This window comes from Candidatus Bathyarchaeota archaeon, assembly GCA_026014685.1.
In the GTDB taxonomy this organism is placed as follows: domain Archaea; phylum Thermoproteota; class Bathyarchaeia; order Bathyarchaeales; family Bathycorpusculaceae; genus Bathycorpusculum.
Window position 1 is genome coordinate 1 of sequence record JAOZHW010000008.1, and the last position, 57,671, is coordinate 57,671.

A 57,671-nucleotide genomic window follows, 5' to 3' on the forward strand; every position below is an offset into this window, starting at 1 on the left:
GAAATCTCACCGGGAGCGACAGCAGTGTGAAGGCCAGATTAAAGGTCTTGCCAGACGAGCTGAGAGGAGGTGCATGGCCGTCGCCAGTTCGTGCCGTGAGGTGTCCTGTTAAGTCAGGCAACGATCGAGACCCGCGTCCTCTGTTGCTACTAGCCTTGTGCTGGGCACACTGAGGAGACCGCCACTGATAAAGTGGAGGAAGGAGCGGGCCACGGCAGGTCAGTATGCCCCGAATCTCCCGGGCCACACGCGAGCTGCAATGGCAGGTACAATGGGTTCCGACCTCGAAAGGGGAAGGCAATCTCCAAAGCCTGCCGTAGTTGGAATTGAGGGTTGAAACCCACCCTCATGAACATGGAATCCCTAGTAATCGCGTGTCACTAGCGCGCGGTGAATACGTCCCTGCTCCTTGCACACACCGCCCGTCGTTCCATCCGAGTGACTCTTGGGTGAGGCACCGTCTAATTGGCGGCGTCGAATCTAAGTTTCACAAGGAGGGAAAAGTCGTAACAAGGTGGCCGTAGGGGAACCTGCGGCCGGATCACCTCCTAAGAAAAGCATTCGTGCTTAATTGGAGGAGCAAGGAGAAACAGTTAGAAACTCAGGTATACGTCAAAGCCCAAAATCAGCAATCTTTAGCTAATAACTGGGTTTCAATTCTTATTTCTTATTTGTTTTGGAATGTTTTTGGGGCTCTTTTTTGGTTAAATCAATGTTGTTGGTGAGTTTGTTGCTTTTTTGCCACTGACCCACATTATATATAGAACAAAAGCCCCAAACGGCAACCGCTCTCAGAGTCACGCGACGTCTCAGTGTCTACCTCCCCTCCCTTATTTAAAGGCTAAAAGGTTGCTGCTTTGTTTGAAGTACCCTCCGAGTAAACCCAAATATTACATTACACCATTTTTAGTATATGCGCTATTGAAGGGAACGCTCGCTGAAACATAACGTTGTATCTGTAGAAAAAGACGGCAAAATCCACAACATCCCAGAAAGTCAACTGAAAAAAGGCGACACGCTCCTTTTACAGGCAGGCGACCTCGTACCCGCCGACATAAAACTAACCGAGGCAAAGACTCTAGAAGTAGACGAATTCGACTTAACTGGCGAAATCCTGCCCGTAAAAAAAGAAATCGACGAAAAAGACACTTTTGTTTACGGAGGCAGCAAAGTTACAGGCGGCTGGGGCAAAGGGGTCGTTGTTGCAGTTGGGGACGAAACAGAATTCGGTAAAATCCTCAAAGAGCGCTGGGAACAAACAAATATCGCGTTTCCACCGTTGGTGAGGGCCAAATATTTGGCGTTGCTTGTTTTTCTTTTGCCGCCCATTGTTGCGATTGGTTACTATGTGAATTTGGCGGTGGCTGGTCTGGTTTTTGCTGGTTCAGCGTTTCTTTTTTTGTTTCTTCAAAACAGCGCTCTGTTCCATTATTTTGTTGTTTTAAAGGAGATTAAGGAGCTTGAAAGAAAAAAGATACATCTGCAGGATCAGACGGCCTTAGATAAGCTCAGCCAAGTTGATGTTGTCTGTTTTGACAAAACAGGTGTTTTAACGTCAAGAGAGCTTTCAGTAAAAGCAATCCATTATTTAGACAGCGCACCCGAGCTTGATGCTTTCGCTTCCTCTGAAGGCACGTTTGGTTTAACTAATCTTGCATGCGCCTTATGCAACGACGTTATCGTACCTGAACGCGTTAATCAGTCAAGCCCCATTGACCGAGCGCTGATTTCTTTTGCTGAAAAAAATGGGGTACACCTTAAGGACTTGCTTGGTGAATACCGCCGAATCTATCAGAAACCCTTCGAATCTGAAGACAGATACATGGTTTCTGGCTTTGCAACTGGTGATAAGAAACTCTTTTTTGTCAAGGGCGACCCTGAAATCATCAGAAAAATGTGCAAAACCTACGCCAAGCAATCTGGTGAGGTGGAAAATTTTGATTTAGATGCGGTTTCCAAATTCAGGTTTAAAACAACTTCACTGGATTCCAGCGGCGACAGAACGATAGCTTTAGCGTATAGTTCTGGTAATTCTGGGAATTTGCCTGCTGAGTTTACTTTTCTTTGTATAGTTCAATTTGAAAACTCCCTGCGGCCTAATGCGCGGGAAATAGTTGAGGCATTAAGAGCGGAAGGTATTCGAAGTGTAATAGTGACGGGTGATAGGCCTGAAACTGCTCTAAAAATAAGCAAGGCCACTGCCATAGATGATTCAGATTATAGCCTAATGGGGCGGGTTTTTGACCAAATGGGCTTCTCTGAAATCGCTCGCCAATCAGAATACATTTCTGTGTACTCTCGAATGTTGCCCTCTCAGAAAGCAACCTTGGTGAGGATGCTTCAGCGACGAAATAAAGCTGTTGTTATGGTTGGGGACGGGGCAAACGACACGGTTGCTCTCAAAGTTGCTGATGTGGGGATATCCTTTTCTGAGAACAGTTCTCCGTTTGCTAAGCGTGTGTCGAAAATTTTAATCAACGATTTGATTGATATTTTAACAGTTATTCGGAGTGCAAGAGGGGTAAAATCAAGGTTAAAATCAATTTTTCTACTGCGCAGTTTACTTTTGGCTTCGATGGCCATTTTTCTGTATTATGCGGCGCTAAACCTACTCTTTGGGTAGTACGTGTAGCTTTTGTCTGCATTTTAATGTGAAAAACTGCTCTTACCCTATAGTTTCCCGCTCAACAAGCCTTATATTTTGAACTGCCCATGTGTTTTTGGGCGATGAAGCTCGCCTTTAACCGCCTATGCTTGCGCATTGGCTGATAGCTTCTATCACTCCCTGCAAAGAGAGGTACAACGTTGATTGAAGCAAGGCGGCTAAATGATTCAATAAAAAAAGAAATCATAAACTATGTTGTTACTCGCCAGAATGAAGATGGCGGGTACTGTTTTGCGCAAGGTGCCCTTGAATCCAACGGCCAAGACACATACTATGGTTTATCCATTCTAAAACAGCTATCTGCAAGCTTCCCAAACCCCGAAAAAACCAAACGCTTCCTCGAAGAAAACCGTGTAAACAGCATTCACTCCATGTACTACACGGCCCAAGCGCAACTGCTACTTGGCGTGGGCATCAATGGAGAGCTAAAAGAAAACATAACTCGGATGCTTGGTTCCTTGAAATATTTCGGTTCACAAACTTTCTTTTCCGATAGTTCCGAGTTTGAAACGACCTTTATGGCGTTGCAGCTTGCAAGGCTCCTAAAAATCGGGGTTGACAAAATAGGGGTCACTTCTTGGTTGAACAGTTTTCAAAATGAAGACGGCGGTTTTGGTCCTTACAACCATTCTAACATAGACTCAACCTACCACGCGATTGCCTGCCTAACATTACTTGACATGAAACCCAACAAACAGGTGGTTCTAGGTTTTGTTCGGTCTTGTGAGAAACCATACGGGGGCTTCACAGCTATCCCCATAAACTTCACACCCTACATCGAATACACCTACTACGGTGTTATGGCGCTTGAGTTGCTCAACGAAAAATCAAGATACCCAATTCAAACGGCAGATTGGGTGTTGAGTTGCCAGCGGCGTTCAGGGGGGTTTGCTCGCTCAGATCTTGGCATCGCAACCTTTGTTGACACTTACTATGCCATCCAGACGTTGGAAAAACTGAAACCGCTACAGGACTGATGATTGGTTGACAAAGACTGAGAAGCCAAAAGAGAAGTGGCTCAATAGAAACGTAGCTGCAATGGGGCTTACAAGCCTCCTTGGCGATGCAGGTCACGAAATGGTTACTGCGGTTCTTCCGTTTTTTCTGATTTTGATAGGGGCTGGACCAGGCGCGTTAGGCTTAATTGAAGGATTTTCTGATGGCGCCTCTAGCTTCGTAAAGTCTTTCGCAGGTTATCTTAGTGACAAAATGAAAAAAAGAAAACCTCTGATGAATGTGGGTTACTTCTTAACTGGTATCTTCACGCCCCTAATCGCGGCAGCGTCATCGTGGCTGCAAGTTTTAGGTTTAAGAATGACCGCTTGGTTGGGCAGGGGTGCAAGGGGACCGCCCAGAGATGCGTTGCTCGCTGATTCAGTTTCCCCAAATGTGACTGGAAAAGCGTTTGGGTTTCACAGAACCATGGATACTCTCGGAGCAATCATCGGGCCAGCTTTAGCTTTGTTTCTTTTGACTTTTCTTGATTACCAACAGATAATTGCGATTTCAATAATTCCTGGTATAGCGGCGTTCTTTGTGGTTCTGCTGGTGGTGCGGGAAGTTCAAAAGGTTAAACCACAAAAAAATATTGATCCAAACAAGGAAACGTCTGCAGTTAAAGAAAAAGGGTTCATCAACTCGCTAAGGACACTCCCGCGGTCGTTCAAGCTTTTTTTGGTGGGTGTAGGCGTTTTTGGACTGGGCAACTTTGCAAACAGTCTATTCACTTTGCGTGCACACGATGTTCTTGTGCCAATCGTCGGATCATTCGAAGCATCAGCTATCGCGGTGGGATTATACACTCTTCTAAATGTTGCCTACGCCGCTTTTTCCTTCCCGATTGGAGCGTTAAGCGACCGCGTCGGTAGACGCCGCATTCTTGCAGCAGGCTATTTTATCTCAGCGATTGCCTGTTTGATTACAGCTTTTCTTGTGGCTGACTTTTTGATTTTGGTTCCCCTGTTTCTTTTAGCGGGAGCATTCAGCGCAATCACAGATACCATCGAGGGAACAGCGGCTGCTGACCTGTTGCCTTCTGAGTCAAGAGGAACAGGGTTTGGGGTTCTGCAAACAGTTAACGGGATAGGGGATTTTGCGTCTAGCGCGGTTGTAGGTGCTCTGTGGGCTTTTATATCTCCGATGGTTGCATTTAGTTATGCAGCTGTCCTTTCAGCGGCTGGGGGCTGTATCTTGCTATATTTAACGCGGGGAAATCATCCTTTAAAGTAACAAAACAATGGTGAAAAAATGATATCAGAAAGAGACTCAATCAAAGGCAAAGTGCTTGTAAGCGTATGCGCAGTAATCGAAGGCACTGAAAAAGAAGTTCTTTTGATACGAGAAGGCGACCTACCTTACCATCAATGGTGGGTTCTACCCGGCGGCTACGTTAGACCAGACGAGACTCTTGAGCAAGCGATAATTCGGGAAGTCAAAGAGGAAACGGGTTTGGAGGTTGCGTCAAACAATTTTTTGGGCGTGTTTGAAGATTTTCTCACCGAAAACGAGGAACCAATACATCACATCATCGTTGCTTACAAGGTTGATGTAGTCGGCGGCGAAATTATCTTTTCAAGAGAAGCTACAGCCTATAAATGGCTAACTCTCCAAGACGCTCTGGACTCAAAAGAAATTCCTGACGTATTCAAAAAGGTATTGGCGACTGCTGGGAAAACAAAAAGCAAACGGTTCTTCCTAAAAAAGAATTAACTACAAAATAAGTGAATCAATCAATGGTGACAGCAGCTACCGATTTTTCCTCAATGCGTGGCGAGATGGAAAAAACAGGGCAAACCATCATAGAAATCGCAAACCAAACAAGCAACACCGTAATCGCTGATTTTACAGCAGAAGTCATGGATAAACTGTCCAAAGAAGAATTCTACCTCGCCATATTGGGGCTTTTCAAACGTGGAAAATCCACCCTCATAAACGCCCTCCTCGGACTGGAGATAGTGCCCACAGGTGTCATCCCTGTTACCTCCGTCATAACCCGAATCCGGTACGGCGCAGATTTGAAGGCAAAAATCTACTTCAGCGGAGGCACCGAAGAAGTGCCCGTTGAATCCTTAAAAGATTACGTAACTGAAGAGGGAAACCCCAACAACTCCAAAAACGTTGTCATCGCCGACATCTATGTCCCCTCCGCCATCTTGAAAGGCGGATTAATTTTAATCGACACTCCTGGTGTAGGCTCAACGTATCTTAGCGGCACAACCACTACTTTTCAGTTTCTTGACCGCGTAGACTTTGCAGTCTTTGTCTTAGCTGTCGACCCCCCTGTTGGTCAACAAGAACTGGAACTGCTGGGCAGTTTAGCCTCAAAATCAAGCAAAATCCTCTTTGTCCTAAACAAAATCGACTACGTTTCCCCCTCAGACGTGACAGTGTCTGTAGGGTACTGCCAAAAAGTCATAAATCAACACCTCGGCCAAAACATGAATTCTACTCTGAACCTTTATCCGATGTCTGCTAAAGCGGCACTCGAAGGCCGTCTGGGCGGCGACGCAAGCAAGGTTGAAGCCAGCGGCATTGTCAAGTTTGAAGCCGCCCTCAAACAATCTCTCTTAGCGGACAAAGAAAGCTTCATCTTGGAGTCAGCTGCGAAGAAACTGGAGAAAGCCATCTCAGACCTCAAAACCTACCTAAACATTGAACTTACCAGTTTAACCATGCCCCTAAGCAACCTTTCTGCGCTTGTGGAGGAGTTTGAGCAGTACTTAACATTGGTCGATAAGCGCAAACGAGCGTTGTTCTACGTTTTAGATGGCAGGGCAAAAGAAGTCGCCACAATGCTTGACGAGGATTTGACGCAATTCAAAAAAGAGCATGAACCCGTCTTAATTGGGCGCGTTTGGGATTACGCGCAGCAGAGCCTCCAAGAAAAAGACACCAACTCCAGAAAAGTAACAAACTCCGTCGATGCGTACTTAAAGAAAACCTTGATTGAAATCTACTCCGAGTTTATACGCAGCGAAGACCTCAAAGTGCAACAGCGCTTCCAACTTATCGTGGACGACGCTAACACGGAAATGAATCAAATATTAGGCGACGTAAAACGCAAAGCAGAGCAACTCTTCGGCTTCCAGTCTGCCGCTCCCTCTTTTGAGGTTTCGCTGGATTTCGAAACCCGATTCTACTATCATCTTGACCCACTCTTTTTTGACCGCATAACAATCAGCAGCGGCGAAATCGCAGAACTCCTCCCCAAATCTCTATTCAAAGGCGTGCTGAAGAAGCGTATAGAGGAAAGCGCGCGCAGCGAGTTTGACAAAAACGGCGGCAGAATACGCTACGAATACTTCTTAACTAGGTTCAATCAGGCAGTTATCAAGTTGCGCAGAGACATAAACAGTGCGTTGGATGTTTCGACGGAAACCGTGAAAAAAGCCGTGCAAGAAGCGCAGCAGTTGAGGGCAAAGGGCGAAATCGAAGTTGCCCAGTCGTCCATGCAGCTTAACAAGATGCTATCTGACCTTGAATCAGAACGCACAAAACTAAACGTGTGGACTCACAGGAACCACGCGACGTCTCAGGGCTGACCTCCCCTCCCTTATATAAAGAAGCGAATAGGTTGGCTGTTTTGTGTTTGAGGTTTGTGTCAGATTGCGCAAATTGAAGCGAAATGTGTGGTTGTGTTTGGTTTGTTGCTGGGATACATCAAGTTTAAATATGTAAACTTGCACATGTTTACATTGATTGGTCTATGCCTCCAAACTCCCTAACCATGCCCCTAACACAGCAACAAAAAACAATCTGGAAACTCCTAAACCAAGGCCTAAGCGTCTCGGCAATATCAAACAAACTCAAAACCACCCGCCAATACATCAACCAAACCCGACTCACCACAGAAGCCAAACTATCCACCGCCCTTCTAGGAATCGCAGAAGCAAACGACCTCCAAATAACCAAACTCTACCCCACACAAGGCATACTACTAGGCTATCACCCTGCACTCAAACGCAAAGCAATCGTCACCTACAGCACCAACTATGGCATAAAAGTCTGGTACTGGCACGACCATCCTGAAGAGGTACAAAACAAAGAGTTTCTAAAACAAACACAAAAATATCTTCTAGACCTCGCAGAAGAAAGAGGCATACAGATAGAAAACAGTCAAACCCTTCATCCCGCAAAGCTTGCCGATGAACTTTTTTCAAAGTTAGTTCCGGAGATAAGAAAATGAACCTAAACACTTTGAAACGTGCAATCAGAGGCTGGCTTCCTGAACAGCCAAATACCCTCCAAAAAATAAGACAACACTCAACCCCCCTTGCCGTCGGAGTTGTAATTACTGCGCTATCTTTGTCTGTGTTTTTGGTTTCATCAAACATCGTGGGTTATTCAGCCGTAAAAACAGTCCCCGTGTTGCCTGATACCGTCCCTGAGCAAATTATTCCCGAAGCAACAGCTACGGCTACGCCCCAACCAACAACTCCGCCTCTAAACGTCACTAATCTAACAGAAGAACAAGCGCTTGCCATCGCAGAACCCATCATCCAACAGTACGCAGCAGAAAACAACCGAGTAATAACTAGCATTAAGGCACAATTAGGAATGGGACCGGATGACGGATCAAGAGGCGGCCTCACGCTACCACAAGTTATAGTGTTAAATCTCACCGCATCTGAAAAACACAACAAATTCTCATACTACCCAGTTTGGGTAATCGATGCAACTTTCCAATGGGAGTATCCTAAACCGGTGTATGAATATGACGAAAACGGCACAATTATAGGTGGTCATTTTCAAGAAGGTGCAACATGGATTTTCGGGTATACTGTAACAATTTGGGCAGACACCGGAGAAATAAAATCACATGGTGAAAACGGCGTTATGTAGTCCGCTGCTCACTGAAAGGCTGAAACCACTTGTTTTGTCATTTACATCCCTCCCGTATTTGAAGGTACACCGCTGTTTTTCCCTTACCTGTTTGGGTCAAGTTTTATGTGCCTTGGGGGTCACTTTAATTCTGATGAGTGCTTATGGCGAGCGTGTTTATTTTTTACGATTCAAAGTACGGCAACACTAAGCTGGCTGCAGAAAAAATCGCTGAAGGGCTAAAAAGCGCTGGGGTAGCGGTGGAGGCGGGTTATGTGCGAGAAGTGGGACTTGATGGGGCTGCCTGTTCGGATTTGATTGTGCTAGGTGCACCTAACCATATGGGTAGACCATCCAGAACTATGAAGCGCTTTATCGAGTACTTGGCAACCGCTGATTTGAAAGCCACCAAAGTTGCAGTTTTCGGCACTTACGCTGGGCGAGCGAGACCTATTGATAGGGCAGTTAAGAAACTGGAGGGCATGGTGCAGGAGAGGTTGCCTAACCTTGGGCTGGTTTTGCCTGGTTTGTCCGTTAGAGTGAACGGCATAAAGGGTCCGGTGGTTGACGGGGAACTGGATAGATGCGTTGAGTTCGGCAGGTCCATAGCAGTTCAACTTGGTGTTTAGCTTCGAGTATTTTTTACTTTTTTCAACCGTAGAGCTCTTCTTTATTCTGGTTAGATGTTGAATGTAGAGTGGCTTTATTTTGGTATGGTTGTATATGTGTCTGTTTTTTTAAAATTTTTTTGTATTCAATAAATTAGTTAAATATTTTCCTCACTATAGGTGAGCGAGTTATATTACGCTAAACATAGAGCACTAAATTTATAATTTAAGGAGAAAGAAAAATGCATTTAAAACTAAAACCAACTAAAAAGAAAGCATATTCCGTGATTGCAATCGTTCTATTGTTAACAATGGTTGTTCCCATGACTCTTCTATCCACAACCAACGCGCACACACCCGCTTGGAACATTCCCTCATTTTCCTACATAGCTGCACAACCCTCCACAGTTGGCGTAGGGCAAAGAGTTGCAGTCTACATGTGGGTCGATGCACCCTTGCCCTCTTCCGCTGAAGGCAACGACATCAGAAGACACGACTACAAATTAACCATCACAAAGCCTGATGGAAAAACAGAAGTCAAAGAGTGGCCGATCATCTACGACACCACGGGAGTTCAAAGCTACACATTCACACCCGACCAAGTAGGCCAATATACACTGTTCTTCGAATACAAAGGTCAAACCTTCACTTGGAACACGACAGCCACAAGCACATGGACTGGCGATGTCTTTATGCCGTCTAACGCCACAGCCAAAGTAACGGTGCAAGAAGAACAATTAAACCCCCCTATACTGAGTTATCCGCTGCCAACTGAATACTGGACACGACCCATAGAAGGACAAAACACTGACTGGTGGAGCATTTCCTCAAACTGGCTCAATCCCCCATTTGTCCGCATTGGAGACAGTGGAACTCAAGGTGCAGTCTCTGCTTGCGATACTCAAGGCGGCTACGGCAGATTCCAACCTGATGGCATAGGACCCAACAGTCCACACATATTGTGGACAAAACCCATACAGGACGGCGGAGTCGTCGGTGGAGGAGACTACGATGTCTTAGGCAAAACCTACTACATGGGTGGTTCATACAACGTTAGATTCACTGAAGCTATAGTAATGCATGGACGACTTTACTATCAAGCACCATGGGGCAACTCTGGCACTGGCGGCGACTACATCTGTCTTGATCTACGCACTGGAAAGGAACTTTGGCGTATTAATTACACAACCGTTAACTCAGTAGGAAAACCAGTGGCTGGTTACCTATACTCATATGACACCATGAACCAACACGGAGTCATCCCGAACGGTTTGCTATTCACAATCAACTTTGGCAGAGCATACGACCCAATGACCGGAAGAGTTCTAGACCTCAACATAACAAACGTTCCAACAGGCACAGCAGTCGCAGGCCCACAAGGAGAAGTACTCAGATACGTCTACAACTCCGCAGGCAAATGGCTTGCTCAGTGGAACTCCTCCAAAGTCTTCACCGTTGAAACCAGTGGAACCATCGATGCAGGCACGGCAGCACGCTACGACTGGAACAAAACCCTATCGGTAGGTCCTGGCACATGGACTGTCAATAGGCACATACTCCCCGGTGAACTGCTGCTTCTAACGCAAGGTAGCTTTGGCGGTCCAAGAGACCCTCAACCAGGCATGAACGTAAGCGCTGTAAGCCTAAAATCGGGCTCAGAGGGACAAATCTTGTGGACCAAATTCTATCCAGTGGCACCGAACAACGAAACAAGAAAAATCATGGCAATCGATTCAGACGCTAAAACATTTGTCTGTCAAGACAAAGAAAGCCTAAGACTCACCGCTTATAGCTTAACCGACGGAAATCAAGTTTGGACCGTAACCCCCGATGATGCAATCTGGGATACTATGCGAAGCACCTCTTTAGCGGCATACGGAAAACTCTACGTATCTGGCTTTGACGGAATACTACACTGCTACGACATGAAAACAGGCAAACTACTCTGGACCTACGGCAACGGCGGCCCAGGCAACAGCACTGACGCCGGATTAGAAACCGCATGGGGTCATTACCCGATTTTCGTGGATGTTATCGCTGACGGAAAAGTCTACTTAGGCACCACTGAACATTCCCCTGACTCTCCATTCTATAAAGGTTCACAGTACCGCTGCTTAAACGCCACAACGGGCGAAGAGATATGGACTATGCTGGGCTGGGGTACCGGTATGTATGTGGGTCAAAGCGACATCGTTGCAGAAGGCTGCTTCATTTACTTGAACTGCTATGACATGCAAATCTACACAATAGGCAAAGGCCCAAGCGCAATGACTATAGAAGCACCCAAAGCCGCCATCGAACTAGGCAAATCACTCATTATCAGCGGAACAATCATGGATATCTCGGCTGGCACAAAACAGAACGAGCAAGCAGCACGGTTCCCCAACGGCGTTCCCTGTGTTTCTGATGCAAGCATGAGTTCCTGGATGGAATACGTCTACATGCAGAAACCCCGCCCAACCAACGTCACAGGCGTCCCTGTCACCCTAAGCGTAATCGACGCTAACGGTAACTACCGAGAAATCGGTGTTGCAACAAGCAACGCTGATGGATACTATAGCCTCAACTGGAAACCCGACATCGAAGGCGAATACACCGTTTACGCAACTTTCGCTGGAAGTGAATCATACTGGCCCTCACACGCAGTAACCTCTTTTGCTGTCGATCCTTCACCCGCAACTCCAACACCTCCACCTGCTCAACCGGTATCTATTGCAGACCAATACTTCTTGCCTGCTACCGTTGGTTTATTCGTTTTAGTTATCATAGTGCTGGTTATGCTGGCGCTTATGATGAAAAAACGAGCTTAAGTGTTCCCAAAAATTTCCCTTTTTTCTTTTTTTAATCCCGGTATGGCTCTTGCCTGGACGATTATTAGTTAAATGAATTTCATTTTTTGCAAAAATAAATTATTTTTTAACTTTTGCTCACGATAGGTGAGTCAGTCTTATAACTATTTTTCGTCAACTTGCTTGAAACATGGAGAAAGAAATAATGAAAATCAGGCAAAATTTTAAACAAATATCGATTTCAACGGCTATCATTGCAATAATGTTACTCTCAACCGTAGCGCTAAACGTACCCACAGCTTCCGCAGCTGACTACCCAACCTACCTATTCCTAACCGCCCAACCTAACCCCATAGGCGTCGGTCAGGAAGCCAACGTCGTCTACTGGATGGATAAAGCGCCCCCTACAGCTTCAGGACCTAGAGGTGACCGCTGGCAAGGCTGGAAGATGGAAATAACTTCGCCAGACGGAAAAACTGAAACAAAGAGCCTCCCTGCTTCTGATGCCGCAGGCTCAGGAATTTTAAAATTTGTGCCCTCACAAGTCGGTAACTATACCTTCAAGCTTACTTTTCCAGGGCAGAACATAACACAGGGCAGCGCAATTAACTGGTACAAGCCTTCTGAAAGCGCAACAGTTCAGCTAACGGTACAGGAAGAACAAGTCCAACCCTTACCTTACAATCCATTGCCAACAGACTATTGGAGTAGACCCATAAACGCTGCTAACCACGGCTGGAACGTACTCGCAGGCAACTGGTTAGGCGGCGGCTCAGCTGGACCACACGGACCAAGATGCTACGATTCTAACGGCAACTTTAACCCATACGGCACAGCACCCAACGCACCCCACGTTATGTGGACAAGAGAAATCGCATTCGGCGGAATCGTTGGAGAACAAACCGAAGATACTAACTACTTCCCAGGCGAAACATACGACCGCAAATTCCAACCGCCAATCATCATGCAAGGCAGACTCTACTACAACCAACGCTTAGGCGTCGACCGTTGGCAGGGACTTTACTGTATTGATCTGCAGACAGGTAAAGAACTCTGGTTCAAGAACGGCACAACTATCACTTTCGGGCAACTGCTTAACTGGCAAACACCCAACGTACACGGCATAATTCCGCATCTCTGGGCTGTTTCAGGAACCACCTACAAGATGTATGATGCATTCACAGGCGACTGGATACTCGATGTAAACAATGTACCCTCAGGCACAATGATTTTTGGAGAGAACGGTGAAATCCTAATCTACACACTTACAGGATCAACCAACGTATTAACACTGTGGAATTCCTCCAAGGCACTAGAAGCAACCATGTCAGGTGACTGGTACTACAGACCAGTGGGGCCAGTTAACGGCACTAATGGATATGAATGGAACGTTACAGTACCCGACATGCCAGGAGCACAAAGCATACTAAAAATCAAAGACGGCGTAATCTACGCAAGAGCAACCTACACTGACGGTGCACCGGGAACAACAAAAGTCGGCGACGTAGCATACGACATCAGCTCTAACAACATCAAGAAAAATGACAGCGGAAAATACCCCACCACAATCAGCAACATGTGGGGCCCAGTAAACCGAACATTTGAAGGCACCCTCCTCAACGGCTTCATAGACAGCAACATCCTGCCCATATTCGTTAAAGAACAGATGGTCTGGTACGGCATCAACGTTCGAACTGGCTCAGTCGCTTGGGGACCAACCAAACCCTACGAAAACGCATGGGGTGTCTATCAACCATACGCTGACTGGCAATCTGCAAACGGTATCCTCTACGCTGCAGGCTACGACGGCATGATTCACGCATACAACATCACCACAGGCGCAAACATCTGGAACTGGTACACTGCTTCAAGCGGATTAGAAACCGTCTACGGACACTACGTCTTCAAAGACAGCGCCATGTCCATATGCGACGGCAAACTCTACGCAGTAAACAACGAGCACTCACCTTCTACACCACTCTACAGAGGTTCAAAGATGTACTGCATCGACGCTGTCACAGGAGAGAATTTGTGGAACATTTCCTTCTGGGGCTTGTTCCCAGTGCTAGCTGACGGATACGCAGTCTCCTTTAACTACTACGACGGACGCGTCTACTGCTTTGGCAAAGGCGAAAGCGAAACCACCATAACTTCCTCACCCAAAGTCTCCACATTAGGCAGCAGTGTGCTAATCGAAGGCAAAGTAATTGATAAAGCAGCAAGCGCAAACGGTGCAGCAGCAGTATCTGACGAAAGCATGGCAAGCTGGATGGAGTACCTCTACATGCAGCAACCCAAACCCACAGACGCAGAAGGCGTCACAGTGAAATTGGATGTACTCGACGCTAACGGCAACTACCGCAACATCGGCCAAGTAAAAACAGACCTATCAGGCTCATACAGCTATGCATGGCAACCCGACATACCTGGAAAATACACCATATTCGCATCCTACGCAGGCTCAGACGCGTATGCAAGCTCCTCTGCACAGACAGCAATCCAAGTCGACGACGTACCTCCACCGTCAGCTACGCCAATAGCAGAAACCGCGCAGCCAATGACAGATACCTACGTGCTAGCCATGGGTGCCGCCATAATCATCGCCATAGCCATCGTGGGAGCAATCGTTGTTCTAATGCTTAGGAAGCGACCATAATAGAACCCTTTCTTTTCCTTTTTTTGTTTTTTTTTTGCTTTGAGAGGTCGGGGCTGAGTGAGCTTCTGGATTGAAATTATGATGTTGCAATACATTGTGATTTGCATTCTCTTTTCTCCTTAGAAGAAATGCTTTTGCCAGAAGCCCCAGTAAACCCGACTTTTCAGTAAAAAGCGACTAACGTATGTTTCGGTAACTATCCCTGCTTTTTGATTTGGGGTCAACGAAATAAACAAACGGGTTGCCACCGTACACCGACGTCGCGTTTACCGTAATCACTCGATTATCATGTACTTTGAATGGTTTAGCGGCTGCCAACTGCGGTTGATGGCTCCGAATTATTCTGCCCACACCCAACGCTTTGCAAACAGCCGCAGAAACGTCCGCGCCGAACTCGACGCCTGCTCCCCGCGCATAATTTGGGTCTTCTCCGTCGCCGTCGATGGGGTCTGACCAGAGCAGATCCAGACGCAACTCTTCTGAGGGTGCCTGCAAATCAGAGACTCCGTTGATTCTACTTGATATTCCTCCGTGAACAAGCAGTGCGTTGTTTGGGATTAATGCGGCGATGTGGAGTGTGTCTATGAAGGGTTTGAGTTCGTCTGTGAAGTAGTTGCCCCAGCTGCCTGTTTTGGCTGTGGCTTCTTCGATTAGGGTGCAGGGGTTGAATTGGGGTTCACCTAACTCGGTGAAATCTTCATGGTTTCCCATCAATGCGACAACGTTTGTTGGGTGTTTCTGCTGTAGGTCTGCGATGGTTCGGATGACTTCGACGCCGTCTGGGCCTCGGTCGGCGTAGTCGCCTAAAAAAACCAGCAAATCTACCTCTAAATTTACAATCTCAAGTATGGCTTTTAGGGTTTTGTAGTCGCCATGCAAGTCCCCTACCACAGCGACTCGGCTGAACTTTTGAGGCTCAACTACAGCTAAAGGGGCACTCAAAGCTGACCACACTTATAAAATACGCTGACAGACAATAAAGATGTTGCCCACCAAATTGGGAGGTGTTCAGAGTTGTGTTCTCCACATTTTTGCCTGTTTGATGGTGATTTCTTGGTGGATGTTTCAAAAATTGCCTTTTTTCCCTGCTGGGGAGTTACTTCTTGAAACCTGCAATTTAGCAACTTTTATTAAGGATTTTTCCTTTTTGAAAGGAGTTTAAGGAGAAAAAAAGAAATGCAAACGCATAAAAATAAATTCTTTGCAATTTTGTGTATAGCAATCTTCGCAACTTCAATCGCATTAACTGCAGCACCAAAAGCCGAAGCACACACTCCTCCATGGAACATCACAACTTTTGCTTACGTAAGCGCTAACCCTGACCCAGTCGGCGTGGGACAAGAAGTTCTTATCGTCGTCTGGATTAACCAAGTCATCGCTGGCGTTGACGCAGACAACGACATAAGGTTCAAAGACTACAAACTCACAATAACAAAACCTGACAATACCACTGAAACCGTAACTTGGAGCGTAGTTTCAGACCCCACTTCAGCAGCATACACACAATATGTGCCCAACCAAGTTGGAACATACAAACTGTTCTTCCAATTCCCAGGCCAAACCTACACCTGGAGCGGCGCATACCAAGGCGACTACTACTTACCCAGCAACGCAACAACCACCTTCACCGTCCAAGCAGAACCCATCCCACACCAACCTGTCATTCCACTTCCAACTGAATACTGGACACGACCCATCGAAGGCCAAAACATCTTATGGGAACAAATTTCCTCTAACTGGCTCAGCGGCGCAGCAACAGCAGACAGATGGCAAAAATATGGAAGCGCACCCACAAGCTCACACATTATGTGGTCTAAAGTCTTCGAACTAGGCGGCTTAACTGGCGGTTCAGCTGAGGTAGGTGCAACTTTCTATTCAGGCTTCTCGTATGAAACCCGATTCAACAATCCCATCATAATCAGCGGCATCCTCTGCTACCCAGTTGCACTAGGACACGCCCCAACAGGCGGCGGCTACGTAGCAGTCGACCTAAGAACAGGACAAGAACTATGGCGAAGAGACGACATAAGCCCAACTTTTGCACAACTCTACGATTATGCCTCACCTAACCAGCACGGAGTCGTCGGCGGCATACTATGGCAAGCCAGCGGCACCACATGGATGGCATACGACCCCTTAACAGGCAAAGGCATGTTCAACCTAACAGGCGTACCCAGCGGAACAGAAGTCTACACAGACAAAGGAGAAATCGTACGCTACGTCATGAACTACCAAAACCGATGGCTCGCACTCTGGAACTGGACAGCAGCACCAGGCACAAGACTGGGCACATCAGGCACTAACGAAGACCAATGGAGAGTAAACGGAAAATCAATCAACACAACCACAGCCTACTCATGGAACGTAACCATACCCAGCTTACCAGGCCTAGACGCTCCAACCATAATCGGCATAATACCCGGCGACGTAATAATCGGCCGCAGCAGCAACATCGCATTAACCTCACTCTCAAGAGGCACCCCTAACCCGTGGACGATGTGGGCACTAAGCGACAAACCAGAATCCAGAGGACAACTGTTATGGATCAAAAACTACACAGCCCCCGCAGGCGACATAACCAGAATGCTCGCATGGCAACCCATAGACCCAGTCACCCGAACCATTGCTATGACAGACTTTGAAACTGGACAAAGATTAGGCTACAGCATCGACACCGGCGATCTCAAATGGGGACCAGTCGGAGAATTCCGCGCGTTCAACTACTACAGCAGCAGAGCAGGCTTCCCCGCATACGGCAACCTCTACGTAAGCGGATACGGCGGAGAACTACTATGCTTCTCGATGAAAAACGGCTCATTACTCTGGAAATTCAACGACACAAACAGCGGCATCGAAACACCATGGGGACTCTACCCAATTCAAACCGCAGCAGTAGCTGACGGAATGGTCTTCTCTTATGCTGGAGAACACTCACCAAACACACCACTATACAAAGGCTACAGAGTATACGCTAACAACGCCACCACAGGTGAATTAGTCTGGAACCTGCTTTCATGGTCAGCGTCAGGTCTAGGAACCTCACTGGCGCCAATAGCAATCGCAGACGGATACCTTGCACACCTAAACGCCTACGACGGCAAAGTATACTGCATCGGCAAAGGCCCAAGCGCACTCACAGTAGACGCACCCATGGCAGCCTTAGAATCAGGACAAAGCGTTGTTATTCGTGGTACAATCACTGACATTTCAGCAGGCACCAAACAAGCTGAGCAAGCCGCAAGATTCCCCAACGGCGTACCAGTAGTAAGCGACGAAAGCATGACTGGATGGATGGAATACGTTTACATGCAAAAACCCTGCCCAACCAACGTCACAGGCGTACCAATAACAATCAACGTAGTTGACTCTAACGGAAACTACCGAAACATAGGTACAGCAAAGAGTGATGCAAGCGGAACCTACAGCTTAGTCTGGACACCAGACATCTCAGGCAAATACACAGTCATCGCAAGCTTCGCTGGATCCAACTCATACTACGGATCACACGCTCAAACAGCCTTCGCAGTCGACGAAGCACCAGAAGCCACTCCTGCACCAACACAAGCCCCCGCAACCATGGCTGAACAATACTTCGTGCCAATGACCACCGCAATCCTCGTTGCAATCATCGTGCTCGCTGTATTAGTCGTCTACTCAATCATCAAAAAGAAATAAATCAACGCCAAGGAAACCAACTTTCCTTTTATTTTTTTGTTTAATACATTTTATTCGTTGAGCGTTTTTATATATTCCCAGATTTTGTCGCTAACATAATGCAGTGTTTTCACTACAGGACCCTTTTTAGTGGCTCTTGCAGTCTCTGCGTCCATTAAACTCTCGCCCACCGCCAACGCTTTACCATGCTTCATATCCGCAACCAAAACCAAATCGCCCACCCCAAAATCGCCCTCAACCCGCACTATACCCGGCGCCATAACAGTTGCACCCTTGCAGACATATGGCACTGCTCCCATGTCCACGATAATTTTGGGCGCTTTAGCTGTAAACTCACTGAAAAGCAGGGAAGGTAGAACTTTCTGGTTTGCTTCAAAAAGCAAAGGTCTACCGCCAACGAGATAAATCAACCCCACGTCCGATTCAACTACCTCGACGTTGGTTTTCGCGCCAAAAAGCGCATCAAAATCGAGTTTAACTTTTTGTGCGGCTTCATCTAAGATTTGTTTTGCTTCTTTTGTCTTCAGAGGGTATCGGCGTTGTTTTGTGGGCATGATTCATCTGCCTTACTTGCGTTCTCTGCTGGGTTATTAGTGTTTTCCTGTGATTTTGTTTTTGTCGTACGGCGCATAATTCTTTCGGTTAATTCTCCAATGTCATATTTGAGGAGTATGACAGTAATTATTACAGTTAAGGCTACTGAAATTGCAATCATGACTTCAGGGCTAATCCAGCCCGATAACAGGTCAACTGCGAAACCGCCCGCAAAAGCGCCCGCTACAGCAATCAAAACCTTTCCTAAGAAGTATGCAGTGAAAAACTTGGCTGGACTGTATTTCATAAGCCCCAGTGGTATGATGATGGGTTCGTCAGGTATTGGGGATGCGGCTGCTATGAAAAGAAGAGGAAAAGCCCAGCGTTTAACTTTTGTTGCGTCAGCGTCTAGGCGTTTGCGCCGTTTTTCGCTGAGTTTTCCGCTGACAAAGAATGTTATCATGTAGTGGCTGCCCTTTGCTAAGGCGGCACCTAACGCGACTAGAACTCCAACTGTTACCTTGGTGGAAATATCTGTATGTGATAGGAGAGGGGCGAACCATGTTGGGATGAGCAGGTTTGATGGGCCAGCAAAAGGAATCATGTTGGCTCCAAGCGATACTAGAAAGACCAACGCGAAATCTATCAGCGACGCCATTAGCTACTGCCCACATTCCATGAAATCCAAGTTATCCTATCCCTCTTATAAGGACGCACCAAAACAGTTGCAATTTTGGTTCTTGGTTTATTGCTTAGAGATTGTAGCTATCAAGTTTGCCAACTCGTCTTTGCCGATTGGGGTTAACTTTACAACCTCGGCGTCAACATTGCTGAACAAACCCGCGCACTTCTTAAAGTTGAAGATAAAGTCGTTGCCATCGTAGACGTTGTAGTCAACACATCTTTCCCTGGCGTTCTTCATTGAAAACTCGAAGGCTCCATTGGGAGTTACCAAGGCGTTTTCAAACGCTGTTAGTAATGCGACTTGAATTTGCGCGGTGGCTCTTTTCTTCTCGGTTATCTTGTAGATTGGATGGATTTCTCCGCTTTCTCTCAGAAACAGTTTGTTAATTATTTCTTCTGTTATTCCATGCTGTTTTATGAACGCCTTAAGTTCTGGTGGGTATTCTCTTAGTTGAGGTATGCACTTGTTTTCTAACACTGCAGGCGGACTTTCAATTTCATGGTGGTTTGATAGGTATCTAGTGAATAGGATTTCAAAGCATTTCTCTCGGTATTCTTCATCTAGGGTGTTGGTAAAATTGATGATTTCCTCTATGGGTTTCCTGAATTTCTCGTATTCGCTTGTGTTTTTCATGGGTTAACCCGTGTTCCCTATGTGTATCTGTAATATAGGCTTTTAAGACTTATGAATTGAAAAGTCATTTAAAGCTCTGTTTACCTGCACGGTACACCTACATTTTCTTCTTGCAGAGGGTCAGACGCAAAAAGAAGCAACACCACAGTTGCACAAGCCCCAAGAGCCCCTAAAACCACCATCAGCAAATTGAAATTGTTACTAAACGAATTCAAAATAAACCCCCCAACGATCACACCTAACCCCGAACCAACATTTTGAAAAGAACCATTAATAGACATCATTGGACCCCTAAACTTTGGCACCTGCTCCAAAGTTAAGCTATTTAAGCTCGCCATGCCCGCTGTTGAAGCGGCTGCTGCAACGGTCCAAATTGCCACTGAAACCCCGATTATGGGTATGAAGGTGAAGATGATACATGCGATGCCTGAGATTCCGATAAAGAATCCTGCAAGTTTTTTTCTGCTAAACCTGTTACATAGCTTTCCAGTCGATAATCCGCCTACTATTCCGCCGATTCCCGTGATTGAGATTAGAATTCCTCCAACGGCAGGGGAAACCGAATGGACATCTCGATAGTAAGATACTGCGTAAGTTGGGACAGTCACGATGAACATCAAAAGCAAAGAACCCGTTAGGCAGGCAACTGCTGATTTGCACAAAAAAACCTTCTTCAGTGCTTCTTTGTAGAGGGACTGCCCTGCTCTTTCAATTTTGGGCTGTTTTGATGGAATAGATAGCAAACTTAGAACTAAACAAATCAAAGATAACGGAATTATAAACCAGAGAAAAACCATTCTCCAGCCAGCGAGGCCAGTTATGAAACCTGAAAGGGGGGCGATGATTATGAATGACAATAACCCGCTTGAAATGACCAAGCCAATCGCCCAGCCTCTTTTTTCAATGGGCAAATGTTCTCCAATTAAAGTGTAACTCAAAATGGACATGATGCTAAGTCCAGTAGCCACCATGAACTGTGCAAGTATGAGAAAAACAAAATCTGCGGCTAGAAAGTAGCCCACTGCGCCTAGAGTGAAAAGCAAAATAGCTGCTAAAAACAGCGTCTTATGTCTAAAACGGAGCGATAGACTGCTCATTGCTGCTCCAACAAGTATGCCGATTAAGCTGCTGATTAGTCCCAGTTGACTTGCTGTTCCGATTGAAACCTCAAAGGATGCCGCGATGTCTACTAGAAGTGTGCTGAAGGCAACTGTTACTGCGAGTGCGGTGAAGGTGCATAAAAGTAGGGTTGGCAACAGCATTCGGTCTAAAGTTGCCTTTACTTGGGTCTGTTGGGAAGACATAGCTGTTGTTTACATCGTAGATTGCATATAATATTTTTGTAAACTGCCCCTGTTGCTCTATAAAAAAGAGATGGGTCAGTTAACACACGCATTTTTTTTAATCACATCGCAATTTTTTATGAAAAAACAATCTCTCCAAAGTCGACGATGCAAATAGTTTTTAAACAAAACAAAACAGTGCACCTAATTGCGTAGATATGACCTCCACAGTTAATATTGATGCAATAGACAACCAAATTCTCCACCTTCTCCTAAAAGACGCCCGCCTAAGCCTGAAACAAATTGCAAATGAATGCCACGTCTCTCAAGTGTCAGTTTTCAACAGAATCAATCGCCTAAAAAAACTCGGGGTAATAACAGGCGCAACGCTGTTAGCTCCATTAGATACTTATGGCTTTAAATTAATAGCGTTCATCGGAATAGAAACAGAAATCACAGCTGACATAAACGAGGTCTTGCGATTTATAACAGAACATACAATCTTGATTGAGGCGCTATCAAGCATCGGAAAATATGACCTTCACGGGTTGATTTACGCAGAAGATTTTGACAGCTTAAACAATCGCGTCGAGATGCTTAAAAGAATAAACGGAATACGAAAAGTCGCGTTTTCTGTTTTTTCAGGGTTTCCAACTACCAACTACGACCAATTAAACTTAAACACAAACGAAGGGTAGACGCATGGATAAGCTAGATTACCTCATTTTAGCCGAACTAAACAAGGACGGAGCCATGTCCTTTGTGGATATAGCAAAAAAGATACATTCACATCCATGTACCGTCAGAAGACGCTACGAAAAAATGAAAAAAGAAGGCAAAATTTTCCGCTGCGTCGCTTCCCTTGATTTAGCGCGACTGGGCTATCAGGGTAAAACTTTCCTCTTAATTACCTTGAAGCCTAACAGTGACAAAACCCAAACCATCATGTACTTAAAAAATATAAAAAACATTTTTGGGCTCTCCGAAATAATCGGGTCATGCGACATCATCGCGATTGCGTTTATCAAGGATTTAAAAAGTATTCAGATGTTGATTACTGAGGCTAAGAAGGCACCTAACATCGAGAAAGTCGAGTTTTACTGTGTCAGGGACGTATATTTCCCAATTAACCCCAACTTGGGTGAAGTCTTAAACAAGAGATGTTTAGCTTTAGCTGAAAAACTATAAACCGACTGAAGCCAACACTTCAGACAAAAACGTCCTTAATTCGTAATTACCCCGCCTGTGGGTCATCTGTCATTTCTCTTCGTCCCTTGAGATAGGTTTAAATGTTGAGATATAAAGTATAGAAGAGATAAAGATACTTGAGGATTCCAATATGAGCGAAATGACAACCGAAATCCTTGAACAGAACCTCGGCAAAATCGTCCTCGTACGATTGAAAGGCGGCAAAAGCCTCAGAGGTAGACTAAAGGGTTTCGACCAGCACTTGAACCTAGTTCTAGAAGAAACAGAAGACACCACCGTCGTTGAAAACCAGCAGAAGTTAGGGCTAATCATCGTCCGCGGAGACAACGTAGTCCTTATTTCACCCCCACCAAGGTGAGTTGAATGGGAAAAGGAACTCCTTCGATGGGCAAGCGCCAAGGCAAAACAGTGCACATTATGTGCCGTAGATGCGGTAGACGCGCTTACCATGTTCGTAATCACCGTTGTGGTGCCTGTGGTTTTGGCGAACAGAAGACCATGAGGCGCTACAGTTGGCGAACTAAGACTCTGCAAAGAGAAAGAGTCTGCTAAAACCATCTTTTCAACTTTTAACTACTTCTCAGAAAACTTCTTTTTGTTTTCTAAACAGCAAAACTCTGTATAATAAATGCAAAAAATAAGGTATAGGGAAACTGGGTCTTTATTCCGGACCCGTGTTATAATACCCCTTATCGACTTTTACAAAAATCAGAGGCCCGCGGCTTTGCGCCATCTCCCGTGCTCGGCGTAATGCATTGTTGACTGTGATGAAGATGCTTTCTTTTTCGTCTTTCTCTCCCAGTTCTTGGCAGCAGCCTTTTTCACCTAACTCGATTTTAAGCAGGTTTTCGGCTAAGATTTCGGTGCCGCAGATTTCACCGTTTCTTATCAATGTGGCGACGACGAGTTCTTGGATTTCTTGTTTATGTTCAAGTCTGCGCCAGATTGGTTCTGCGTCGGTTATGGCTTTAGCCATTTTGTTCCATTTGTTGGCGTTTTGGTCGCCGATGAGCAGTTTGACGCGTTCTTTCCATTTCTTGAACCAGATGTTTACCCAAACAGCTAAAAAGGCATCCAATTCCTCGGGTTCTTCCTTAAAGAGAAGCTCGAGTTTTTCGACTAAGTCGCATTGGTTTGCTTCTTTGCCTATGAGGTTCCAATGGAATTTAAGGTAGTTAGTAAAGTCTTGGCAGGCGACCTGTAAGACTTTTCTGTCCGCACCGATCACGTCTAAGGCGGGGTCGGCGTCTCTTAGTTTCTCCCCTATGATTACCTCTACGAAATTCATTACGATTCCCGCTGAAAGCCCTCTCCAATACTGTGTAGAGTTGAAGGTTTTTAATTAACTTTTATTTTTAAAACCCATATAACTGCCTAAGAAAAAATCAGCAATATATCCAGAGCCGATATACCAAAAAAAGCTTATTCAACATGCAACGGTAGCTTTGAAACATCAGAAAGCACCAAATCTGGCTGCTCCCGCTCCAGCTCTTCACGGTTGTAGAGGCCCGAGAGTAACCCGACGGTTTTTGCGCCCGCCGCTTTGCCCGCGCGCATGTCGCTGACGGAGTCGCCTGCGATGAGGCAGTCGCAGATGTCAAGGTTTAGGACTTCTCGACATTTAATCAAAGCATCAGGTGAAGGTTTCGGTTTAGCCGTATCCAACCCTGTAACTACACATGAAAAGTATGGTAGTATACCAAAATAGTCAAGCTCCTTTTGAACCACCTGATTGGGCACAAAACGCATGGTTATTAGGGCAAGTTTCGCTTTCTGGGAGAGTGCCGCTAAGGTGGAAGAGACGTTTGGAAGGAGCCGTGTTTTGCGTTCAGTTATCGAGCGGAAAGCGTTGAGGTATATGGGCAGAAACTCTTTTGTGGTGCCTTTAGTTATGTCATCTATCGTTAGGTGCTGCTCCATTCTGCGTGGGATTTCAAGGAGCAAGCTGTCTTGCGGCGGCTGAATTTCAAGTTGGCGGAAGGCAATCTGGGCTGCTTCTATGTAGGCGCCTGTGGAATCCACGATGGTGCCGTCTAAGTCCAGGAATATGCCCTTTGCTTTTAAGCGGCTGTGATGCATTGTGGTCTCTTTGTTGAGGGCGTTTGCTTTCTTAAAGGTTCCCCTGTATGCCCAGAAAAGTCTATGTTGCAGGTCACGCGACGTCTCTGAGTAGACCTCCCCTCCCTTATATAAAGCCACAGTGGGGTGTGTTGGGTTTTTGTGTTTGTGGTTGGGCGCGAACTCCTTTTTGATATATATAGTTCTATATATTTTATAGACGTTATCTCTATAGGCGCCGCAGGTGCAATATATTCCTTGACTAAGTGAAAGGTGAAAAATATGCTATCAAGAGATTGTGATGGTTGCTGCCAACTAAAAGAATGCAGCGAACGATACAAAAAAGCCGTAGTAGGCGACAAAGTTTACTGTCCAGATGGAACTGCCCATCTCATAGACAGCGCCAGCGAAACGGAACGGCCAAAAATTGTCTGCCTCTTACAGTACCCATAACTGAAAGCTAAAACACTATTTTTTATTTCAATTTGCTTTAATTTTTTAATTTTAAGCCTATTTGTAATGCTTTTTCTAAGAATTTGCTATTGATTTTATATTCGACTATAGATGCCTACATACCTCTATAGTCCACTCTGTATTCTATGCTGGGCGATTATATTACACCGTTTTTTGTAGATGACCACCTGGAGAAATAGAGTAAAAATGAAATCTACATATATTATCCTTGGAATAGTCTCGATAGCAATCATTATCGGTTCAGCATTCGCTTACGTTTACCTAGCAAACCCCGCTCAACCGCCTTCTACACCAACACCAACCCCCGCGCCGACAGCAGCACCTACTGCAGCTCCAACTGATTCACCAACAGCCTCTCCAACCGCAAAACCAACCAACAAACCAACGACCAACCCCACATCGGCCCCTACAGTTGCACCCACAGCCTCACCCAGCCCATCACCAACCCCCCAACCAGCCACAATCAACGGTGCAGGAGCATCTTTCCCCTATCCGCTGATTAATGCCATGATTAACAGTTATACCGCCACCAGACCCTGGGCAACCGTTAACTATCAATCCATCGGCAGCGGCGGCGGCATTTCCGCATTAGCACAAAAAACCGTCGATTTCGCAGGTTCCGACGCCCCGCTCACAACATCTGAAGCAAACAACATACCCAACGCGTTACACATCCCTGAAACCATCGGCGCAGTTACCGTAACCTACAACTTGCCCGGTATACCCACAGGTCTAAAGTTAACTGGCCAAGTCATCGCCGACATCTATCTAGGAACCATAACCAAGTGGAATGACTCTGCCATACAAGCTCTCAACCCAACAACCAACCTTCCAAACCAAAACATCATCGTCGTCCACCGCGCAGAAAGCTCAGGAACCAGCTTCGTATTCACAGGTTTCCTCAGCGCATCAAGCAGCACATGGGCTAGCACCGTTGGACAAGCCAAAAATCCCGCTTGGCCAGTGGGAGTTGGCGCTAACAACAACGCAGGTGTTGCTGGCACAGTCGAAGGAAACGCCTACACAATCGGCTACGTCGAATTAGCCTACACAGTAGAGAACAACATGAAAGTTGCAGCCATACAAAACCCTGCAGGGAACTTTGTCATGCCAACCCTTGCAACCACAACCGCAGCCGCCCAATCAGTTGCCTCCGCTGGCTTACCCGCAGGCAACGCAAGCTGGACAAGCGTAAACATCCTCAACGCTCCAGGTGCAAACTCTTATCCAATCGTTAGTTTCAGCTACATCATAGTCTACAAAGAACTCAACGTCATCCCTGGTATGACTCAAGCCAAAGCAGTTGGTCTCGTGCAATGGTTATGGTACATGGTACACGATGGCCAAAACTTGGCATCCGGCCTATCTTATGCACCTTTGCCCTCAAACGTAGTGTCACTAAACGAAGCAACGATACAGTCGATAACTTTCAACGGACAGACACTGCCAACAACCTAAAATTTCCCCATCTTTAATTTTTTCTTGAAATTAGATTTCTGATTTGTTAATGCTTTTTCTTTTAGTAGAGTCCTTTTCTCTGTTTTGTTCGTTTAGATTACCGAAACTAATACAGTTGCTACGAAGTGAACCAAGATATTGGCTCCAACGTATGTGTTTTTGTCAAGTCCGATGTTAATTGTGAAATAAAAAAAGTAAAAACCTGCAGCTAAAGATTTGATTATTTAACTTAAAAAATAACGAGAGGGGGTTTTAGCCCAAAACAGACTCAACGTTCAAGTTAAGCACAACTTCTGAGATGTCACTTGCATACTCCGCAGTCCGCCTCACACTTTCGATTATCAGCCTCAAATTCACAACGTCCTCGATTTTGGCGTTCGGCAGACTGAGAACTGTCTCTTTCTCCAATTTATGTGCGTGGCTCAGTTTCTCAAGAACGCTCTCAGCCAAGTTAAAATCGTGTTTGAAGAGAGCTTCCATCGCGTTTTCAAACATAGAATTAGCCAATTCACTTAGCTGACTGAGTTTTTCAAGGAATTGCTCGTTTACCGGCTCCTTGAGCAGCAGGGTGTTTTCTGCTATTTTGGTCGCGTGATCTGCGGATCGCTCGACCGATTTTGCAATCAACCTATACCCCAAACATTCCTTCTGATAACCTAACCCGATTTCTTTGACAATACGCTGATTTGAAACCGCCAACTTTAGTAGCCGCACGATGTAGAGGCCGAAGCGGTTAACTTCGCGGTCGGTTTCGATGACTGCCTTAGCACTTTGGTAATCCAGTCTTTTGAGTGCGCCTATGGATTCTTTATGCATAGACGACGCAATAATCGCCATTCGGCTCAACGCGTTTTGGACTGTGAGTTCAGGATAATTCAGCAAAACCTGCAAAGTTAAGTCTGTAGGGGTATCGGTGACTATTTCTGTGCCTACCAAGTAGTGCCTTGCGAAGTGTTTGAGGTGGTTGCGCAGTTTGGATGAAAGAACTTTTTGTCCTTGCGAGCGGATATGCAGTATGTTGTAGCCGTTTAGGTATGCGGAGATGGCTGTGCGCATTATGGCGTCGGGGTTGTCGTTTTGACCTACTTTGATGAAGGCTTCGTCTTGTTTTTCTTTTTTAGGAAAACTTGAGGGCGCGATGGATAGTGAACCGTCTTCTTCTTCGCGGACAAGCATTGAGCTGCCGCGTTTGAGTTCGTTTTTGGTTGCCCAATCTTTGGGTAGAGAAAGTATGAATGTGGATCCGCCTGTGACTTGTAGTTTGCGTTGTTCTTCGTTTAGTTTTTCTGCTTCTTTGGTTGTCACGCTTGACTCCAAGTGACTCTTTCTATGAGTAGTCATTATATTAATTATGTCTATATAGACTATAAATTTTATGGAGATTTCCTATATAACTAAATTAGTGTCTTTAGATGCACAAAAAAGAGGCAGCAAAATATGAACACTAAATATGTTATAGCTGCAATAGTTGCTATCGCAGTAATTCTCGTATCAATCGTTGCATATGTCTATTTGTCATCCCCCGCCAGTACAGAACCAATAATCCTCAACGGCTCAGGAGCAACATTCCCATACCCGCTCCTCAACGAAATAATAACCCAATACGTTCACAACGTAAAACCAAACGTCCAAATAAACTACCAAGCAATCGGTAGCGGCGGCGGAATCTCCGACCTCAAAAACAAAAACGTTGACTTCGCAGGCTCCGACGCACCCCTCACCGCAACTGAAAGAGCAGACATTCCAAACGCTCTCCACATCCCAGAAACAATAGGCGCAGTCACAGTCGCTTATAACCTCCCTGGCGTATCAAGCGGTCTCAAACTAACCGGACAAGTCCTCGCAGACATATTCGAAGGCAAGATCAACAAATGGAATGACCCTGCAATCCAAAACCTAAACTCCGGCGTCACTCTCCCCTCACAGAACATCATCACTGTCCACCGCTCAGACGGCTCAGGAACCACATTTATCTTCACAAGCTACCTCAGCAAAGTAAGCACCTCATGGAGTAACGCTGTTGGTCAAGGCAAATCAGTATCCTGGCCTGGTGGAATAGGCTCGAATGGCAACGCAGGTGTAGCTTCAACAGTTGCCGGCAATCAATACTCAATCGGCTATGTTGAATTGGCATACGCACTAGAAAACAACATGACTGTAGCAGCCATCGCCAACCCTTCAGGTCACTACATCATGCCAACGCTTGAATCCACAACCGCAGCCGCCGAAGCTGGAGCCGCAACCTTACCCGCAGGCGACGCAAGCTGGACAAACGTGAACCTGTTAAACATGGACAGCGCCGAAGCATACCCCATAGTCAGCTTCACCTACCTGTTGGTCTACAAAGAACTCAACGTACTCCCCAACATGACACAGGAAAAAGCAACAGCTTTAGTACAGTTCCTCTGGTACGTCGTTCACGATGGACAAGCTTTTGGACCTGACCTTGAATACGCGCCCCTACCAAGCAACGTTGTGCAGCTAAACGAAGTAACAATTCGTTCAATAACTTTTAACGGGCAAACATTATCTGTAACTTAGGTGGATAGCCCTGAACCACCAAATCTCCCCCAAGTTTTTTACTGAAAAAATAAAATTAACAGGCGATTTTCTCTTCAAAAACCTAGCCGCAGTCATAGCGGCTTCCGCAATAGTTATCCTAATCATAACTGGCTACGTTTTAACGGTTGATTCTGCACCAGTAATCCAGCGGTTCGGCACAGACTTCTTCTTCGGTACCGCTTGGAACCCAGTTGAAGGCAGAGAAATCTTCGGCGCATTACCCTATGTGCTCGGAACACTCGTCACCTCAGGCATAGCACTACTCATTGGTGTCCCACTTAGTTTGGGCATAGCGATTTTTCTGGTTGAAATGGCCCCCCGATCCCTCAGGGTACCCGTCAGTTATCTAGTTGAACTCTTAGCTGCTGTTCCAAGCGTGATTTATGGTCTTTGGGGGCTTTTCATTTTCAGGTTCTGGATACTAAACTACCTCGAAATCCCAATATCTACTTACTTAGGCTGGATACCCATATTCAGCGGCTCCCCATTCGGATTGGACCTCTTCACCGCAGGCTGCATCCTAGCCATCATGATAATCCCCACGGTTGCTTCCATCTCAAAAGAAGTCATAAGCGCCGTACCCAACAGCATCCGTGAAGGCGCCTACAGCATCGGAGCCACCAAATGGGAAGTCATCCGCCACTGGGTCTTAAGCTACGGCAGATCAGGAATATTCGGCGCCGTAATCCTAGGCTTAGGCCGCGCAGTAGGAGAAACCATGGCCGTATCTATGGTCATAGGCAACGCCACAGGCCCCGCAGCCATGCCCACCTCGCTCTTCCAACCCGGCCAAACCATGGCTTCACTTATCGCTAACGGCTTCTTAGAAGCTACAGGTGAATTGGAGGTCGCTGCATACGTTGGCGTTGGCTTAATTTTGCTAATCATGAGTTTACTCATCAACATCGGCGCGCACATAATGGTTACTAAGGTGTTAAAGGTCAAAGGAGGGGCGGTTGAGTGATATCTAACTACGCTTTCCGCAAATTCAAAAACTACTTCTTCTTTATCCTCTGCGGCATCTGTGTCATCCTAGCGGTGGTTCCCCTGCTAAGCATACTCTGGGAAGTAATCATCAGAGGCGCCCCCCAACTCAGCATCAACTTTTTGACCCAAACCAACGCAAACGGCGGCATCGGACCCGCCATACAAGGGACGCTCATACTCATAGGTTTAACCAGCCTCATAGGCATCCCCATCGGTATACTCTCAGGCATCTACCTCGCTGAATTCGGCAACAACCGCTATGCCGTCACCATGCGCAGCATAAACGACATCTTAACAGAATTTCCCTCCATCGTAGTAGGCATAACCGCTTACGGAGTAATCGTCATCGCGTTGATAGGTACCTATTCAGCGATTGCAGGCGCCATAGCCCTCTCATTCATCCTAATCCCCATCGTTGCCCGAACAACCGAGGAATCACTTAAACTCGTGCCAAACAGCGTCCGCGAAGCGTCTTTGGCTCTTGGCGCGCATAAATGGCGAACGACTCTGAGCGTAGTTTTGCCTTCAGCAAAAAGCGGCTTAATCACAGGCACCCTTCTAGCCGTTGCCCGCATCGCAGGAGAAACCGCCCCGCTGATCATGACGATTCTTGGTAACCGATACTTCTTCCAAGGTTTAGATCAACCTATGGCTGCGTTGCCGCTTGAGATTTGGCGAGATTCGCTTCAGCCTTACGCCAGCGCGCAGGCTCAGGGTTGGGGCGCCGCGTTGATTCTAATTCTCATGGTTTTATCCTTGAACATTGCAGTTAGAGTAGCAAGTAGAGGGAGAATGAAAAAATGACCACACCCCAGAAAGAGACGTCAGACTTGAAGATGCAGAGCATCGGCTTGAACGCCTGGTTCGGCCAAAAACAAGCCCTAAAAGACATAAACATAGACATCAAAGCAAACACTGTAACCGCTATCATCGGGCCATCAGGATGCGGCAAATCCACTTTTATCCGATGCCTAAACCGTATGCATGAACTCATCCCAAACGCCAAAATGACAGGCCAAATTCTGCTCGACGGCGAAAACATATTCGACAAAAACGTAGACCCAGTCATGGTTCGCCGAAGAGTCGGAATGGTCTTCCAAAAACCAAACCCCTTTCCCACCATGTCCATCTACGACAACGTCGCTGCAGGCTTAAAATTAACAGGCGCAAAAAAAGGCAAAAACCTCGACGCCATCGTTAAACGCAGCCTAGAGCAGGCCACTCTCTGGGATGAAGTTAAGGACGACCTGAAAAAGCCTGGCACAAGTATCTCTGGTGGTCAGCAGCAGCGTCTATGCATCGCCCGCGCTATCGCCTTGCAACCTGAGGTTATCTTGATGGATGAGCCTTGCTCTGCGTTGGACCCCATTGCGACGGCGAAGATAGAGCGGCTAGTAGTGGAGTTGAAGCGTGATTACACGGTGGTTATTGTGACGCATAACATGCAGCAGGCGTCTCGTGTCTCAGATTACACTGCGTTTATGTATTTGGGTAGCTTAATCGAGTTTGGGCCAACTAAGGAAATCTTTGAGTCCCCCAAGAATCCGCTAACAGAGAAATATATAACTGGAGAATTCGGATAAGGAGAACCTGAAAAGTATGAGTAGAATAATTGACCGTGGCTTAGAAGAGCAATCTGTGTTACTTACCCGCATGGGCGAGTTAACCTACGAAACTTTGGCGCTTTCGATTCATGGATACCTCAACGGCAAAAGCGTGCAGGCTCAGGTCAGAGAAATGTCTGATGTGCTCGTCGCTATGGCCGCTAAGGTAGAAGACAAAACGTTTGAATTGATCGCCCGCTTCCAACCCGTCGCCTCCGATTTACGTGCAATCAAATCCTACATGAAAATCGGCAACGACTTCGCAAGGTACGGACGGTACGCTCTTGACATCTCCTCTATCAGCGACCAGTTGAACGGTTTATCAGAATGCGAACCTTGGACCAAGCAGTATCTGGCTGAGATGAGCCAAAAGGTTCTCTCTAGTGTAAAAATAAGCATAGATTCGCTTAGGAAACATGACATTGAGCTAGCTAAAACAATTTCACCCACTGAGCGTGAGGTGGATCGGATGTACCTTGAATTCCTAGACCGCATAATTAACTCGGAGCAAAGCAGCAGTAAATGTGTCGCCTCAAGCATTCTGGTTTCACGGTACTTTGAGCGCATCGCCGACCACGCCGTTTACATCTGTGAGTCCATAGTATACGTTGTTACGGGCGAAAAAATTAGCTTAGGCTAAGCTGTTCGTCACTGGTAAAAATCAGCTAAGTTCAAGTTACACGTTAGGTGTGATTATGCACTGGGCATCGAGTTCTTTTTCGAAGGCTTCGTAGAAGGCCTGTTTGTTTTGGATAATGCTCCACTCTTCTAAGCTGCAATCGGAATCTGAGTAGAACCTCAGCAGAACCTGATCTTTGTGTACTTTAACAAACTCCGCTTTCTTCACTAGACCACAATGGCTGCGGTCAAGTTTTTCAGCAAACCTCAAAAACGTCGAAAGCGCCGCAACCGCATCCTTGCTCTTCTCATCTAAATCCTCAGATTTCAATGCTTTTCTAGTAGGGAGCTTTTTTCTGTGAAACCGGGCAATGTTTGCCATAATTTGGACTTCTTGTCTGTCAAACCCTGGCAGGCCGGCGTTGCTTATAATGTAGTGTGAATGGAGATGGTGGTCGTTGAAGGAGAGAAAATCGCCTACGTCATGGAGGTTTGCGGCGTATTTTAGGAGTTCTCTTTCTTTTTCACCCATACTATGCAATCCTATTTGTTTGGCGCTGTCAAACAATTCTAAAGCTAAGGCAGCGACGGTTTCGGCGTGTTTTTCATCAAAGTTACATGACCTGCCTACGTTCAAAACGCTGCGGTTCCGCATAGGTGTTTTTTGCAACTCGCGGAACTCCTTAAAGTTTGACATGTACTGCACTAGTAAGCCGTCGCGGAGTTCTCTGTGACTAACATGGATTTCTTCTAACCCGAATTGCTCCATGACTGCCTCGATTATGGCTGCTCCTGCTATTATAATGTCTGCGCGTTCAGGGTTTATGGCGGGGAGTTTTTTGCGTTCTTCAAGGGGCATCGAACAGAGGACAGGTGCCAGTTTTTTGAGGTTTTTACGAGATAAAATTAAGTGGCCGTTTGTGCTTTTCTTGAAAAGCTTACTGGACACCTCTGCCAAGTTAATCATGGTTCCCGATGCGCCCCAAGCGGACCTGACGCCGTACTCCAAGACTTTGGCTTTAACCGCGTTGATTTTGTTGCAGGCGTAGTTTTTTATTTGTTTATAGGTGTCTGTTTCTATTGGTCCTGTCCAGCCTTCGCCGATAAATTTGGTTGTTAACCTAATCGCGCCCAGAGGCAGGCTGTTTGCGTAGAAAAATTCGTGTTGATTTCCGATGGTTATTTCTGTGCTGCCGCCACCTAAATCGAGAAAAATCGTTTTTTTGTCCCCGATGTCTTCTCCGTTTGATATACCCAAATAAACCAACCGCGCCTCTTCTTGCCCAGAAATAACTTTAACCTGCAAACCTGTTCTAGTGTTGAGTTCAATGAGGAATTCTGCTTGGTTTTCTGCCTCGCGGATAGCTGAGGTTCCGACGGCTATTATTTTTGTTGCGCCGTAGGTTTTGGCGAGGTCGGCAAATTTTTTGCAGACAAAGATGGCGCGTTCCATGGCTTCTGGGCGAAGGATGCCGTCTGTGAATTCGTTTTCGCCGAGTCGTACAACTTCTTTTTCTTGGCTGATGGTTGTGTAGGAGAAGTTTGGGTTGATTCGTACTACTAAAAGACGTACGGCGTTTGTGCCGATGTCGATGAATCCTACGATGTGCTCAGCGGGTTTCACGGTTGCTTCCATAGGAGCACCATTTTTCTATTAAAGACTTTTTCAAATAGATCCTTCTTCTTGTTAAACGCTGTCTCTTCTAGCGTCAACTGTGTGTTAGAGACATATTCAACTGTTACCTTTTTTGCGCCTACTTTTATTCCTAGAGCTTTTACGCTGGATTGATGCGTATAATCTAGGCTGTCTGCCACCCGAAGCAGACCTGCTAATACACTGATTTTCTGAACTACTTTGCGGTCAAGGGCTGCAAGGTTGTAGTGTTTCGGTTTGGGTAAGGCTTTGCGGTGATATCTGGCTATGCTTGCGATTATCCGTCTATCCTGCGAAGGAAAAGGCAACTGCGTATCGTTTAAGATCAGTTGGGCGGATTGTTTGTGGTGTTTTGCCCCTTTTGACAAGCCGATGTCATGTAACACGGCTGCGTGTTCAAGCCAGCAACGTTCCCTCTTTCCCAATTTATGCAGTGCTGCCAATCCATCAAACAAGGCTAAAGCCATGTTCGCTACTTGCCGGTAATGGTCTGTATCTGGCCAGTACCTCTTTGATATTTCTTCGGAGGATTGTAACGTTTCTTGGCAGTTTTCAGTCATCATTTTTCTTTTCGTCGAGTCTTCTTCGATGATTTTGTCAAGGGAGACGCCGCGAAGTAGCATCTGTGCGAAGCTTTCAGGCAATCCCTTCTTCCTTAGAGCCTCAGAAGCCCCCGCAACATCATAATCAAGCCTAATCAAATCAACTTTGAAGGGATCAAAACTGAACAGCGCATAACCTGCTTGAGGGTTTTTGTCGTTTGGTCTTCCAACGCTGCCTGGGTTCACAAACCACACGCCGTTTGCTTCCCTAATAAACTGCTCATGTGAATGTCCCACGATCACGACGTCAGCTTTAGCAATGTTTGCAAAGTAATTTAGACGCTGCATCGGGGTATCACTTCGAATGTGCTCATCAATTGATTCTGGGCTTCCATGCGTAACCAAAATCTTTTTTCCTGCCACTTCAAGTCTAAGTTCTCTTGGCAGTGAACTCAAAAAAAATCCACAAGACTGCGACAGCTCTTCTTGGGCAAATTTTAACGCAAGCCTTTTTTCGCCTTTGGCGTCGCTTTGCCCACTTAAAACCTCTAAATCATAATTACCCACAATACTCAACACATTCTTGCTGCAAAGCAATTCTACGACTTCGTTGGGGCAAGCGCCAAACCCAATTGAGTCGCCCGCATTGACAAAAACTTCTACACCCCGCTTCTGAGCATCCGCCAAAACCTTTTCTAAAGCCTGAAGGTTTGCATGTATGTCGGATAAAACAGCGATTTTTACATGTGGGTTCATGAGGCTATGTTGTACGTTTTTCTTGGCTATAGTGGTGAATTCGGCGTTTGTGGTCTTTCTAAGTTGAGCAAAGAAGCCTTCGCTGTTTTTGTTATCCCAGAGGCCTACAAATTCTCGATAATACTTTTTTCTCCCATTTTTAACGTAAGTTGCAAAGTTCCTGAGCGCTTGATTGATGCCTGTTAGATTTCTATTTTTGTTTTTCTTGATTTTATCTTTGAAAGAGGGGAGGTATTCAAGCCATACATCATGGTCATGGATTTCCCCCAGAACATCTTGAAAAGCTTTTATTGTCGAAATTTCTTGACCGAGTTTTCCATTGTATAGCGGCGAAAAAATCTCCATAGTGTAGCGCAGTTTTTTGGCGTAAATTCTCATCTGGTGATGATGCAGTTTTTCTTTTTCAAGTTTAACGTATTTTTCCATTGAAAGAAAATCGTCTAGTCTCAAAGATATGTGCCAATGTGCTCTTTGAAGTAAAACTCCAGAATCAAAAACTTGCTCTGTCTCTTCATCGATTAGTTTTCTGCAATATTCCCGAATTTCGCTTACGGTATTAGACGCTTTTAGTTCTTCTATGCCTGATATAACTGAGGCTTGGATATTTTTTCTGCAGTTTTTATGTGCTCTTAGAAGAACGTTTAAGGCGTTTTGCTCTTGGGCGGAACCTAGTTTCTTGAGGTATTGTTCAATAAACGCTATTTGTACATCGAGGTCCCTTGCTTCAGACAACAAACGCGTGACATTTTTGATCTCTCTTGACCACGTTTTAAATTTCTTCTTGGGAAAACAATCCTCAAAAATGGGCAATGCTGCTCTGAGACGTCGAGAAGTCACCCGAGTTTTATGAACACATTCAACATCAACGTTCTCGGCGACCCCGTCGATTAAATCTTCGAACCCCTCAAGTATCCTAAGAATTGTCTGACCGCCGAATCTACAGAAACTTCCCTGCAAGCTACATGTCGGGGATGTATTCTGCGTATTCATGCCAGACCCCTCGGTTTTTGATTAGCCAGAACTGGGAGTTAAGACTTGTTTCCCCCTCTTTAGGAACCACCCTCTGGTATGTTCCATCACTGAGAAGCCTTCTGGCTTTAACGTTATCTTTTAGGTGAATCTTGAGCATGTTTTTAAGTATCGCAAAACGGATCTGCTGATCAGGCACACTAAACAACACTTCAACACGCTCGTTGAGGTTCCGAAACATCAAATCTGAGCTACCGATTAAAAGTTCGCTGTCGCCGCCGTTTTGGAAGTAATACATGCGGGCATGCTCCAGAAATCGACCTACGATTGAAATCACCGAAATATTCTCACTAACCCCCTTTATTCCCGGTTTGAGGCAGCATAACGCGCGCACGTTAAGTTCAACTTTGATTCCCGCCATCGAGGCTTTGTAGAGCGCTTTGATTACGTCTTTCTCTTCCAAGTTGTTTAGTTTAAAAGCCAAGTACCCGTTCCCGGTTTTTTGGTGGACAGCTATTTCGCGATCAATCCGAGCCAAAATCTCTTTTTTGAGGGTTTTTGGGGCAACAAGCAGATGCTTGAACTCTTTTTCCTGGAGCCCCTTAATCAATATGTTAAATAGCTCTTCGAGTTCCAACCCCACTTCTTGGTTAGCAGTTAAATATCCGATGTCGCCGTAGATTTTCGCCGTCACCGCATTGTAGTTACCTGAACCGATATGTGCGTACCGAACTAAACCGTGTTTTTCTCGTCGAACGATAAGGCACAACTTGGCATGAACTTTAAAATTCGGGAAATTGTAAACGGTGTCAACGCCTGCTTCTTTTAGCCTTGAAACTAGCAGTATATTGTTTTCTTCATCAAATTTGGCTTTCAACTCAACTATCGCAGTGACTTTTTTGCCTCTTCTAGCCGCTTCCATAAGAGCGTCAACAATGGGCGATTTAGCGTCCATGCGGTACATGGTGATGCATATTTTTTCAACTCGCTGGTCAGTTGCTGCCTCTTTTAACAAATCGATTATTACTTCAAAACTGTCGTAAGGATGATACAGCACTATATCTCGCTTAGCCACAGTTTTAAAAACGCTTTTCTCTGGGGTTAACAAGGGGAGGACCGATGGCAAAAACGTCTTGTCTTTAAGGTCAGGGCGGTTGACTTTGTAGAGCTGCCACAAATCAACCAAGCCCAAGGGACCATCAAACTCGTAAACCAAATAATCAGGCAATCCAACCCGAGCCTTCAACGCTTCTCTTAACTTATCGGGAGTTTTTTTGTCAAATTCAAGACGCGTTGGAAACCCTGCTTTCCTCTTAGACAGGCCCTTCTTAACTGAATTTAGAAAGTCAGAGGATTCATCCATTAAAATGTCAATTTCACCGTTACGCGTCAACCTAAACGGATAAGCCGTTACGTCCTCGGCGTTAGGAAAAAGCAGGTCTAAATTGTTACTAATCAAGTCTTCTATGAACACGTACTCGTGCTCTAAGTCAAGTTTTTCTCTAATCAGACTTTGCGGGACTTTTATTAGCCGCCCAAACTTTTCAGTAGGCGGCTCGATTACACCGTAAAATTTACCTTTTGCCTCTAAACACAGCGACACATGAAGATTTTGAAATGCTGTGCTTTCAACATCTTCTTTGAACGTTTTCGTTTCTGGCAAGATGGAAGTCTTAAACGATTCACGCAGAATATCACGGTTCTTCTTAGGTAAATCTGCAAATTTTCGAATAGCTAAGCCCTCTGCTGACAACGCAGGCAAAAGTTCCCGCTTCCAACAGTTGGCATGCTTCTCGATTAAAGGAATAATCTCTTTGCGGGTAGCATGAATCTGCTCAACAGAATCCATCCCATCCATCGAACGCTCATCAGACCCCTTATTAATCTTCTTCAAAAGTCGAGCTACACGCGTCATGAAGAACTCGTCAAGATTGCTGCCGCAGATGGCTATGAACTTCACTCTTTCAAGCAGCGGATGCCACTCGTCACGTGCTTCTTCTAGAATGCGAGCGTTGAATCTTACCCAGCTTAGTTCCCTGTTAAGATAGTATTCTGGGTTGTCCAAAATTTTGTCCAGATTCTGAGTTGTTTTTTCTGTAATCTTGGCGGATGACAAAGACCCTCTACCCTGAAGTATTAAAGCGTAAACTCTGCTTAAACAAACTTAACATACACGTCACAGTATAAAGTGTCAGCTTCAAAAAATAAGTTGTGTAGCCTGCGCTGCACATTTCTATCAGCGTTTACGCTTTCTTGGAAAATCGTTAATGTAGCTGCATTTTATTCGTGGAACTGCAAAGGTTTCAAACTCAAACAGTGGCACTTTCTTATTCATCTGGCATCCTTAGGCTGATAAAGCGCTGCTGTTGCGGTTAAGCACTTTGAAAATAGACTCTATAGACAACTATAGTATATATAGTAACGGTTAAATCAGCCTATCTGCCTAATACGAGTCATGAACTCGCTTACTCTAAAAGAACAAGGCTTTATAGACCCCCTTCCACTCAAAGGGCTCGAATTCAACAGTTTGCCCTCAAATCAAAACTGCGTAATCATCCTAACAGACACAACACTAACCGGTAAACCAACATCTGACATACTCTACATCGGTAAAACCAAAAAACTCGCCAAACGCATCTTCGGCGGCTACATCGCTGGATACGGCGGAAAAACAACCAGAAAAATCCACTCAACGCTCTTCAAAGACGGCTTCATAGACAAAGTAGCCATCAGCTGGATGACAAACGATGACCCAAAAGCAGGCCAAAAAGATCTACTCGAGAACTTTAAAAAAGAACACGACGAATACCCAGCATGGAACAACACAAAGAAAACACAGCCGAAACCTCAACCAACCGCCAAAGCAGCAAAAGCCAAACCCTCTCGTAAACAATCCAAAAAACCCTAACTCCTTCCTTTTTTGCTAGCGTAATGATTGATTAACTCGTCAGTTGACCAAGGCAAACAATCCTTTTCTTGGTAACCCAATGCTTCTGCGTACTTTTTTATGTCATTCGGAGCGCCTTCTATTTCTAAAAATTCAGGAATAAACCCAAATTCACCACTGTACTTATCGATGTCAAAACGAACGTTGCCCACCGCGTAACTGATGCGATGTTTCTCCATCTTTTCAGTAGGCGAAAATCCGATGGCTTGGAGAATTTTGAGTGCAGCTTCTAAGTCGGAGACTTGCACGGTGTACTCTTCGGCTACTTTGACCGATTCGTTGACTCGAACCTTTTTGTAGGTTAATTCCACGTTACCATTCTGTTTTCTTAGCCGAAGGACATCCTTGCGGTTTCGAATTTGACTATTTTGAGTATCCAGAAGCAGCGTTATAATATCGGCGCCAAACAATTTTTGTGCTCCAAACGCCATGAGCTGTTTTTCTATACGCTCGCGGTTAACTTCGAGAATCTTTACTTCAATTTCTTGCATAAGACCAAGTGTAACAAAAATATAAAAAAACTTTTAGATAAAAAATCTTAACCGAGGATATCTGATTAGTAACCTTGATCTCTGTATCATTTGGTGTATTTGCTGTCGATATTCTGCTCCCAAAACTTTTTGAAACAACGCCTATATTTTGGCAATCTAGCTCTACCCCTCCAAGTCGATTTATCAACAAACCTCTTAATCTCCTTAGACGGCCTAAAGTATGCTATAGCCTTCTCGGGACTTAACACGAACGGTGGGTGCCCATAGTACATGCTGATCCAGTTAGCGATCAAGTTGGCCGTCCTATGGTTACCTTCAATAAAAAGTTGGGGGAAACCAAGTGCAGCCACATACACCTGAGATGCAGCTTTCAGCGGATGCGGTTCACCTTTCATGTGTTTTTTGTACCATTTCTCGATAGGCACAATGTTTTGAGCGTATTTCTCCAAGTTAGCCTGAATAGCGGTATTAAACTCAAGCCTCAACTCAATGTCAAAGCCATAATGCACAATGTTATTTAATTCAGGAATTTCTGACAATCCCTTTGTGGAAAAGGGCTCAACTCCCTTACCCAGCAAATTATCCAAGTGCCTATATGCATCCATCATGCGCCCTCTAATGACGGAATCAAAAGAATCTCTCTTCCCAAGTTTTTCATATTCTAACTGATCGTTAATCTTCGTCCAATTTCGCTCTACATCTAGAAGCGCTTTCTCCACATTGTCCAAATTAAATCTCAGTATTCTTTTATTGTTCAATACGACTCCAGCAAAGGTCACTGCTTAAGGGGTATATTTACGTTTAATTTCTTTAGTCTTTAGTTTTTATAGATTAAAGAGCGAAATGCTGCCATTTAAGACGTGCGGGTTATAGACGTATTTAGAATATACTCATAACGATTATTAACATAAATCAGGGTTGAAGACTTCGAGCGCACAAAACATGTTCAACTACAGCTTGCTGATATTCAAACATGAAACTAACACAAAAAGCGAATACCGACTGGCACTAATTGACCCAAACAACCATAAAGGGTATCCCGCCAACTTTGTCTGTATTCTGCCCAAAAAAATCTACGACAAAGGAAAACCAATGAGTATTTTTGCACAGAAATTCGGTGAAAACTCCCTAAATTATGCTATCCAATTATTGGAGGCTGCACTTAGAAACGAAGAAGACATAGAAACTGTGGCGGAGTTGAAAATGCGTTTAAGACTTCTCAGAATGCAGAATGAGAAAACAGATAATTTGGCAACTAAACAAGCTCAGGTTTCTATTTCTGAATTATGTTAAACTTCAGTCCTGCTGTCGAGTTTACGGTTTTTGCGCACGTTATCATGCTATTTGAATCGATTCAACTATGGCCTGACTTGGTTTCTTAATCACTTCATGGTCTAACCCGCAGATTGGGCAAAAAACTATTTCATGGTTTAAAAAATTATCAGGGCATACTTCAAACTTTGACTCACAGTATACACATTTTACTTCCAAATAATTCACCACTTTTTGTTAAGTGATAGTTCCAGACTGTTTTACGTTACCACTTCTCGATCTAATTATATTATCATGCGGAAGTTAAGTTGTGTCTTGTTAGAATTTAGTAAATATATAGTTCGTACTTGTCTCTTTTAAGTGTCGTCGTTGAAATTTACATAACCCATTTTCTACTTTGTCGATTTATAAACTAATATTAGTGTTTAAAAAATATGGCGATTAATTGTGCTTTTCTTTTACTTGTCTGCTTTGTCTCCGCTGATTATTTCATCGTTTGGTTTGATTTTACCCAAATCTCTAATTTTTTGAATACATTCTTTCAATATGTCCAATTCGTTCTCCATATTCTTCGTTTGTAGATCTAGTACCCTCTCTATTTGAGTCAACTCTTTAGTTAATACTTCAGGATTAGCCTTGAATTTTCGAAGCACTTGGATTTTTTGTATGCTTAAGTCTATTGCTTTAGCGGATAGTGGAATTAACTCAGTGCTTTGGAGCATAAACTGTGTTAGTTCCTCTGTAAGTTTATCGCTTATAGGCTCTTTTGAGTGCTCAGTAATTTGCAATCCTTGGTTTCCAGTAGACGTTGGTTCTGTTTTAGCTATCGAACCTTCAATTAAGGATCCTTTTAGGGGTAAAACGCTTGCATAGTTTACCTCTTTGATAGGTATTGCTTTAGTTGTCTCGTATGTGAGTTTTTCCGGTTGGGTTTCCACGATCTTGTTTTCTTGTTGTCGATTTTGTAGCTTAGGAAGCAGCGGCTTTGCAGCAACTTGGTGTACTCTCCATCGTAAGAAACTTAGCAGTGAAAATGTAGTGAGACCAATAATGAAAAGAGCAAAAATATACAGGCTTGTTGCAGAAAGATTCGGTGTCACTGATGGTTTTTCGGTAACTGTGACCGTACCTATGATAATCTCGTTGTCTCCAGTTTGGTTTTCATCTTGAACTGAATCAATTCTTGCGCTAATTTGATAAGTACTTGGACTCACATTTGTAGTGTTCCACAAGAAACTTACCGTTCTCTCTTGATACCCTTCCAACGCGATAGCAATTGACCCTGCAGAATTCGAATCATAACTGAAACGGATAATCGATTGCTCAGTTACGTTTTCTTTGTTTACCGCGGTAACCGTGATGTTTATTTCTTCTCCTTTAGTTATTTGAGTATTTGAAATTGCGCCATTTTTCAAAGCGAGGTCATGGTTTGTTTTTGTGCCGTTGCTGGGCGGTTCGTTCGGTATCGTTGCGTCGTTGATTGTAAAATTTTTTGATAAGCTATGTTCATAGTTTAATCCTTGTATCGACGAATTTAAGTGACAGTTTATTTTTGCCTCCCCAATACTGTACTCATTAGACACTTGGAATTCACACTCTACTATGTTCTGGGAGAGGTTGAATGTTTTGTTTTGTGTAAAAATATTATGTTGAGCACCTTGAGAATCAGTGACATTAATGGTTACTGTTGAATTAACAGCTTCGGAAATATTTTTTAATACTTCGACTTGTACTTTGGCAGTTTGCCCCCTAGAAAAACTGCTGCTTTCGGTTCCATTGCTATCAAACAGCTTAATACTTTCGAGATTAATTGTCCAGCCAACTTTAAATTTGCTGGTGACCTGTTTTGTCTGATTTAACATCCCTGCATTGCAAAGAACTGTCCACTCTCCGATTGACGGATTAGAACTGTTATCCATTGGTATTCGAAAAGATATGTTTGCGATTCCATTTTGGTCTGTTACTGCGCTTCTAATAACTGTTGTAGGATTAGTTTTGTTTGCTGGTCCAGATGCTTTGAAAGTTACAAAAACGTTAGCTTGCGCTTGATTTGAATATGTCACATTAGCGTTTATGTATACAACATCTAAAGGCGAAAAAGTATAATTTGTGTTCACTGGTTTCCCATCGACGGCGCTTGAAATAGTCAGTTGTACTCCTAAATTTGATGATTCAGCTTTCCCGAGTTTCTCCGAAGAGAAACTTAATGTAACAATCAAAATTAATGAAATAATAATTAGTTTTTTTTTCTGTGCTGATATCATATTCTCTGCCCTTCTAGTGACCTCCACTTTTTTTGGCCCAATGATTACGTGCGTATAACCCTGCAAAGCATATAACTAGAAATATTGCTAAAAGTACAAAACCTGCTGCAAATGCAACGTTTGTTTTATCCCAAATATACTGTTCTGCCACTATTGCTCTGTATGTTCTAAAGATCATCACCGGAAGCGTGGGCATGCCTGGATCTTCTCCAGTTAGAGGCAAACCCGCGGGTAGGTTAGAGTTCCCGACATCTGCAGTTAAAATTAGGACTGTCGTTTCTCCAAAAGCTGCACCTAGTCCAAGTATGAACCCGGTAATTATTCCAGGTATTGCAGCCAATATGACTACTTTTCTTACTGTTTGCCATTTTGTTGCACCAAGAGCATAGGCGCCTTCACGGTATGAGTATGGAATACTTTTCATAGCTTCTTCAGCAACTCGAATGTTCCATGGAAGGGTCATAAAAGAAAGACAAACAGCCGCTGCCAGCCATGATACCCCCCACCCCAATCCGATTCCTTTTTGGGCGAGGAAGTAAAAGCCAAATAACGCAATTACTATTGAGGGTGCTCCTGCCAGAGTTTCTATGAAGAAACGGATTGTGGATGTAATCCGGTTGTCCGGTGCATATTCTGACATATAAATCGCGGCACAGAGGCCAAGTGGAAAAGATATTGCTTCACATAGCAATACTATCAAAATCGATCCAATCACATAGTCGCTTATGCCTGCTTGTACAGCCCCATCAATAAAATCTACAAGGATCCCCAAATTATAACCTGAGCGGAAAACAAAATCTAATGAAAGAAATTCTGCACCTCGAATTAATGTATAGACTGTAATTGCTAAGAGGATCAGCACCCCGATAAAAGCTGACATGCGTAGGCCGAATTTTGCTAAATTTTCTGTAACTATGGGGGAATCAGTTATCCCTGACTTGAACTGTTTATCAGTTACTTTTCTAAAGTTTCTATTGAAAAATTCTATTTCAAAAGCTAAGAAACAAAGAACTCCAGCTAAGGTCAATTGAGGATTTATTGTCAAGATGCCCGTGCTTAGGGTTAAAAATGCCGAAATAGCTGCTAATTTTAAACCTAAGGAATGGGCTTCTGAGAGTAAATACGCTAAAACAAAAAAGAGTAAACTTGGCAGGATCAACACTAATGCGGATGTCGAGGACGCCATCATCTGGTCAAATTGGGGACCCATTAGCGTCGTTTCAGAAAGCCAAATCGCCAGTGCGTTAAATAACTTGGTTCCTCCGATGGAGGCTACCGATATTCCAGCTGTAACCATAAAAATAGCTGCAAGCAAGTTTCTTTTTTCATGTGAACGTTCATAGTTTTCTATTTTTTTTAATAAATTGCTCGTGATCATTTTGTTGACCTGTTCAAGTTAGTTTGTTCCTTCAACATTCTTCTGATAGCTATGTTTAAGCCCCCCACTATTATGAAAAGAAGAATAGCCGCTCCAGCTAACGAGTAAATTTGACTTGTATCTGACTCGCCTTGTTTGTAGTAAAGAGCTATCAACGTTGGTATGGTGTCTATTGGACCGAAAAAGTTTGTGGGCGAGATAGCAGCCGAGGGAACAACACCTCCGCCTACAACCATCCAAACAGCCATAGTTTCGCCTATTGCGTTTCCCATGGCCAAAACTAAGGCGGCAATTATTCCTGACTTCGCAACTGGTAGAGAAACACGAAGTGTTGTTTGCCATTTAGTAGCCCCTAATGCTAATGATGCTTCTTTTAATTCGTGCGGAACAGCACGTATGGCGTCTTCGGCTACGCTCGCAACCAAAGGCAAAGAAAGCACAAATAGTACTATCCATGCTGCTAAGACTCCAACTCCAGATATGGTTAGATTGAAGAAATCTTTGATGGTGGTAACAATGAGAACAACACCGATCAATCCTACCAATATCGAGGGTATGGAGGTTAAGACTTCTAAACTGGGTTTTACTATGTTTCTGATTTTTATGTCCGCGTATTCTGCTAGATAGATTGCGACGGGAATTCCTACAGCTGCCGCTATTACAGTTGAACCCGCACCTGTATAGAGTGAATAAAATGCAGGTGAGAGAATCCCATTGTTAACTTTCCAGTCTAGTCCAAACCCATTTAAAAGCCATTGTTGCATTTGAGGGAATCCCATGCTGAGGATGTAAACAAAAATCATCATAACAATAATTATCGAGGAGAAAGCACAGATGAAAAAAAACTTAGACACGATGCTGTCGATAAGTTTACTGCTTATCAAATGCTCTCCTACCCTTAATTTAGGCACGTTAAGCTTATTTCGACAAGATATTGGTTTCCTACCTATAGTAAATAGTTAATAAAAATCACTCATAGTCATTGTAGACTATATTTTCCACTAAAGAAATATTGTGTAAAATGAAATTATGAATTTGCAAATATAGTTCTAATTATCAAAATTATTTCCCATTATTCTATGTCAATAAGCTAGATATTGCTCAGCTGGCAAAATGTGCTTTCGAACGAGTAATCGTTCAGTTAAGAAAGGAGAAAAAACAATGAACATTAAAAAAATGATAGTGTCAATAGCACTTATTTCTATGATAATTGCAGCAATGTTCATGGCGCTTCCAGTTCAGGCATTGCAGAGCGGAATTGATTCAACTATCGCCTCAAATCAGGTAAAAATTCGCGGATCTTCTACTGTCTACCCAATTAGTTTAGAAGCTAAAACCGCTTTTGAAGCAGCTAATCCCGGTAAAACCATTGTCCTTCCTGAAGCTGAGGGTAGTGGCACAGGTTTAGACGCTTTAACTCAAATTTCTACTTCAACAATCGGTACCGATATCGCTGCCGCATCAAAAATTCCAGATTCAACAAACCCACTGACTACCTCTTCTCAGAGGAACTATTGGAATACAAGCATTCTGATGTCAAACGGTGCATCAAACGATTTTGGTATGGCTGACTTACGTATCTGGCCAATCGGCAAAGACAGCATTGCTATAATAGTTGACAAACAAAACCCATACTACTCTAAAGTTAGCCAACTAACTGTCCAACAAGTAGCTGACGTTTTCTGTGTAGGCACAACTCCTGGTGTAGCAAAATATCCAACTTGGAAATCCTTTGTTCAGGCAATCGGCGGTGACACCACAGGCATGGGCGACGAAGCAATTAACCTAGTTACACGAGTTCTCAACTCAGGCACACACGACGGTTTCAAAACATTCTTCTTAACGCCAGCTGGCAAATCCGACTCAAACTTGGCGCCTCACCAAGAAAAAGCTGAAAACCAAGATGTTCTAGATACAGTTAGCAATGATCCATACGCACTTGCATACATCGGATTAGGTTTCCTTGAGGATCATCCATCCCTAATTAACGGCATTGCTATTGGCTATGGCAGCACTCCAGTCTACGTTACTCCAACCAAAGCTCACGTTCTTGATAACACTTACTGCTATGCTGCAAACAAACCCATCTACAGATGGCTATGGTACGCAACCAACGGTCTTCCAATGAAAAATACTGACGGCGCACTCAAAACTGACTTCATCAACTGGGTAAAGATTCACCCTGAATACGTTGACCACGCTGGTTACATACGCATGCTCAAAAGCGACTTCTGCGGAGCAACTCCCGCTTTCGCATCTCAAGATTCCGCGCCAGTTCACTCAAGCATCCCTGACGACAAAGTTAACGCAGCTGACATAACATACTTCGTCTTGGCTTACATTGCACAATATGACAGCAGCCGGCCAACAATAAACCCACTTTGCGACTATAACGGCGACCGACAAATTAACGCTGCAGACATCACACAGTTCGTGCTCGGATACATCGGGTACTACAATGGTGGAGGATTCTAAAACTCCCAACTTCACATTTTTTTTGAATTAAAAAAAAACAAAAATACAATGAAAGGAGAAACACAAAATGAAATCAAAAAAAATAATATCAATAGCATTAGTTTTGCTATTGGCCATATCCATACCCTTCGCTTCAATCAATGGCGTACTTGCTGCTCCAACAGGCGCTGTAGCCCTTGGTAACCCAAGCGGTACACTGTTACCTGTTGGGTCAACCTTCACTGTATCTGGTACCATCACCGGTGCAAGCGATATCTGGCAATGGGTCTTTACAAACGTTAACTGGAATCCTGCCGTATTAAGTCTAACCAGTGTTTCAGAAGGCAGCTTCTTAAATGCAGGCGGAGCAACCTTCTACGCAGCAGCACCAGCAGATAACGTTCACGGTAAACTTCCAGAAGTCTCAAGCACACGCATGTCTGCAACTACTGCAAGTGGTAGCGGAACACTAGTAACTTTAACCTTCCAAGTTATCGGCTATGGCAGTTCAGCAATAACTGTTGAATCAGCAACATACTCTGATACAAGCGCAAACCCAGTTGCTATACAAGTTGCAGGGACAACATATACAGGCCTCCCACCGCCATCACCATACGGACCAACTGCAATAATAACCGGCGTATCTGACGGTGCGTTCATCCTTCAAGGCACAACAATCAACGTTGACGGAAGCAGCTCAACAGGTGGATTCGATGGTTCAGCTACAAAGCCAGTCACTGGATATTCATGGACAATAACCAATCCATCACTGTCAATCAGCGGTGCAACAGGTTCATTTGTAGCTACCACAATCGGTGACATGACTATATCTTTGACCGTTACAGCAACAGGTGCAATTCCAGAAACAAACACCAAAACAATAACTGTCCATGTGTATGCTCCTCCATCAGGCGCAGCAATCGACGTTTACACTCAGAAAGGCGGAGTTGGTCCAAATGCCCCCAGCGATGCATTCGGTCCACAGCAAAACGTCAACATCACAGCACTCGTAACTTACAACAACGTTCCAGTAGTAGGTAAAGATGTTTCCTTCGAAATTCGCGACCAAGCAGGCGAACTAGTTGCAGTCAGAACTGCGAGAACAGACGCAAACGGTCTAGCAACAACCTCATACAGACTTCCCTGGCCAAGCACTAATCCTGAAGGAACCTTCGGGACTTGGAGTATCAATGCAACTGTCGATGTATCAGAAGTAGTTAAATCTGACATAGTTTGCTTCTGCTTCAACTATCTACTAAAAACCACATCAGTTGCCACTTTGACTATGACAAACACACCAGCAACCAACTTTGCACGCGACACACAAATGCAAGTTAACGTCACCGTTCGAAACATCGCGTCCTCAGCATATACCGGATTAATTTGCGTGAGCATCTTTGATGAAAACAACGTACCAGTTGCAAATGCAAAAGTATTTGTCACAATTGCAGGCGGAGAGACTGTTTCAACAATCCAAACATTGAGCATTCCACACTATGCATTCATTGGTCAAGCCAAAGCATACGTTGATGTCCTAACGCAATTACCATCACTCGGCGGCGTTCCATACTGTCCAGAAGTAGCTCAAACCTTTGCCATAACTCTCTAAGAGGAGAAACGATTTGAAAAAATCCCTTTCTCTACTTTTTTGTCTAACTTTACTATTAACCTCCTCATTTGTGATTGTTGCTCACGCAGCAACTGTAACAGTATCAGTTCAAACTAACTCTGCATATAATCGGCTAGAACTGGCTACAATAACTGGTCAGCTAACCTCAGATGGTACGCCAGTCATTGATGGTCTAGTAGCAGTTCAGATTACAGCACCTAACAGTAATATTTTATCCATGCGAACTTTAAACACAGGTAATAATCCTTCTTCTCAAGTCGCCACTATACAATCAGTTTATTTAAGTGACCAAGAAGGCAATCAAATAGCAACGGTTGCAAAAGGTAATCTTGCCTATTTCAAAGTAACAATAATCAATAACGATCTACAAGCTAGAAACATCATGGTGGCCTTAACAATTTATGACAACTATAATACTCCTGTAGGTTTTGCATCGAGTTCAACTTTAATGCAAGCTAAAGAAACTGGGCAAATTATTCTAAGTATACCCATCCAGTCGTATGTTGCTACAGGAATGGCTCGTGTTTTCGCTGCCGCATATTCTAATAAAATAAACATGGGCGGTGTACCATATTCGATTGAATCTTCATCTACATTCGGAATTGGAACTCAGCAAGGAACAGCTCCTCCAAGCACACAAACAGGTATTCAAGGTAACTATACATTACAAATGAAAATACCCATAAATGCACCTACTGGGACATATACCCTCCATTCCGGAGCCTCAGTCGCTGGATTTTTCGCATCTGCTTCCACCGAGTTCAATGTTAATCAGGCGGGCGACTTGAACAGCGACGGCAAAATCGACATAACCGATATTACTCAATTCGTAATCGCCTACATCAATTACTGGAATAGCGCCCCGTATAACAATCTCGCAGATTTAGACCACAATGGGATAATCAACGCGAACGACATCACTTTGTTTTGTTATGCCTATATCCAATACTGGAGTTGGCAATGAATGAATAAAAAATATCTTAAAACAGTTTTTTGTTTAATTTTCTTGCTGATTTTTACGTCCACTTTTAACATACCGACTTTTACCCTCGGTGACGCTCAAGCGCAATCAACTCCTATAATTGGGCTAAGTCCTAGCAATATTACTTTAACCGAAATCAATCAAGTTTTTGAAGTAAATATCACAGTTCAAAACGTTCAAAACCTATTTCAATGGAGTGCAATGGTAACCTGGGATTCAAGCGTCCTAAACATAGTGGACTCTCCAGTAGAAGGTAATTTCTTGAAAGACGCTGGTACCACAATGTACGTTGTAGCCCCAGTTAATGGTTCGTCAACCAAATATAAAGACCCAAATGGTACTTTGCCTGAGATATATCAGAGTTTATTATCTTCATTGGAGGGTGTTTCTGGTAGCGGGATATTAGCAACATTAAAATTTAAAGTAATAAAACCTGCAATTGATAGCCAAATCAATCTCGTAAATACCTACTTGTCCTCGCCAGAATACGAGCCATATTCACCAACTCTGCTAAAACTAATCGCACATAAAGTGCAAGCTCCTGTTTTTGTAACCTTGCTAGCCGGTGATACTACGATTGCTCATGCAGGTCCTTCATTAACAGTTAATGAAGGTACAACTATAACTTTAGATGGCTCCAAATCAATGGCTAAAGAAAACTCTACCTTTACTTGGACTTTCGATGATAACGGACAAAAAACACTTGATGGTGTTACTCCGACTTACGCTTTTGATTTTCCTGGAATTCATAACGTTACGTTAACCATAAAAAGTGGTGAGCAAGAAGCATCCGCAAGTACCCTAATAACTGTACTTGATATCACCCTGCCTGTTGCGCGATTAGATCTTGTTCATCCATCTGATCCTAATAGGCTCTACGTTGGTGAAGAAATCCACTTCAGCGGTTCAAGAAGTTATGATGCTGATAATGGGACAATCGAAACTTACAGATGGAACTTTGGAGATAACACAACAGAATCGACATACGAGTCAGTTGGTACAGAAGCATATTATAATTTTGCACAACAAGGAACATACAATGTGACTTTAACGGTGTTTGATCCCAGAGGAAATTTAACTGCTACAGATTATCTCTTGTTAAACGTTCAACCTGCAAGTTCGGCCCCGACGCCTAATAATTTAAGTAACGGTTTAACTCTTCCTTCAACAGTTATCGGGGTAATAATCTTAATTACTTTTATCACGATCGGTGGCTCCGCATTTTGGCTTATGAATATTAGCGCAAAACCAAACAGAAGTAAAAAAAATGTTTCAATAGATGATGAGTCAACTAATCAGTGAAACAAGGTTTTTTCTCTTTAGTTTTTTAATATTTTCCAAGACTGCGATGTTTAGTTTGATGTTGCTTTTGAATATCCTTAGAATTAACTGTCTTTTAAGGTCTGATGTAGGACTTTAGTTTTCAATATTCATGATTCGCTTTCACAGATCAATATCTATAGAATCTATAGCTCATAATATACTACTGCCATATGGCAAATAAAACCCTTTGAATAGGTTTCATCTGAGAGCGATAAGATGCCTAAATTACGAAACTTTATGTTAGTATTCATCGGTTTGCTTCTTTTATGCCTAATTATTAGTACGACGTCTCCGACTGTTAAAGCTCAGACAACAACCATGACGTTTGTCGCATCGCAAACACAGATTTCCCAATCTGACGTAGGTTCAAACCTTCAGGTGAATATCGCTGTTAGCAGCGTAGTAGATTTATGGCAATGGTCCTTGAACATGTCTTGGGACCCAGCGGTTTTGAATTTAACTCAGATAAAAGAAGGGCCGTTTCTAAAAGGAGCCGATAATTCTCTTGTAACTCTTTTCGTTCCTCCTGAAATTAAAAGCGTCCAAAGCGGGTTCTTTCCTGCAGATATGGTTTGCACCCCATTTTCACTCACTTCTGTTAGCGGTTCTGGAGTACTTGCTACCTTGACATTTAAAATATTGGCAGCGCAGAACACAGAAATAAAATTTGTTCGCACAGAATTGAATAAATTGAATGAAACGCAGACCGGTACTACTCCGATTTCTCATGTATCGAGCAATCTTCAAATAACCGCACTTCAAGCCACGCCATCTCCTTCTCCTTCGCCCACTCCTAGTAATACTACAACACCTACTCCAACTATTGATCCAACTCCAACTGAAATCCCCACCTCAACACCAAGCTTCACACCAACTGAAACCGCTAATCCTTCACCTACTCACTTTTCTTCTCCCACACCAGTTAACGCACAAACTGATTCAGACCTAACAACAGTATATCTAATATTAGTAGGCGGTGTCATTATGGCCGTATTGGTTGCTTTTGCCGCATTTTACAAAAGAAGATAAACTTTTGAAGGTAACAAATTTGAGGACGACTTTGCTGGTTGCAATGGTAATCCTGTTTGTCTTGGGCGCATTCGCTGTAGCGTTGTCCACAAGAATCTTTGGGCAAGTCGAGACTTCAACTTCGCTTTCTCCTTCTCAAACTCAGGTAATACCTCAAACGAAAAAAGTCCAGATAATTATAAACTGTAATTGTGCTTGGAACGGAACATACGCTGATTCTCCAATTACCGCTCCAATCGCCATCGATATTTCAGGCAAAGGAAACAAAACAGTTGTACTGGATAGACCCAGTGATTGTTTAGAGCGATGGGTACTGTCAGTAACTGCCCAAAAACATGGCTCCATCACTGATGATCTTTTAACTATATCCATCTTGAAGATGGATGGTACAGTAATAGATACAGTAAGTACAAAAACAAACATGCCTATCTCATTGACTGAAATTATAGAAGATTAGTCGACTAAGTGATAGTGCTATATTGTCTAAATAAACTATTTTCTAAACGGTAATAACGACCATTTAATTCCTATCTGCAGGGGAACGGAGAAGAAACGGATGTTTCATAAGGTCTTTTCCCCAGGTTAAAGAGAATTGAATAAAAAATACTTAGCATTAGCGATAATAATCATGTTGGTATGTTCAATTTCTTTAGAGTTAATAGCTAACGCACAAACTACTACAGTGCTCAGCTTAACACCCAGCACAATATCAACTCAGGGTCTCAGTATTGGTAGCACATTTGATGTTGTAGTCCATATAGATAACGTTCAAAATCTCTGGCAATGGGTGTTTTCTTTATCATGGGATCCTGCAGTCCTTACCGTGCCAGGAAACGTAGTAGAAGGGCAATTCCTTAAATCTGTTGGCACAACATTTTTCGTAACTTCGCCCAAAGTAATGATTAATTCTGGGATTCTTAACGAAACCACCTGTACTCTTATGCTGTTAGGCGGGGCTTCTGGGAGCGGTGACTTAGCAAAGATTACATTCAAGGTTGTTGGTTACGGTTCCACAAAAATTAATTTTGAAACTGCTGCCCTCGGAGGGGTACCGCCTGATGTGTCTTCTGAGAGTCCTCCCTTAACATTTACCTCTGTGGGATGCACCTTCAACTTGCCCGACCCTAACCAGCCTACTCCTTCACCAACTCCTACATCTTCACCTTTACCAACGCCCAGTCAATCTGGAGCATACGGTCCAACGGCTCTTTTCTTACCAGTTGACGGTTCATATTACTCACTTGGAAGCACTGTCGTTTTAGACGCTAGTCAGTCTACACCCGGTTTTGATACGGCGGGTAAAAATGAATCTTGTCCTATCACTAATTATGCCTGGCGAATCGAATTTCCAAACGGTACCGCTTTGCTGACTTTGAGTGGTAAAATAGTAAGTTTCAATGCTACTGCCGAGAGTGCCCTAAGGATCATTTTAATTGTCACCGCTCCAGATCCTACCTTGCCCTCAGCTGCTGATTATTTTGATGCCGCTTCAAAGAGTATCTATATTCAAGTACAAAGTGGTTCAGCAGGAGCAATAGACATATTTTTGGATAGGGGTGGAAAAGGTCAACTTGCCTCAAGTGGACCGTATGGACCTCAAGAACTTATCAACTTGAGCGCTTTAGTAACTTACAGAAATGCATCAGTGATGAACCAAGATGTCGTTTTTACAGTATATGATGGACAAAAATCAATAGTTGCAGTTAGAAGCGCTCGAACAGGTTCAGATGGTTTAGCAACCGCCCAGTTTAGGTTGCCTTGGCCTAACACCTCCACCCCTCAAAGTGTATTCGGCAATTGGTCAATATCTGCCACAGTGAACCTGGCAGATTCAATATTGAATGATACAGTCGCATTCACTTACAATTATATAATTACTTCAAAAAACATTCAACCACCCGCGACAGTTCACAGGTCAGAAAACGCGACAATCAACATCACAATTAGCAGCATAAACAATTTGCCGCTATCGTCAACAGTCGTTGTTACAATATATGATTCACAAAAGGTTCCGATCGGAAGTTATCTGATATCAAAAACAGTCCAAGCTTCTGGAGTAACCATATTTGCCCAAACAATAACCATACCTACCTGGGCATACTTAGGGCAAGCAACGATCTATCTTAACATATTGACCGATACAGTAGAAAACGGCGGTTTACCCTATTGTCCTGAAGCGACATCTAACTTCACAATACAGTAATCTTTTTCGCTGTATCAGTATCTCTCACTTCAACAAGCGGTGACTGAACTTGGCCTAAAATGTCAAAGTGTTTGAAAGATGCTGGAGAATTGTGGGCCACCTGCTAACGTGTTTTTTAATTAATGTGGCTGTGAACTTACTGGCTCAAAAAAGTTGCTGTTTCTATTTTACTTTAACTCTTTGACTTTAAGCTGAATTTTTAGTTGTGGTGATCCGATGTTACTTCAAATTTCGATAGTAACAGATAGGCAATAACGCCGTTGATTCCCATTTGTATCACTGAAATTAGAGAACCGGTAAGACCTGACAAAAGAAATTGAAAAAACTGAAAAATAAAAGCTAAACCAAAAATAGTTAACGCCGCGAAACGTGCATATTTGTGTTTTACCCAAAGTCCCAGACCTATTATCATTACGTTCAATCCGATTATCCAAGAAACCAAGCCTATGCCGCTAAGGCTGTAGCCTGAAAGTTCCATTATTCCAATAGGTATTCCAGGAATATAATTCACAACTTCAAGTGCAAATTGTGATGTGACTCCCTGTGTGCTGTTTTGTGAAGGCGTTGTAATCATGAGTATCACTCCGTTGGAGACTAAAACAACGCCAAGTGTAATTACTAAAACTCCTATGAACTCAGTAATCCAAGTGTTTGTTAGGTAATTTTTAATTTTGTTTTCTCCCCGTCATTGTCGGACGTTTAATACTTCACTTTAAATAAAATCATTGTCAATAAATTCTATGAACTAGTATATACTAAAGTTAACTTGCTATTGCTTCTATAGCTGTAGACTTGCTTTTCGTTGCTACATGTGGATTTTGATCTGGAACTTCGTTCAATCTTAAAACTTTAATCTATATTCTATTTAGAATAAATTAGAATTATTAATAGAAATGCCTTTAATCCCTATAACTGGATGTTTAATGAAAGCAAAAATACTGTGCTTTAGCATGATCTTCCTGTTTCTTTCTTCATCTTTTAACGTTGTTACTGCCCAATCCTCTGTAGGCGTTTCTTCAGGAGACACTTTTACATATACTGTAACAAGCAACTCTAACATTCCTCTGATCTATCAAGTACTAAATACTCCAAAAGAGGTACAAACACTAACAATTACCATCAAAAGCCTCAACGCAAATATTGTTACATTAAATATGACTCAAACATTCAAGAACGGAACACGAACAAGCCTCTTACAAGAAAAAGACTTGCGAAGTCCCTCCGGTTTTCCAATAACGTTTGCCAATTTAAACATCGGTGACCAAATTTGGACAAGTGATTTGCTTTCTCCCAAAGTAAATGATTCAGCAATTGTTTCCTTCTTAGGTGGAGCCCGTCAAATAAATCATGCAAGTATCGGTCCAAGTGAAACAGGATACGAACTGGTTGATTACTATTTTGATCGGAAAACAGGCATGCCTACTCAAATCAGGTATGTCGAATCAAATCAGGTCTCAACTACTCTGACCTTGGAAAACTCTACTGTTTGGGTAATCCCAGAGTTCTCATCAACATTTCCTTTCTTACTGTTAATTGCATTTGTCTCGGTATGCATTGTTTTAAGGGGCAAACTAAAAAATTCTGGGAATAAATTTGTATTTTTTAGATAGTTAATGGAAGAATTTCAGTCCTTTATAGGATCTGCTTAAATTTGCAGTGAAAAGTTCTTGAATTATGATAATCGGAAATTTTGTTCTTTAAATGCTTGGCGACAAAACTGATTTTATTGTCAGATTAAGTACAACTTCAGCGATATCGCTGGCATATTCTGCAGTCCTTCGAATACTTTCAATAATTAGCCGCAGATGTGCCAATTCATCAGTATTCGTTTTTTGTGAACACTCAACTGCTTCTTTTTCAATAAAGATTATTCCTTCGGTTTTTTCCACTATCGCCTCTGCAAGTTGGTAATTTTGTCTAAAAAGCGCCTCAACAGAACCTTCGAACATAGAAATTGCAGTGTTACTCATTAACTCTAACTTCTCGATTATGTCTTCATTTACAGGTTTTGTCAAAGATAACACTTGTTCTGAAATGTGAACTGCATGGTCAGCTGTTCTCTCAACTGATTTGGTTATTAATCGATAACCTAAACAATCTCTGGCACTTTGAAGACCGATATCTTTGATGATTCGTGGATATTGAATTGCGCTTTTCAACTGCCTTACTACATATAGGTTAAACCTGTCTACTTCGTTGTCGGTATTAATAATTTCTTTCGCGTGTTCATGGTCTAAAGTCTTTAGTGATACAATGACTTCCTTATGCATGGATGTAGCTATTATGCTCATTCGTCTTAATGCATTTTTTATTGAAAGCTCTGGATAACTCAACAACACCTGTAAAGCAAGTTCATCTGAAGTGTCCTTTACTATCTCGGTTCCTACGAGCATACTTCTTGAAAAACTTTTGATTTCATGCCTTTGTTTAGGCGTGAGCAGCTGCTTATTTTCAGCTTTTACACGGATTAAATTATACCCATTTAAGTATGTTGAAATAATTTTTCTAATTATTTCTCCCGGTTTTTCGGATAGTTTTACCTTAATTAGAGTTTCATTCATCTTTTCTTGGATCTTGCCTTCACTTGGAATAATTGATAATAATCCGTTTTCTTCCTCATGTAATCTTATGGTTGTTCCTTTTTTGAGGTGATTTTGTTCAATCCATTTTTTGGGCAAAGAAATAACAAATGTAGAGCCACCAGTAAATTGCAATTTTCTTGTTTCATCAGTCATGTTTTGAGGTAGCAATAGAGAGCCCTTAGATAGTTTTGCAATTTATAGTTCACTTTTGATAAATAAGTTGTCTATTTAGTTTATGATTTACTTTTACTTTATTTAGGAAACCAATATAATGAATCGTTTTGTACTTTACCCAAACTGCTTTGTAAATATCGTCTAAGGGAGAAGTGGGTATGGCTAAGGTGGATATTAAGAAACTTAATGTTTGGTTTAAGAGTAATCATGTTCTTAAAGATGTAGATTTGTCGATTCAAGAAAATACTGCAACTGCCATAATGGGTCCATCTGGATGCGGTAAATCTACATTAGTTAGATCAATTAATCGGATGAACGATTTGATAATTGGCAGTCGCACTGAAGGTGAAGTTTGTCTTGACGGCAAAGATGTTCTATCAGATAATAATTGTGTTTATGATTTAAGGCGCAGAATTGGAATGGTATTTCAAAAACCTAATCCTTTTCCAAAATCAATTTTTGAAAATGTAGCTTTTGGCCCTAAACTTCATAAAACGTGCAAAGGGGATGAATTAGATGGAATTGTTGAAAAAAGTCTTAGAGGGGCTGCTCTTTGGGATGAAGTAAAGGATCGTTTACATGATTCTGCTCTTGGTCTTTCTGGTGGACAACAGCAGAGACTTTGTATTGCTAGGGCATTAGCGGTCGAGCCTGAAGTGATACTTATGGATGAACCGTGTAGTGCATTAGACCCTGCGGCCAC

Annotated in this window: 51 protein-coding genes, 1 rRNA gene and 1 riboswitch (1 of these 53 running past the window's edge); of the genes, 34 read left to right on the top strand and 18 right to left on the bottom strand. The window is 43.7% G+C overall.

The genetic code is table 11. The annotated features are described in order from the left end of the window. The 11 genes from NWE96_07295 to NWE96_07345 form a co-directional block, all read left to right on the top strand. Nucleotides 1–550, top strand: a 16S ribosomal RNA gene (locus NWE96_07295); the annotation flags it as partial. A 747-nt stretch (nt 551–1,297) separates the two neighbouring features. Next, a complete protein-coding gene (locus NWE96_07300) occupies nt 1,298–2,623 on the top strand; it encodes an HAD-IC family P-type ATPase (protein MCW3983786.1) in 1,326 nt (441 codons plus the stop codon). A 91-nt stretch (nt 2,624–2,714) separates the two neighbouring features. Continuing rightward, nucleotides 2,715–2,785, top strand: a riboswitch (Fluoride riboswitch). 20 nt (nt 2,786–2,805) lie between these two features. Continuing rightward, nucleotides 2,806–3,642 carry a hypothetical protein gene (locus NWE96_07305; protein MCW3983787.1) on the top strand — a complete coding sequence of 279 codons (837 nt, stop codon included), beginning with the start codon at nt 2,806–2,808 and terminating at the stop codon, nt 3,640–3,642. Nucleotides 3,643–3,649: 7 nt separating this feature from the next. Then, nucleotides 3,650–4,894, top strand: a complete 1,245-nt coding sequence (locus NWE96_07310; protein ID MCW3983788.1) for an MFS transporter — start codon at nt 3,650–3,652, stop codon at nt 4,892–4,894. An 18-nt stretch (nt 4,895–4,912) separates the two neighbouring features. After that, nucleotides 4,913–5,374: an NUDIX hydrolase gene (locus tag NWE96_07315; protein MCW3983789.1), complete on the top strand. Its 462-nt coding sequence runs from the start codon at nt 4,913–4,915 to the stop codon at nt 5,372–5,374. Between the two features lie 23 nt (nt 5,375–5,397). After that, a complete protein-coding gene (locus tag NWE96_07320; GenBank protein MCW3983790.1) occupies nt 5,398–7,206 on the top strand; it encodes a dynamin family protein in 1,809 nt (602 codons plus the stop codon). Nucleotides 7,207–7,370: 164 nt separating this feature from the next. Then, nucleotides 7,371–7,850 (top strand): hypothetical protein, encoded by a 480-nt coding sequence (locus NWE96_07325; GenBank protein MCW3983791.1) that lies wholly within the window; start codon nt 7,371–7,373, stop codon nt 7,848–7,850. After that, a complete protein-coding gene (locus tag NWE96_07330) occupies nt 7,847–8,506 on the top strand; it encodes a hypothetical protein (GenBank protein ID MCW3983792.1) in 660 nt (219 codons plus the stop codon). Before NWE96_07325 ends, NWE96_07330 begins: the two co-directional genes overlap by 4 nt. A gap of 143 nt (nt 8,507–8,649) precedes the next feature. Next, nucleotides 8,650–9,114 (top strand): flavodoxin domain-containing protein, encoded by a 465-nt coding sequence (locus tag NWE96_07335; GenBank protein MCW3983793.1) that lies wholly within the window; start codon nt 8,650–8,652, stop codon nt 9,112–9,114. Nucleotides 9,115–9,335: 221 nt separating this feature from the next. Beyond that, on the top strand, nt 9,336–11,903 hold the full coding sequence (locus NWE96_07340; protein ID MCW3983794.1) for a PQQ-binding-like beta-propeller repeat protein: 2,568 nt from the start codon (nt 9,336–9,338) through the stop codon (nt 11,901–11,903). Between the two features lie 184 nt (nt 11,904–12,087). Then, nucleotides 12,088–14,538: a hypothetical protein gene (locus tag NWE96_07345; GenBank protein ID MCW3983795.1), complete on the top strand. Its 2,451-nt coding sequence runs from the start codon at nt 12,088–12,090 to the stop codon at nt 14,536–14,538. A 177-nt stretch (nt 14,539–14,715) separates the two neighbouring features. Here NWE96_07345 and NWE96_07350 read toward each other — a convergent pair whose 3' ends face one another. Then, nucleotides 14,716–15,480, bottom strand: coding sequence for a serine/threonine protein phosphatase (locus NWE96_07350; GenBank protein ID MCW3983796.1), 765 nt, complete (start codon nt 15,478–15,480; stop codon nt 14,716–14,718). A 234-nt stretch (nt 15,481–15,714) separates the two neighbouring features. Between NWE96_07350 and NWE96_07355 the strand changes: the two genes are divergently transcribed. Continuing rightward, nucleotides 15,715–18,213: a PQQ-binding-like beta-propeller repeat protein gene (locus NWE96_07355; protein MCW3983797.1), complete on the top strand. Its 2,499-nt coding sequence runs from the start codon at nt 15,715–15,717 to the stop codon at nt 18,211–18,213. A 50-nt stretch (nt 18,214–18,263) separates the two neighbouring features. Here NWE96_07355 and NWE96_07360 read toward each other — a convergent pair whose 3' ends face one another. From NWE96_07360 to NWE96_07375, 4 genes are all read right to left on the bottom strand, one after another. Further along, the gene (locus NWE96_07360; protein MCW3983798.1) at nt 18,264–18,767 is read right to left on the bottom strand and encodes a DUF1947 domain-containing protein; all 504 of its coding nucleotides are present in this window, start codon (nt 18,765–18,767) and stop codon (nt 18,264–18,266) included. Continuing rightward, nucleotides 18,737–19,405, bottom strand: a complete 669-nt coding sequence (locus NWE96_07365; GenBank protein ID MCW3983799.1) for a VTT domain-containing protein — start codon at nt 19,403–19,405, stop codon at nt 18,737–18,739. The genes NWE96_07360 and NWE96_07365 overlap by 31 nt, the downstream gene beginning before the upstream one ends. Nucleotides 19,406–19,492: 87 nt before the next feature. Further along, on the bottom strand, nt 19,493–20,065 hold the full coding sequence (locus tag NWE96_07370) for a hypothetical protein (protein ID MCW3983800.1): 573 nt from the start codon (nt 20,063–20,065) through the stop codon (nt 19,493–19,495). Between the two features lie 80 nt (nt 20,066–20,145). Continuing rightward, nucleotides 20,146–21,369 carry an MFS transporter gene (locus tag NWE96_07375; protein MCW3983801.1) on the bottom strand — a complete coding sequence of 408 codons (1,224 nt, stop codon included), beginning with the start codon at nt 21,367–21,369 and terminating at the stop codon, nt 20,146–20,148. Between the two features lie 197 nt (nt 21,370–21,566). Here NWE96_07375 and NWE96_07380 point away from each other — a divergent pair, with 197 nt between their 5' ends. The 4 genes from NWE96_07380 (at nt 21,567) to NWE96_07395 (ending at nt 23,109) form a co-directional block, all read left to right on the top strand. Then, nucleotides 21,567–22,046 carry an Lrp/AsnC family transcriptional regulator gene (locus tag NWE96_07380; GenBank protein ID MCW3983802.1) on the top strand — a complete coding sequence of 160 codons (480 nt, stop codon included), beginning with the start codon at nt 21,567–21,569 and terminating at the stop codon, nt 22,044–22,046. Between the two features lie 4 nt (nt 22,047–22,050). After that, entirely contained in the window at nt 22,051–22,536 is a 486-nt protein-coding gene (locus NWE96_07385; protein ID MCW3983803.1) for an Lrp/AsnC family transcriptional regulator, read from the top strand. 151 nt (nt 22,537–22,687) lie between these two features. After that, nucleotides 22,688–22,915 (top strand): LSm family protein, encoded by a 228-nt coding sequence (locus tag NWE96_07390; protein ID MCW3983804.1) that lies wholly within the window; start codon nt 22,688–22,690, stop codon nt 22,913–22,915. A 5-nt stretch (nt 22,916–22,920) separates the two neighbouring features. Further along, on the top strand, nt 22,921–23,109 hold the full coding sequence (locus tag NWE96_07395; protein ID MCW3983805.1) for a 50S ribosomal protein L37e: 189 nt from the start codon (nt 22,921–22,923) through the stop codon (nt 23,107–23,109). Nucleotides 23,110–23,218: 109 nt separating this feature from the next. On the opposite strand, the gene NWE96_07400 is transcribed toward NWE96_07395, so the two are convergent. Together NWE96_07400 and NWE96_07405 are read right to left on the bottom strand one after the other, a co-directional pair. After that, on the bottom strand, nt 23,219–23,845 hold the full coding sequence (locus NWE96_07400) for a hypothetical protein (protein ID MCW3983806.1): 627 nt from the start codon (nt 23,843–23,845) through the stop codon (nt 23,219–23,221). Nucleotides 23,846–23,979: 134 nt separating this feature from the next. After that, nucleotides 23,980–24,636 (bottom strand): HAD family hydrolase, encoded by a 657-nt coding sequence (locus NWE96_07405; GenBank protein ID MCW3983807.1) that lies wholly within the window; start codon nt 24,634–24,636, stop codon nt 23,980–23,982. Nucleotides 24,637–24,897: 261 nt separating this feature from the next. Here NWE96_07405 and NWE96_07410 point away from each other — a divergent pair, with 261 nt between their 5' ends. Together NWE96_07410 and pstS (NWE96_07415) are read left to right on the top strand one after the other, a co-directional pair. Beyond that, nucleotides 24,898–25,068, top strand: coding sequence for a hypothetical protein (locus NWE96_07410; GenBank protein MCW3983808.1), 171 nt, complete (start codon nt 24,898–24,900; stop codon nt 25,066–25,068). Nucleotides 25,069–25,275: 207 nt separating this feature from the next. Beyond that, the gene (gene pstS, locus NWE96_07415) at nt 25,276–26,547 is read left to right on the top strand and encodes a phosphate ABC transporter substrate-binding protein PstS (GenBank protein ID MCW3983809.1); all 1,272 of its coding nucleotides are present in this window, start codon (nt 25,276–25,278) and stop codon (nt 26,545–26,547) included. Nucleotides 26,548–26,799: 252 nt separating this feature from the next. On the opposite strand, the gene NWE96_07420 is transcribed toward pstS (NWE96_07415), so the two are convergent. Then, nucleotides 26,800–27,852, bottom strand: coding sequence for a phosphate uptake regulator PhoU (locus tag NWE96_07420; protein ID MCW3983810.1), 1,053 nt, complete (start codon nt 27,850–27,852; stop codon nt 26,800–26,802). 132 nt (nt 27,853–27,984) lie between these two features. On the opposite strand from NWE96_07420, the gene pstS (NWE96_07425) reads away from it, so the two are divergent. Genes pstS (NWE96_07425) through NWE96_07445 form a run of 5 tightly spaced genes read left to right on the top strand, consistent with a single transcriptional unit; the run spans nt 27,985 to nt 32,340 of the window. Continuing rightward, the gene (gene pstS, locus NWE96_07425; GenBank protein MCW3983811.1) at nt 27,985–29,088 is read left to right on the top strand and encodes a phosphate ABC transporter substrate-binding protein PstS; all 1,104 of its coding nucleotides are present in this window, start codon (nt 27,985–27,987) and stop codon (nt 29,086–29,088) included. A 49-nt stretch (nt 29,089–29,137) separates the two neighbouring features. After that, entirely contained in the window at nt 29,138–30,073 is a 936-nt protein-coding gene (gene pstC / locus NWE96_07430; protein MCW3983812.1) for a phosphate ABC transporter permease subunit PstC, read from the top strand. Further along, nucleotides 30,070–30,900 carry a phosphate ABC transporter permease PstA gene (gene pstA, locus NWE96_07435; GenBank protein MCW3983813.1) on the top strand — a complete coding sequence of 277 codons (831 nt, stop codon included), beginning with the start codon at nt 30,070–30,072 and terminating at the stop codon, nt 30,898–30,900. The genes pstC (NWE96_07430) and pstA (NWE96_07435) overlap by 4 nt, the downstream gene beginning before the upstream one ends. After that, complete coding sequence (gene pstB / locus NWE96_07440; protein MCW3983814.1) at nt 30,897–31,679, top strand: phosphate ABC transporter ATP-binding protein PstB; 783 nt, start codon at nt 30,897–30,899, stop codon at nt 31,677–31,679. Before pstA (NWE96_07435) ends, pstB (NWE96_07440) begins: the two co-directional genes overlap by 4 nt. A 16-nt stretch (nt 31,680–31,695) precedes the next feature. Continuing rightward, on the top strand, nt 31,696–32,340 hold the full coding sequence (locus NWE96_07445) for a hypothetical protein (protein MCW3983815.1): 645 nt from the start codon (nt 31,696–31,698) through the stop codon (nt 32,338–32,340). A 36-nt stretch (nt 32,341–32,376) separates the two neighbouring features. Here the strand turns inward: NWE96_07445 and NWE96_07450 are convergent, their stop codons facing one another. From NWE96_07450 to ppk1, 3 genes are read right to left on the bottom strand one after another with little or no spacing between them, the layout of a single operon-like run. After that, the gene (locus tag NWE96_07450) at nt 32,377–33,954 is read right to left on the bottom strand and encodes a Ppx/GppA family phosphatase (GenBank protein MCW3983816.1); all 1,578 of its coding nucleotides are present in this window, start codon (nt 33,952–33,954) and stop codon (nt 32,377–32,379) included. Next, nucleotides 33,939–36,260, bottom strand: coding sequence for a YfcE family phosphodiesterase (locus NWE96_07455; protein MCW3983817.1), 2,322 nt, complete (start codon nt 36,258–36,260; stop codon nt 33,939–33,941). The genes NWE96_07450 and NWE96_07455 overlap by 16 nt, the downstream gene beginning before the upstream one ends. Next, nucleotides 36,229–38,355 (bottom strand): polyphosphate kinase 1, encoded by a 2,127-nt coding sequence (gene ppk1 / locus NWE96_07460; GenBank protein ID MCW3983818.1) that lies wholly within the window; start codon nt 38,353–38,355, stop codon nt 36,229–36,231. Before ppk1 ends, NWE96_07455 begins: the two co-directional genes overlap by 32 nt. Nucleotides 38,356–38,694: 339 nt before the next feature. Between ppk1 and NWE96_07465 the strand changes: the two genes are divergently transcribed. Next, a complete protein-coding gene (locus NWE96_07465) occupies nt 38,695–39,147 on the top strand; it encodes a GIY-YIG nuclease family protein (GenBank protein ID MCW3983819.1) in 453 nt (150 codons plus the stop codon). On the opposite strand, the gene cyaB is transcribed toward NWE96_07465, so the two are convergent. Beyond that, nucleotides 39,144–39,677 carry a class IV adenylate cyclase gene (gene cyaB, locus NWE96_07470; protein ID MCW3983820.1) on the bottom strand — a complete coding sequence of 178 codons (534 nt, stop codon included), beginning with the start codon at nt 39,675–39,677 and terminating at the stop codon, nt 39,144–39,146. The genes NWE96_07465 and cyaB overlap by 4 nt on opposite strands. Nucleotides 39,678–39,763: 86 nt before the next feature. Continuing rightward, nucleotides 39,764–40,435: a hypothetical protein gene (locus NWE96_07475; GenBank protein MCW3983821.1), complete on the bottom strand. Its 672-nt coding sequence runs from the start codon at nt 40,433–40,435 to the stop codon at nt 39,764–39,766. Nucleotides 40,436–40,619: 184 nt separating this feature from the next. On the opposite strand from NWE96_07475, the gene NWE96_07480 reads away from it, so the two are divergent. Then, nucleotides 40,620–40,970: a hypothetical protein gene (locus NWE96_07480; protein MCW3983822.1), complete on the top strand. Its 351-nt coding sequence runs from the start codon at nt 40,620–40,622 to the stop codon at nt 40,968–40,970. Nucleotides 40,971–41,407: 437 nt separating this feature from the next. Here NWE96_07480 and NWE96_07485 read toward each other — a convergent pair whose 3' ends face one another. From NWE96_07485 to pstC (NWE96_07495), 3 genes are read right to left on the bottom strand one after another with little or no spacing between them, the layout of a single operon-like run. After that, nucleotides 41,408–43,213 carry a hypothetical protein gene (locus NWE96_07485; GenBank protein MCW3983823.1) on the bottom strand — a complete coding sequence of 602 codons (1,806 nt, stop codon included), beginning with the start codon at nt 43,211–43,213 and terminating at the stop codon, nt 41,408–41,410. 13 nt (nt 43,214–43,226) lie between these two features. Beyond that, nucleotides 43,227–44,591 (bottom strand): phosphate ABC transporter permease PstA, encoded by a 1,365-nt coding sequence (gene pstA / locus NWE96_07490; GenBank protein ID MCW3983824.1) that lies wholly within the window; start codon nt 44,589–44,591, stop codon nt 43,227–43,229. Further along, nucleotides 44,588–45,475 carry a phosphate ABC transporter permease subunit PstC gene (gene pstC, locus NWE96_07495; protein ID MCW3983825.1) on the bottom strand — a complete coding sequence of 296 codons (888 nt, stop codon included), beginning with the start codon at nt 45,473–45,475 and terminating at the stop codon, nt 44,588–44,590. The genes pstA (NWE96_07490) and pstC (NWE96_07495) overlap by 4 nt, the downstream gene beginning before the upstream one ends. A gap of 277 nt (nt 45,476–45,752) precedes the next feature. Here pstC (NWE96_07495) and NWE96_07500 point away from each other — a divergent pair, with 277 nt between their 5' ends. The 7 genes from NWE96_07500 to NWE96_07530 all read left to right on the top strand — a co-directional run bounded on the left by NWE96_07500 (nt 45,753) and on the right by NWE96_07530 (nt 54,212). Continuing rightward, nucleotides 45,753–47,066: a substrate-binding domain-containing protein gene (locus NWE96_07500; protein MCW3983826.1), complete on the top strand. Its 1,314-nt coding sequence runs from the start codon at nt 45,753–45,755 to the stop codon at nt 47,064–47,066. 67 nt (nt 47,067–47,133) lie between these two features. After that, nucleotides 47,134–48,654 (top strand): cohesin domain-containing protein, encoded by a 1,521-nt coding sequence (locus tag NWE96_07505; GenBank protein MCW3983827.1) that lies wholly within the window; start codon nt 47,134–47,136, stop codon nt 48,652–48,654. 13 nt (nt 48,655–48,667) lie between these two features. Beyond that, a complete protein-coding gene (locus NWE96_07510) occupies nt 48,668–49,639 on the top strand; it encodes a hypothetical protein (protein MCW3983828.1) in 972 nt (323 codons plus the stop codon). Continuing rightward, nucleotides 49,640–50,959 carry a PKD domain-containing protein gene (locus tag NWE96_07515; protein ID MCW3983829.1) on the top strand — a complete coding sequence of 440 codons (1,320 nt, stop codon included), beginning with the start codon at nt 49,640–49,642 and terminating at the stop codon, nt 50,957–50,959. A 237-nt stretch (nt 50,960–51,196) separates the two neighbouring features. Beyond that, nucleotides 51,197–52,009: a cohesin domain-containing protein gene (locus NWE96_07520; GenBank protein ID MCW3983830.1), complete on the top strand. Its 813-nt coding sequence runs from the start codon at nt 51,197–51,199 to the stop codon at nt 52,007–52,009. A gap of 19 nt (nt 52,010–52,028) precedes the next feature. Then, nucleotides 52,029–52,466: a hypothetical protein gene (locus NWE96_07525; GenBank protein ID MCW3983831.1), complete on the top strand. Its 438-nt coding sequence runs from the start codon at nt 52,029–52,031 to the stop codon at nt 52,464–52,466. Between the two features lie 135 nt (nt 52,467–52,601). Continuing rightward, entirely contained in the window at nt 52,602–54,212 is a 1,611-nt protein-coding gene (locus NWE96_07530; protein ID MCW3983832.1) for a cohesin domain-containing protein, read from the top strand. A 199-nt stretch (nt 54,213–54,411) separates the two neighbouring features. Here NWE96_07530 and NWE96_07535 read toward each other — a convergent pair whose 3' ends face one another. Then, nucleotides 54,412–54,786, bottom strand: coding sequence for a hypothetical protein (locus tag NWE96_07535; GenBank protein ID MCW3983833.1), 375 nt, complete (start codon nt 54,784–54,786; stop codon nt 54,412–54,414). A 349-nt stretch (nt 54,787–55,135) separates the two neighbouring features. Between NWE96_07535 and NWE96_07540 the strand changes: the two genes are divergently transcribed. Beyond that, nucleotides 55,136–55,822: a hypothetical protein gene (locus NWE96_07540; protein MCW3983834.1), complete on the top strand. Its 687-nt coding sequence runs from the start codon at nt 55,136–55,138 to the stop codon at nt 55,820–55,822. A gap of 87 nt (nt 55,823–55,909) precedes the next feature. Here NWE96_07540 and NWE96_07545 read toward each other — a convergent pair whose 3' ends face one another. Beyond that, on the bottom strand, nt 55,910–56,947 hold the full coding sequence (locus NWE96_07545; GenBank protein ID MCW3983835.1) for a phosphate uptake regulator PhoU: 1,038 nt from the start codon (nt 56,945–56,947) through the stop codon (nt 55,910–55,912). Between the two features lie 179 nt (nt 56,948–57,126). On the opposite strand from NWE96_07545, the gene pstB (NWE96_07550) reads away from it, so the two are divergent. Further along, nucleotides 57,127–57,671, top strand: the 5' portion of a protein-coding gene (gene pstB / locus NWE96_07550; GenBank protein ID MCW3983836.1) for a phosphate ABC transporter ATP-binding protein PstB. It continues 208 nt past the right edge of the window; 545 of the gene's 753 nt are visible here — the first part of the coding sequence; the start codon lies at nt 57,127–57,129; its stop codon lies off the right edge, out of view.

Bases quoted from the DNA above. Each gene is read 5' to 3' on its own strand.
- NWE96_07315 (MCW3983789.1), top strand. From the start codon at position 4,913: ATGATATCAGAAAGAGACTCAATCAAAGGCAAAGTGCTTGTAAGCGTA.
- NWE96_07320 (MCW3983790.1), top strand. From the start codon at position 5,398: ATGGTGACAGCAGCTACCGATTTTTCCTCAATGCGTGGCGAGATGGAA.
- NWE96_07325 (MCW3983791.1), top strand. From the start codon at position 7,371: ATGCCTCCAAACTCCCTAACCATGCCCCTAACACAGCAACAAAAAACA.
- NWE96_07330 (MCW3983792.1), top strand. From the start codon at position 7,847: ATGAACCTAAACACTTTGAAACGTGCAATCAGAGGCTGGCTTCCTGAA.
- NWE96_07335 (MCW3983793.1), top strand. From the start codon at position 8,650: ATGGCGAGCGTGTTTATTTTTTACGATTCAAAGTACGGCAACACTAAG.
- NWE96_07340 (MCW3983794.1), top strand. From the start codon at position 9,336: ATGCATTTAAAACTAAAACCAACTAAAAAGAAAGCATATTCCGTGATT.
- NWE96_07345 (MCW3983795.1), top strand. From the start codon at position 12,088: ATGAAAATCAGGCAAAATTTTAAACAAATATCGATTTCAACGGCTATC.
- NWE96_07355 (MCW3983797.1), top strand. From the start codon at position 15,715: ATGCAAACGCATAAAAATAAATTCTTTGCAATTTTGTGTATAGCAATC.
- NWE96_07360 (MCW3983798.1), bottom strand. From the start codon at position 18,767: ATGCCCACAAAACAACGCCGATACCCTCTGAAGACAAAAGAAGCAAAA.
- NWE96_07365 (MCW3983799.1), bottom strand. From the start codon at position 19,405: ATGGCGTCGCTGATAGATTTCGCGTTGGTCTTTCTAGTATCGCTTGGA.
- NWE96_07370 (MCW3983800.1), bottom strand. From the start codon at position 20,065: ATGAAAAACACAAGCGAATACGAGAAATTCAGGAAACCCATAGAGGAA.
- NWE96_07375 (MCW3983801.1), bottom strand. From the start codon at position 21,369: ATGTCTTCCCAACAGACCCAAGTAAAGGCAACTTTAGACCGAATGCTG.
- NWE96_07380 (MCW3983802.1), top strand. From the start codon at position 21,567: ATGACCTCCACAGTTAATATTGATGCAATAGACAACCAAATTCTCCAC.
- NWE96_07385 (MCW3983803.1), top strand. From the start codon at position 22,051: ATGGATAAGCTAGATTACCTCATTTTAGCCGAACTAAACAAGGACGGA.
- NWE96_07390 (MCW3983804.1), top strand. From the start codon at position 22,688: ATGAGCGAAATGACAACCGAAATCCTTGAACAGAACCTCGGCAAAATC.
- NWE96_07395 (MCW3983805.1), top strand. From the start codon at position 22,921: ATGGGAAAAGGAACTCCTTCGATGGGCAAGCGCCAAGGCAAAACAGTG.
- NWE96_07400 (MCW3983806.1), bottom strand. From the start codon at position 23,845: ATGAATTTCGTAGAGGTAATCATAGGGGAGAAACTAAGAGACGCCGAC.
- NWE96_07405 (MCW3983807.1), bottom strand. From the start codon at position 24,636: ATGCATCACAGCCGCTTAAAAGCAAAGGGCATATTCCTGGACTTAGAC.
- NWE96_07410 (MCW3983808.1), top strand. From the start codon at position 24,898: ATGCTATCAAGAGATTGTGATGGTTGCTGCCAACTAAAAGAATGCAGC.
- pstS (MCW3983809.1), top strand. From the start codon at position 25,276: ATGAAATCTACATATATTATCCTTGGAATAGTCTCGATAGCAATCATT.
- pstS (MCW3983811.1), top strand. From the start codon at position 27,985: ATGAACACTAAATATGTTATAGCTGCAATAGTTGCTATCGCAGTAATT.
- pstB (MCW3983814.1), top strand. From the start codon at position 30,897: ATGACCACACCCCAGAAAGAGACGTCAGACTTGAAGATGCAGAGCATC.
- NWE96_07445 (MCW3983815.1), top strand. From the start codon at position 31,696: ATGAGTAGAATAATTGACCGTGGCTTAGAAGAGCAATCTGTGTTACTT.
- NWE96_07450 (MCW3983816.1), bottom strand. From the start codon at position 33,954: ATGGAAGCAACCGTGAAACCCGCTGAGCACATCGTAGGATTCATCGAC.
- NWE96_07455 (MCW3983817.1), bottom strand. From the start codon at position 36,260: ATGAATACGCAGAATACATCCCCGACATGTAGCTTGCAGGGAAGTTTC.
- NWE96_07465 (MCW3983819.1), top strand. From the start codon at position 38,695: ATGAACTCGCTTACTCTAAAAGAACAAGGCTTTATAGACCCCCTTCCA.
- cyaB (MCW3983820.1), bottom strand. From the start codon at position 39,677: ATGCAAGAAATTGAAGTAAAGATTCTCGAAGTTAACCGCGAGCGTATA.
- NWE96_07480 (MCW3983822.1), top strand. From the start codon at position 40,620: ATGTTCAACTACAGCTTGCTGATATTCAAACATGAAACTAACACAAAA.
- NWE96_07485 (MCW3983823.1), bottom strand. From the start codon at position 43,213: ATGATATCAGCACAGAAAAAAAAACTAATTATTATTTCATTAATTTTG.
- pstA (MCW3983824.1), bottom strand. From the start codon at position 44,591: ATGATCACGAGCAATTTATTAAAAAAAATAGAAAACTATGAACGTTCA.
- NWE96_07500 (MCW3983826.1), top strand. From the start codon at position 45,753: ATGAACATTAAAAAAATGATAGTGTCAATAGCACTTATTTCTATGATA.
- NWE96_07505 (MCW3983827.1), top strand. From the start codon at position 47,134: ATGAAATCAAAAAAAATAATATCAATAGCATTAGTTTTGCTATTGGCC.
- NWE96_07515 (MCW3983829.1), top strand. From the start codon at position 49,640: ATGAATAAAAAATATCTTAAAACAGTTTTTTGTTTAATTTTCTTGCTG.
- NWE96_07520 (MCW3983830.1), top strand. From the start codon at position 51,197: ATGCCTAAATTACGAAACTTTATGTTAGTATTCATCGGTTTGCTTCTT.
- NWE96_07535 (MCW3983833.1), bottom strand. From the start codon at position 54,786: ATGATTACAACGCCTTCACAAAACAGCACACAGGGAGTCACATCACAA.
- NWE96_07540 (MCW3983834.1), top strand. From the start codon at position 55,136: ATGAAAGCAAAAATACTGTGCTTTAGCATGATCTTCCTGTTTCTTTCT.
- NWE96_07545 (MCW3983835.1), bottom strand. From the start codon at position 56,947: ATGACTGATGAAACAAGAAAATTGCAATTTACTGGTGGCTCTACATTT.